Annotated in this window: 43 protein-coding genes (1 of these 43 running past the window's edge); 14 read left to right on the forward strand and 29 right to left on the reverse strand. The window is 52.4% G+C overall.

The genetic code is table 11. The features are described 5' to 3' along the window. The 3 genes from HNQ92_RS05045 to HNQ92_RS05055 all read right to left on the reverse strand — a co-directional run. The coding region (locus tag HNQ92_RS05045; RefSeq protein ID WP_184171850.1) for an amino acid permease at positions 1-1040 on the reverse strand (1040 nt) is incomplete at its 3' end. 93 nt (positions 1041-1133) lie between these two features. Beyond that, the gene (gene secDF / locus HNQ92_RS05050; protein WP_184171852.1) at positions 1134-4097 is read right to left on the reverse strand and encodes a protein translocase subunit SecDF; all 2964 of its coding nucleotides are present in this window, start codon (positions 4095-4097) and stop codon (positions 1134-1136) included. Between the two features lie 98 nt (positions 4098-4195). Further along, complete coding sequence (locus tag HNQ92_RS05055; protein ID WP_184171854.1) at positions 4196-4612, reverse strand: hypothetical protein; 417 nt, start codon at positions 4610-4612, stop codon at positions 4196-4198. 1122 nt (positions 4613-5734) lie between these two features. Here HNQ92_RS05055 and HNQ92_RS05060 point away from each other — a divergent pair. The 5 genes from HNQ92_RS05060 (at position 5735) to HNQ92_RS05080 (ending at position 13208) form a co-directional block, all read left to right on the forward strand. After that, a complete protein-coding gene (locus HNQ92_RS05060) occupies positions 5735-7678 on the forward strand; it encodes a TOL_0244 family TonB-dependent receptor (protein ID WP_184171856.1) in 1944 nt (647 codons plus the stop codon). Beyond that, complete coding sequence (locus tag HNQ92_RS05065; RefSeq protein WP_184171858.1) at positions 7675-8256, forward strand: TOL_0243 family YfiR-like periplasmic protein; 582 nt, start codon at positions 7675-7677, stop codon at positions 8254-8256. Before HNQ92_RS05060 ends, HNQ92_RS05065 begins: the two co-directional genes overlap by 4 nt. A gap of 8 nt (positions 8257-8264) precedes the next feature. Then, a complete protein-coding gene (locus tag HNQ92_RS05070; RefSeq protein ID WP_184171860.1) occupies positions 8265-10172 on the forward strand; it encodes a sensor histidine kinase, YfiR-like protein-associated in 1908 nt (635 codons plus the stop codon). Positions 10173-11158: 986 nt separating this feature from the next. Beyond that, positions 11159-12634 carry a potassium/proton antiporter gene (locus HNQ92_RS05075; RefSeq protein ID WP_184171862.1) on the forward strand — a complete coding sequence of 492 codons (1476 nt, stop codon included), beginning with the start codon at positions 11159-11161 and terminating at the stop codon, positions 12632-12634. A 28-nt stretch (positions 12635-12662) separates the two neighbouring features. After that, positions 12663-13208 carry a hypothetical protein gene (locus HNQ92_RS05080; RefSeq protein WP_221307390.1) on the forward strand — a complete coding sequence of 182 codons (546 nt, stop codon included), beginning with the start codon at positions 12663-12665 and terminating at the stop codon, positions 13206-13208. A gap of 154 nt (positions 13209-13362) precedes the next feature. Here HNQ92_RS05080 and HNQ92_RS05085 read toward each other — a convergent pair whose 3' ends face one another. From HNQ92_RS05085 to HNQ92_RS28885, 7 genes are all read right to left on the reverse strand, one after another. Then, positions 13363-13518: a hypothetical protein gene (locus HNQ92_RS05085; RefSeq protein WP_184171864.1), complete on the reverse strand. Its 156-nt coding sequence runs from the start codon at positions 13516-13518 to the stop codon at positions 13363-13365. Positions 13519-13883: 365 nt separating this feature from the next. After that, positions 13884-14561, reverse strand: a complete 678-nt coding sequence (locus tag HNQ92_RS05090) for a 3-keto-alpha-glucoside-1,2-lyase-like domain-containing protein (protein ID WP_184171866.1) — start codon at positions 14559-14561, stop codon at positions 13884-13886. Positions 14562-14592: 31 nt separating this feature from the next. Then, on the reverse strand, positions 14593-15561 hold the full coding sequence (locus HNQ92_RS05095) for a zinc-binding alcohol dehydrogenase family protein (RefSeq protein ID WP_184171868.1): 969 nt from the start codon (positions 15559-15561) through the stop codon (positions 14593-14595). A 410-nt stretch (positions 15562-15971) separates the two neighbouring features. Then, positions 15972-16406 carry a response regulator gene (locus HNQ92_RS05100; RefSeq protein ID WP_184171870.1) on the reverse strand — a complete coding sequence of 145 codons (435 nt, stop codon included), beginning with the start codon at positions 16404-16406 and terminating at the stop codon, positions 15972-15974. 498 nt (positions 16407-16904) lie between these two features. Then, entirely contained in the window at positions 16905-17351 is a 447-nt protein-coding gene (locus tag HNQ92_RS05105) for a response regulator (protein WP_184171872.1), read from the reverse strand. Positions 17352-17495: 144 nt separating this feature from the next. After that, positions 17496-17657: a hypothetical protein gene (locus tag HNQ92_RS05110; protein WP_184171874.1), complete on the reverse strand. Its 162-nt coding sequence runs from the start codon at positions 17655-17657 to the stop codon at positions 17496-17498. 90 nt (positions 17658-17747) lie between these two features. Further along, positions 17748-17873 (reverse strand): hypothetical protein, encoded by a 126-nt coding sequence (locus HNQ92_RS28885; RefSeq protein ID WP_281380715.1) that lies wholly within the window; start codon positions 17871-17873, stop codon positions 17748-17750. A gap of 879 nt (positions 17874-18752) precedes the next feature. Between HNQ92_RS28885 and HNQ92_RS28890 the strand changes: the two genes are divergently transcribed. Continuing rightward, complete coding sequence (locus HNQ92_RS28890; protein ID WP_281380716.1) at positions 18753-18881, forward strand: hypothetical protein; 129 nt, start codon at positions 18753-18755, stop codon at positions 18879-18881. A 485-nt stretch (positions 18882-19366) separates the two neighbouring features. Here HNQ92_RS28890 and HNQ92_RS05115 read toward each other — a convergent pair whose 3' ends face one another. The 7 genes from HNQ92_RS05115 to HNQ92_RS05145 form a co-directional block, all read right to left on the reverse strand. Further along, positions 19367-19519, reverse strand: a complete 153-nt coding sequence (locus HNQ92_RS05115; RefSeq protein ID WP_184171876.1) for a hypothetical protein — start codon at positions 19517-19519, stop codon at positions 19367-19369. Between the two features lie 135 nt (positions 19520-19654). After that, on the reverse strand, positions 19655-19804 hold the full coding sequence (locus tag HNQ92_RS05120; RefSeq protein ID WP_184171878.1) for a hypothetical protein: 150 nt from the start codon (positions 19802-19804) through the stop codon (positions 19655-19657). Positions 19805-19906: 102 nt separating this feature from the next. Then, complete coding sequence (locus HNQ92_RS05125) at positions 19907-21121, reverse strand: hypothetical protein (RefSeq protein WP_184171880.1); 1215 nt, start codon at positions 21119-21121, stop codon at positions 19907-19909. Positions 21122-21191: 70 nt separating this feature from the next. After that, positions 21192-22670: a RagB/SusD family nutrient uptake outer membrane protein gene (locus HNQ92_RS05130; protein ID WP_221307391.1), complete on the reverse strand. Its 1479-nt coding sequence runs from the start codon at positions 22668-22670 to the stop codon at positions 21192-21194. A gap of 12 nt (positions 22671-22682) precedes the next feature. Then, entirely contained in the window at positions 22683-26060 is a 3378-nt protein-coding gene (locus tag HNQ92_RS05135) for a TonB-dependent receptor (protein WP_184171882.1), read from the reverse strand. Positions 26061-26431: 371 nt separating this feature from the next. After that, a complete protein-coding gene (locus tag HNQ92_RS05140; RefSeq protein ID WP_184171884.1) occupies positions 26432-27487 on the reverse strand; it encodes a FecR family protein in 1056 nt (351 codons plus the stop codon). Between the two features lie 214 nt (positions 27488-27701). After that, the gene (locus HNQ92_RS05145) at positions 27702-28286 is read right to left on the reverse strand and encodes an RNA polymerase sigma factor (protein ID WP_184171886.1); all 585 of its coding nucleotides are present in this window, start codon (positions 28284-28286) and stop codon (positions 27702-27704) included. A gap of 29 nt (positions 28287-28315) precedes the next feature. Between HNQ92_RS05145 and HNQ92_RS05150 the strand changes: the two genes are divergently transcribed. After that, positions 28316-28603, forward strand: coding sequence for a hypothetical protein (locus HNQ92_RS05150; RefSeq protein WP_184171888.1), 288 nt, complete (start codon positions 28316-28318; stop codon positions 28601-28603). A 128-nt stretch (positions 28604-28731) separates the two neighbouring features. On the opposite strand, the gene HNQ92_RS05155 is transcribed toward HNQ92_RS05150, so the two are convergent. Then, positions 28732-28965 carry a hypothetical protein gene (locus HNQ92_RS05155; protein ID WP_184171891.1) on the reverse strand — a complete coding sequence of 78 codons (234 nt, stop codon included), beginning with the start codon at positions 28963-28965 and terminating at the stop codon, positions 28732-28734. 3 nt (positions 28966-28968) lie between these two features. Here HNQ92_RS05155 and HNQ92_RS05160 point away from each other — a divergent pair, with 3 nt between their 5' ends. Beyond that, on the forward strand, positions 28969-29304 hold the full coding sequence (locus tag HNQ92_RS05160) for a hypothetical protein (RefSeq protein ID WP_184171892.1): 336 nt from the start codon (positions 28969-28971) through the stop codon (positions 29302-29304). A 94-nt stretch (positions 29305-29398) separates the two neighbouring features. Here the strand turns inward: HNQ92_RS05160 and HNQ92_RS05165 are convergent, their stop codons facing one another. From HNQ92_RS05165 to HNQ92_RS05175, 3 genes are read right to left on the reverse strand one after another with little or no spacing between them, the layout of a single operon-like run. Beyond that, entirely contained in the window at positions 29399-30634 is a 1236-nt protein-coding gene (locus HNQ92_RS05165; protein WP_184171894.1) for a cell division protein ZapB, read from the reverse strand. 11 nt (positions 30635-30645) lie between these two features. Beyond that, positions 30646-31458 carry a hypothetical protein gene (locus HNQ92_RS05170; RefSeq protein ID WP_184171896.1) on the reverse strand — a complete coding sequence of 271 codons (813 nt, stop codon included), beginning with the start codon at positions 31456-31458 and terminating at the stop codon, positions 30646-30648. A gap of 4 nt (positions 31459-31462) precedes the next feature. Beyond that, positions 31463-37711 (reverse strand): SpvB/TcaC N-terminal domain-containing protein, encoded by a 6249-nt coding sequence (locus HNQ92_RS05175; protein WP_184171898.1) that lies wholly within the window; start codon positions 37709-37711, stop codon positions 31463-31465. A 2136-nt stretch (positions 37712-39847) separates the two neighbouring features. On the opposite strand from HNQ92_RS05175, the gene HNQ92_RS05180 reads away from it, so the two are divergent. From HNQ92_RS05180 to HNQ92_RS05190, 3 genes are all read left to right on the forward strand, one after another. Next, positions 39848-40501: a hypothetical protein gene (locus tag HNQ92_RS05180; protein WP_184171899.1), complete on the forward strand. Its 654-nt coding sequence runs from the start codon at positions 39848-39850 to the stop codon at positions 40499-40501. A 132-nt stretch (positions 40502-40633) separates the two neighbouring features. Beyond that, positions 40634-41410, forward strand: coding sequence for a M15 family metallopeptidase (locus HNQ92_RS05185; RefSeq protein WP_184171901.1), 777 nt, complete (start codon positions 40634-40636; stop codon positions 41408-41410). A gap of 281 nt (positions 41411-41691) precedes the next feature. Continuing rightward, entirely contained in the window at positions 41692-42207 is a 516-nt protein-coding gene (locus tag HNQ92_RS05190) for a hypothetical protein (protein WP_184171903.1), read from the forward strand. A 745-nt stretch (positions 42208-42952) separates the two neighbouring features. On the opposite strand, the gene HNQ92_RS05195 is transcribed toward HNQ92_RS05190, so the two are convergent. The 8 genes from HNQ92_RS05195 to HNQ92_RS05230 form a co-directional block, all read right to left on the reverse strand. Continuing rightward, entirely contained in the window at positions 42953-43213 is a 261-nt protein-coding gene (locus HNQ92_RS05195) for a Txe/YoeB family addiction module toxin (protein ID WP_184173707.1), read from the reverse strand. Further along, entirely contained in the window at positions 43210-43407 is a 198-nt protein-coding gene (locus HNQ92_RS05200) for a DUF2683 family protein (RefSeq protein WP_184171905.1), read from the reverse strand. The genes HNQ92_RS05195 and HNQ92_RS05200 overlap by 4 nt, the downstream gene beginning before the upstream one ends. A gap of 934 nt (positions 43408-44341) precedes the next feature. Then, positions 44342-44563 (reverse strand): HigA family addiction module antitoxin, encoded by a 222-nt coding sequence (locus tag HNQ92_RS05205; RefSeq protein WP_343062965.1) that lies wholly within the window; start codon positions 44561-44563, stop codon positions 44342-44344. Positions 44564-44648: 85 nt separating this feature from the next. After that, on the reverse strand, positions 44649-46298 hold the full coding sequence (locus HNQ92_RS05210; RefSeq protein WP_184171907.1) for a hypothetical protein: 1650 nt from the start codon (positions 46296-46298) through the stop codon (positions 44649-44651). Between the two features lie 127 nt (positions 46299-46425). Next, positions 46426-48009, reverse strand: a complete 1584-nt coding sequence (locus HNQ92_RS05215; RefSeq protein WP_184171909.1) for a hypothetical protein — start codon at positions 48007-48009, stop codon at positions 46426-46428. A 142-nt stretch (positions 48010-48151) separates the two neighbouring features. Beyond that, on the reverse strand, positions 48152-49795 hold the full coding sequence (locus HNQ92_RS05220; protein ID WP_184171911.1) for a hypothetical protein: 1644 nt from the start codon (positions 49793-49795) through the stop codon (positions 48152-48154). Positions 49796-49946: 151 nt separating this feature from the next. Next, entirely contained in the window at positions 49947-51650 is a 1704-nt protein-coding gene (locus HNQ92_RS05225; protein WP_184171913.1) for a hypothetical protein, read from the reverse strand. A gap of 110 nt (positions 51651-51760) precedes the next feature. Continuing rightward, complete coding sequence (locus tag HNQ92_RS05230; RefSeq protein WP_184171915.1) at positions 51761-53485, reverse strand: autotransporter outer membrane beta-barrel domain-containing protein; 1725 nt, start codon at positions 53483-53485, stop codon at positions 51761-51763. Positions 53486-54041: 556 nt separating this feature from the next. Between HNQ92_RS05230 and HNQ92_RS05235 the strand changes: the two genes are divergently transcribed. The 3 genes in view from HNQ92_RS05235 to HNQ92_RS05245 are tightly spaced (at most 18 nt apart) and all read left to right on the forward strand, a layout consistent with a single transcriptional unit that may run on beyond the window. Then, positions 54042-55136: a DUF4097 family beta strand repeat-containing protein gene (locus tag HNQ92_RS05235; protein WP_184171917.1), complete on the forward strand. Its 1095-nt coding sequence runs from the start codon at positions 54042-54044 to the stop codon at positions 55134-55136. A gap of 7 nt (positions 55137-55143) precedes the next feature. After that, positions 55144-56949 carry a hypothetical protein gene (locus tag HNQ92_RS05240; RefSeq protein ID WP_184171919.1) on the forward strand — a complete coding sequence of 602 codons (1806 nt, stop codon included), beginning with the start codon at positions 55144-55146 and terminating at the stop codon, positions 56947-56949. Between the two features lie 18 nt (positions 56950-56967). Continuing rightward, positions 56968-57671 carry the 5' end (the start) of an RHS repeat domain-containing protein gene (locus HNQ92_RS05245; RefSeq protein WP_184171921.1) on the forward strand. Its footprint extends 2641 nt past the window's final position, so the window shows 704 of its 3345 coding nt (coding positions 1-704); the start codon lies at positions 56968-56970; its stop codon lies beyond the right edge, outside the window.

Consider the following 57671-nt stretch of genomic DNA (forward strand, 5'->3'; position numbering starts at 1 on the left):
CGGCTCTGGCCCAGCAGCATCACCAGCATTACGGAAGTATAACCCGCCAGAATGGCCACAATCAGAGCACTTTGCAAGAAATCGTAGCCGGTTTGGGCAAAGGCCGTAGCGGCGGGTTTGGCGTCATTGGCAAACTCGGTATATGGTACCAGGCCCGTCATGACATGGGCAAACAGCACGTACAGAATGGTACAGACCACTAGCGAGCCCAGAATCCCGATGGGCATGTCGCGCTGGGGATTTTTAGCTTCCTGGGCGGCCGTAGATACGGCGTCGAAACCAATGAAGGCGAAGAAAACCACCGCGGCTCCGGTAGCAATGCCCGACCAGCCAAAGTGTTCGTACGAACCGGTATTTTCAGGAATATAGGGCGTATAGTTGGCCGGGTCAATGTGGCTCCAGCCTAGGGTGATGAAGATCACCACGACGGCTAGTTTAAGAATGACCAGGAGGTTATTCATGAAAGCGGACCCTTGGGTACCCCGGATCAGCAGCAGCGAGAGCAACCCTACCACCAAAATGGCGGGCAAATTAATAAGTCCGCCTTCGATGACCGTGCCGTCGCTGAGTTTTACTTTTTCCAAAGGCGAGCAAGCCAGCTCTACGGGAAGATGAATACCAAAGGAATTGAGAAACTCAAGCAGGTACCTCGACCAGCTCACGGCCACCGTAGCCGCTCCCAGGGCGTATTCCAGCACCAGATCCCAACCGATGATCCAGGCCACGAACTCCCCCATGGTAGCGTAGGAATAGGTATAGGCGCTGCCGGCAATGGGGATCATGGAAGCAAACTCCGCGTAGCAAAGGCCGGCGAAGGCACAGCCCACGGCGGCCAGTACGAATGAAATGGTGACAGCGGGCCCGGCGTGCTCGGCGGCGGCAATGCCCGTCAGCGAGAATAGTCCGGCCCCAATGATAGCTCCAATTCCCAGCGCGACCAGGCTAGTGGCATTTAGTGAACGCTTCAGTTGATTCCCTTCGTCGGACGACTCCCGCATGAGCTTGTCCAGGGGCTTCTTGATCCAGAGTTGATTTGACATATATAGAAAGGATGAGGGGAAGCACTCGGTTTACATGAATTCAGACGTAGGTTACCAACGCGGGCGCTTTCTCCCGCGTTGGTAACCTACGGATCAAACCTGGGCCTTTTTACCTTTTCGGATAGCTATGGATTCCACCGTGAGTGACTCCTTCTTTTTCTCGCGCTGGAGGGCATCCACCACCAGCGGCGCCGCAATAAATAGCGAAGAGTAGGTACCTACGATCACGCCAATGAGCATCGAGAACGTAAAGCCACGAAGTACCTCCCCGCCAAAGATAAAGAGTACGATCAGTACCATGATGGTGGTGGTACCCGTTACGGCCGTACGGCTGAGGGTACTGTTCAGGGCGTTGTTAATGATCGTCGGAATGCTTTCGGTACGGGCTTTACCTTCGTTCAAGTAGTCCCGAATCCGGTCAAAAATGACGACGGTGTCGTTCATCGAATACCCCATGATGGTCAGAATGGAACCAATGAAAGCCTGATCTACGTCCAGCGAGAAAGGCAGCCAGCCGTTGAAGAGCGAGTAGATAGCCAGCAGGATAAAGACGTCGTTGACCAGCGCGGCTACGGCTCCGTAGCTAAACGCCAGGCGGCGGAACCGCAGGAAAATATAGCCAAAGTTGACGGCTAAGGCCAGCAAGACCGCCCAAATGGCCGAGATCATGGTGTCGTAAGCGATGGTAGGCCCTACCTTATCGGTCCGGACGATGGTACCCTGGTTGCCTTGAATCTTCGAAACGGCCTCCATGATTTTGGCTTCGGCCTGGCGGTCGGCGTCCGGCGAAGTCTCGTCGATCAGGTAGGCGGTCGTGATTTTTACCTGGTCAAACCCACCGTAGGTTTTTACTTCCGGGGTAGTTCCCAGCGCTTCCGTAGCCGCCACGCGGACTTCATCCGTATTGACCGTCTTTTCAAAACGAACCACGTACGATCTTCCTCCTTTGAAATCAATACCCAAGCCAAAGCCTTTGAAGATAAAGGAACCGATCCCGATGACGATAATGACCGACGAAACCAGGTAGAACTTCCGACGCTGGGTCACAAAGTCGAAGTTGGTATCCTTGAACCAGTTTTTGGTTAACTTGGTATAAAAAGTATACGTCTTTCCTCGTTTGATCTGGGCTTCCAGGATCAGGCGCGTAATGAATATGGCCGTAAACAGCGAGGTAAGTAGCCCGATGATGAGCGTCGTGGCAAAGCCCAGGACCAGTCCGGTACCGAATATAAAGAGAATGATCCCCGTCAATAAAGTCGTCACGTTGGAGTCAATAATGGCCGAAAGCGCATTCTTGAATCCGTCCCCGACGGCTTGGCTAAACGGTTTTCCGGCCTCCATCTCGGCCTTAATGCCTTCGTAGATCAGTACGTTGGCATCGACCGACATCCCGATGGTCAGTACGATACCCGCAATACCCGACAAGGTCAGTACCGCTCCGAGCGAAGCCATGATCCCCATCAGGAAAAACAAGTTGACAAACAGAGCGATGTCAGCAACCCAACCCGCTCGGCTGTAGTAGGTAACCATAAAGGCTACCACAAGGAGCAGGCCGATCATGGAAGACAGCAAGCCCGCCGTGACGGCTTCCGAGCCCAGCGTAGAACCTACCACCGCTTCCTCCACGATATTGGTCGGGGCGGGTAGTTTTCCGGCTTTAAGCACGTTGGCCATATCGCGGGTTTCGTCCACGGTGAAGCTGCCCGAAATGCTCGAGTTTCCGTTCGGAATTTCTCCGTTGACCGTCGGGGCGGTATAAACCAGGTTATCCAGGATAATCGCCACCGGACGTCCTACGTTGTTGGCCGTTAGCGTACGCCATTTGCGGGCTCCTTCGCCGTTCATGCGCATCGTTACTTCCGGGCGTCCGCGATCGTCGAAGTCGTTGGTGGCATCCACAATCACATCCCCTTCCAGCGGAGCCTGTCCGTTGGGTTTTTTGATAAAGTACAAGGGCAATATCTGCTGGCCGTTGGTGGCATCCATTCCTTTCCGATCCCACATAAAGACCAGGTCGCCGGGGAACATCGAGCGTACTTCCAGGCGGCGAAGTATTTCACCCGCCCGGGCGGTATCTTTCAGGTAAACGCCCAGTCCCTGGGGAAGAGGTACGAAGAGGTTGGTCAGGGCCGCCGTCTGGGCCGCCAAGGCCGAGGTATCCGACTGTACCGTGTCACTTTTCTGGGCCAACTGAGCTTCCAGGCTGCTGGTGGCGCTAGGGGCCGTCGTGTCCGTTGTTGCTTTAGGGGCTGCCGGAGAGCTTAGTTTGGTAGCGGCTTCCTCGCGTGAGAGATACACCCCCAGCTGGTCGATGGCGGGGGCCACTTCGTTGATGGTATAAACTTCACAGAATTCCAGCTTAGCGGCTCCCGATAGCAGTCGGCGCACGCGCTCAGGGTTATCTACGCCGGGTAGTTCTACCAGGATCCGGTTAGTGCCCGGCAAACGTTGCAGGTTCGGGTTCGTCACGCCAAACTTATCTACCCGCGCCTGGATGATTTTGAAAGCACGGTCGATGGATCCTTCCACTTCGTCTTTGAGCAGACGAATGACTTCGGCGTCAGACGAGTTACTGTTTATTTTTCCGCGGTTGGCGCTGTTGGAAAATACACTGGCCAGGCGCGTGTTGGGAGCTACTTCTTTATAAGCATCCACAAACAGGTTGACAAAGCTACTTTGGCTGCTTTTCTGGGCCTCCTCGGCTTTTTTGAGCGCTTGCTGAAATTGGGTACTTCGGGCATTGCCACCCGCCAAACCTCTTACGATATCCGTAGCCGATACTTCCAGTACTACGTGCATACCGCCCTGTAGGTCAAGGCCTAGCCCCAGCTCGCGTTCCATTACTTCCTGCAGCGTGTGGCCCAGGTACACCTCTTCGCGCCAGAGCGAGTCGATGTAGCGTTGTTTTTTAGAAAAATCCACCTTGCCACTGGCATCGGTGGCGTAGGCATCGGCATTTTGTTTGTAGTTACGCGCCACAAACGTAAAAGACAGGTAGTAGATGCTAATCAAAGCAAGTACCACCGTAAAGGCTATTATTCCGGTTTTATTCCGCATTTTTTAGTAATTTCTGAATACAAAAACGGGCTGAGCCTCGGTGAAGGGACCGGGTCGTTGCGCCTAGATAGGAAAGAAAAGGGGGAGAGGGGAGGACGCTAGGGGGCGTTGATCACAATGTGATGCCCAAACACGTTTCGGAAATAGGCGAAGAAATGAAAAAATTCAGAAAAGCAAGCCGGTACCTGGCTCAATAACCGGGTGCCACGCTGGCTGTGGGCCAGCTGGAAGCAGTGTTGCGGGCCAAAGTCAAAGGAAGCAGCGGGCGTGACGACAGCGTCCAGCAATGGAGCGTCTACCGAATCCAGCTCCGGAGCCTGGAGGTGAGAAACGGGTGGTTGGGAAACCGTAAAGCCCTCCATGAACGCCCTGGAAGGCGGGTATTCGGTCGCCAACGAACAAGCACTTCCCCCCACGGCAACCAGCAGCAGGGCTGCCTGTAACCAGCGAAGGGGATGGGAAAGTGATCGTTTGAGCAGGAGGGTCATGGTAAATACGTCTCTTTCAATCAGCAAAGATGCGCTAAAATTTCAGATAAACAAGGTGTTGCCCTGATTCGGATCGGGACATGTAGGGACCCGGCCGGGAAAGCTACCCCAAGTCCCATACCCCACCACCCGGCCTCATTGGCCGGGTCCGGACCAGGAAAAAGCTTCGTTAAAGGGGTGGATAGCCATAGAAAAAGAACGGTATCGGCTGGGGGAGAAGCCACTTAGGTGTTATCCTTCCCCGTAATCCGGATCAGGGGCAGGAGGTTACGGTTCCCGTTATTTGAGGCTATAAGGGGTCCCAGGTCTTGGATTACCGTTGACCAGCCTGGGTACGGAAACCCGAAAAAGCAGCGGACCCTCCTTCCTGAAAATCCGCCGTCCTATGGGCGAAGCAGGTGGAACACACCCGGTATTTTGTGCTGGGCGAAGCCGAGGGCAATGGTACCAGGACCTTCTCGGAAGTACAACCAGGGAGGATAAAAAAAAGGATAGACGCGTTCCCGCTCGTAGGCGTTGCTTATTCGCCTACCGAACACCATTCTTATGATCGTTCAACGGGAAACCCCAACCTTTCGGCTAACTCGTTGATACTCTTGCCCTGCTGCGAAAGAAGCAATCCCTGACGCCGCTTGCACCCTTAGGAGAGCACGGCCGGAGAGCTATTAACGCGGGCTCTTCTGGCGCAGGGAAGCTGATAGACCCCCTTGGCAGTAACGGGTATATGCCCTATTTTTGTCCTTTTACTTACTAACTATAGGTAGTAGGAGACTATTAGGTAGTAGGAGAAAATCCAACAGCTTAAATCCTTCGGGGCTCAGGGTATTCACGGGGATCCGTTCCGCGAATGAAGGCAGGTATCCGCCGAAGATTCTGCACGTGTAATCCTTCTAGGGCTCGCCATCCGGCGCCGTGATTTTTGCCTTTCTCTTCCGAGGCCTGGTCAGGTCATTTTGCGACAGGCTACCTTGATTTTCGCTGGTTTGCCCCAGAGGCTTGGATAAGCCGGTAAGCATAGGTATATTTGGTCTAGTTTGGGTTTTTTAAAATGCCTATCTTTTGGATTTAAAGCGTTTCCCCATGCCCCGCCCGTTACGCTCCTTTTTTTGGGGTGGGAAAGAAGATTTTCGGTCCCCTCAAAGCCCACGCATGGACGGTAAAATTAAGCATCTGCCCGGCCCGGGCCAATTACTTCTTTTCTGTGTTCTGGGCCTGACTGTGGTCTTGCTGCCCAGCCCGGGCCGGACTCAGCCAAAGGATCCGGAGATCGTGGCTGACCTCAAGACGCTTTCCCTGGAAGAGCTAATGGATATTGAAGTAACCCTGGTTTCCCGAACGCCCCAGAAGCTGTCCGAGGCGGCCTCGGCGGTTCAGGTTATTGCCGGGGAGGACATTAGGCGATCAGGAGCAACCAGTCTTCCGGAGGCCCTGCGGTTGGTAGCCAACGTGCAGGTAGCCCAGCTCAATGCGACGTCTTGGATTATCAGCGCTCGGGGGTTTAATACCATCTTTGCCAACAAGCTCCTGGTCATGATTGACGGACGCAGTGTGTATACACCCTTTTTTGGCGGGGTTTTGTGGGAATTGCAGCACGTATTGCTGGAGGATGTGGACCGCATTGAAGTGGTGAGTGGACCGGGAGGAACCCTATGGGGGGCCAACGCGGTGAATGGGGTAATTAACGTGGTGACCCGGTCTTCGGCCGATACCCAGGGAACCTATGCCAGTGGCTCGTGGGGGACATTTGTGAAAAATACCCAGGCGTTGCGCTACGGGGGAAAGATTGGGGAAAAGGTCACGTACCGGGTATACGGACAGCGCGCCGATCGTGCCCCTACCCGTTGGCCCGATGGCACTACCAACCACGACGCCTGGCGGGTAATCCAGGGCGGTTTCCGCACCGACTGGAGTCCCTCGGCTACCCATGCCTATACTTTGCAGGGAGATTGGTACGGGGGAAGGATTAGATCCGCCGACGGCCGCTCGGCGTTTAACGGGCAAAATATCCTGGGACGCTGGAAACATACCCGACCCGGGATATCCGACCTGACCCTGCAGTTTTACGTTGACCGGTATTTCCGGGACGATGTGCCTTCCCGGGGTTCCGACGAGCTTAGGACCTATGATCTTGATTTTCAACACCGTTTTTCTCCCCATGATCGCCATCAACTTCTCTGGGGCGTTGGGTATCGCTTGGCCCGGGATCAGGCTATTTTTCGAACTAATTTGGTAGGCATTCTACCCCCCATCAAATACCTGCCCCTGTACACGGGTTTTATTCAGGATGAAATAAAAGCCGGGGAGCGACTCCGATTAACACTGGGGAGCAAATGGCTCCATAACGTCTATACCGGCTTTGAGCTTCAGCCCAGTGCTCGTTTAGCGCGGATGGGAGAGCACCATATGGTCTGGGGGGCGGCTTCCCGGGTGGTTCGAACGCCGAGCCGCATGGATGTAGATTATTTTCTGCCGGCCTATCCGGTTCCCGCCGACCAGCCCAGCGTAGCCGGCGGCCCGGAATTTGTTTCCGAAAAGCTGATGGCCTACGAATTGGGGTATCGTGTGCAACCCAACGCCTTTTCGTCCGTTTCCCTGGCCGGTTTTTACAACGTATACCGGGACATGTACAGCGTGGAGGCCCTGCCCGGCACCAAGACGTACCAGATCCAGAATGGCTCCGAAGGGACGGCCTGGGGAGTCGAATGGGCAGGCACCTACCAATTGCATCCTTCCTGGCGTATCCGAAGCGGATATACGTACTTTTCCAAAGCGCTGCGCAGCAAGCCGGGCCGTACGTTTGACCCTGCCTACCTGGGGAATGATGTCAAACATCAGGTGTTGCTCCAATCCATTCTGAACGTGACCAAGCATGCGCATGTGGATCTGGTAGGACGCTATCTCGACCCATTGCCGGCCACGTTGGCCACCGGAACTGTCCCCGCCTACGTTACCTTTGATGCTCGGGTAGCCTACCAATTCGGCCCCATCGAGCTTACGGGCGTGGGGCAGAACCTGTGGAGGAAGCAACACGTCGAATTTGGATCAATTGGGATTCCCCGTAGTGTGTACGTGAAAATAACCGGTCGGTTTTGAAAGCACCCTTATTGCCTACGTGCTGGGAGTCTGGCACCGATCTACGGATGGGAGGTATGTGGGTGGCCTGTCTGTTGCTCCTTGCTGCGGTTGGGTTGCACGCCCAACCGGCTCCCTCCCTGGAAGACCGGGTCAAAGCGGTCTTTCTGTTTAACTTTACGCAATTTGTGGCCTGGCCGGAACAGGCGTTCCCGGCCGCCGAGGCACCGCTTGTCATCGGGGTATTGGGAGAGAACCCCTTTGGTACGTACCTGAGGGAAGTCGTCACCGGCGAAACGATGGGAAGCCATCCTATCGTGGTGGAGCACTACCGGGAGGGCAAGGACCTTAAACCGTGTCATATTTTGTTCGTCTCGGCCGGAAATACCCACCGGCTACCGGAAATTCTCCAAGAATGCCAGGAGAAGGGGATCCTGACGGTGGGGGATGCTCCTGCGTTCCTGGCGATGGGGGGAATGATCCGCTTGTACCGGCAGGCGGGTAAAATCCGCCTACAGATTAACCCAGAGCGGACTAGGGCGGCCGGACTCACGCTTAGTGCCAAATTACTCCGTTTAGCGGACCTTTCCGTACCTTGATCCGTTGTATGAAACGAAGCGATAGTTCCATTCAAAAGAAACTGATGCGGGTCATGCTGTTGACCAGCGGGGCAGTGCTGTTTCTGACCTGTACCTCTTACTTTGTGTACGAAATTGTCACGTTTCGTCAGGTAACCGAGGCCCAACTGGTGATCGTTGGCAAAATGATTGCTACCAATAGCACCGCGGCCCTGGCTTTCGACGATTCAGGCGAAGGCGAGGAGATCCTGCATGCCCTGCAGGCCGACCCCCAAATCGTGGCCGCCGGGTTATACGATGGACGGGGAAAGCTATTTTCGAGGTATCCCGATTCCCTTTCCTACCTGAATTTTCCGGCGGCCCCCCGAGGGGATGGCTATGCTTTTTCCAGGTCCCATCTGGAAGGGTTTCAGCCGGTGGTGCAGGGCGACAAGCGGCTGGGCACCCTGTACCTAAAAATGGAACTGAGCGCGGTCTACCAGCGGCTGCAGCTCTACGGCCTGATTGCCTTTGGGGTCATCGGGTTCTCCTTCCTGCTGGCGTATACCTTATCCCGGGAACTCCAGAAAGTCATTTCCGAACCCATTCTCTCCCTGGCTCAGACGGCCCGGGTCGTATCCCAGCGGTTTGACTACTCAGTCCGGGCGAAAAAAATCGGGAACGATGAGCTAGGCTTGCTAACCGATGCCTTTAATACGATGCTCGGGCAGATCGAAGCCCAAAATCAGGAAATCAGGACGTTCAATCAGAGCTTGGAGCAAAAGGTGAGGGAGCGAACCCATGAGCTGGAGTTAGCCAACCAGGAGCTGAAAAGGAAAAATGAGTTTGTCCGCACCATCATCCATTCCTCCGTTCAAATAATTGCGGTGCTGGATCAACAGATGCGGTATACCGCCATAAATAAAAGCTTTGAGCAGTTGTATCGGGTGGATCGCCAACAGGTAGTGGGTCGATCCCTTACGGAGGTTTTCCCGCAAACCAAGGATACCCAGGTGGAACGGGATATACGAGAAGCCTTGCGGGGCAACCCGGTCCACCATGCCGTTGCTCGGTCGGCGGTGATTCCGGGTTACTTTGAAACCCATTTCATTCCGTTAAAAGAGAAGGAGGACGTGTACGGCGTGCTGCTGGTTTCCCACGACATTACCCGGATTATTGAGGTGAATGACCAACTAAAAAAAGCGAATCAAGAACTGATACGTTCCAACCAGGACCTGGGACAATTCGCCTACGTGGCTTCCCATGACCTCCAGGAACCGCTGCGTAAAATTCAGGTATTTGCCGAGCTGTTGCGACACAAACGGCACGATGAAACGGAAACGCAGCGGTACCTGGAGAAAGTGCACGCGGCGTCCGGACGGATGACCACGCTGATTCAGGATGTGCTTAGCTATTCGCGCCTGGCCCGAACCGAGGAAAGCCTGGTGGAGACGAACCTGAATGCAATCCTCGACCAGGTAAAATCCGATTTTGACCTGCTGATTCAGCAGAAGGGGGCCACGATTATATGTTCGAATCTTCCGGTTGTTAAAGGGATCCCCGCCCAGCTGGGGCAGCTTTTCGCCAATCTCATTAGTAATGCCCTTAAATTTAACCGGCAAAATCCCCTGATTCGGATTACGGTCCGCGAACTGCCGGAAAGCTCGCGGGCGCTGTACGAGTCCTTATCCCAAGCGCAGGCGTACTGGGAAATCCAGGTGATTGATAATGGCATTGGCTTTGAATCCCAGTACAGTCAACAGATATTTACGATTTTTCAGCGGCTGAACAACCAACAGACGTATTCCGGTACGGGTATTGGCCTAGCCCTGTGCCGGAAAATCGTGGAGAACCACCAGGGGGTCATTGTGGCCAGCAGTGAACCGGGGAAAGGGGCTACCTTTACCGTGGTACTTCCTCAATGCATCGCAGGGATAGCCGCGCCTTCCTCGGAATGATCCCGAGCTGGGCTTAGCCTATCTTTTGACCTTTGGGCGCTACGGGTTTTACCTACGGTAGTATTTAATCCTGTAAAGGGATACTCCCGTCGGTAAACCCAGCTAAAAAAGGATTTGATTTAGGGGTCAAGCGTTTGAATGCACGTGGGGAAGCGCCCGCGGCCAGCCGGAACCAAGCACGCAACATCCCTTCGGTACCACCTAGTCTGAGCAATTGGCCTACGCCCCATTCATCCCTACTGACAAACGGACCAATCCTTCGTCCAATTCGGCCCTTATCCAGGCTACGGCTGAGCGGATACTGGGTAAGCCAGCGGAGCATTTGTTACTTTTTTCAGGACATGCATCAGGGGGATCGGCTCATGAGTCGCTGTCGGATTAAACCGGGCCCAAATGGGAAGGTGATTGCCGATCATCGGAGCCTGGGCTTTTACCGGCATCCTGGCTAGAGTTGATGCGACTACCGAGCGCTGGGTGGGCTTTTCCCGCATCCAGACCTACATTCACCGCCCAGAGCTGGTCAAAGGCGCGCCCCGGGATACCCGGGCCAGCGAAGGGCTTACCTTCGCTTCATGCGCACATACGGCGGGAACCGGAGTGGCGGCAACCGGCTTACAATCCGGGGTTTCTTGCGATAATCCATGAGAATTTTAAAGATACGGACACTTTTCCTCGGTCTGGCAGGTACATTTTAAGCGTCTATGGGTTTCGTCTTACGTGACAAAAACGCTGCGCGACGGTACCTTTATCTAGCAAGAGTACCAACTGGACTTTGTGCCGGTATTCTACGACCGGGTGGATTTTTAATTACGCTTTCTAGCTTAACAGGGAGGAATTGTTGTATATTAGAGAGACTTTTGTTCTCTTTTTTCAAAGAACAGGCACATGAATAATCATTCGGAGAGAAGCTCACCGCGTAAGTAAAGCCAGGATCGCTCCGGTGATTGGGGCTAGAAAATGATAAGGACCTAAGCAAAGAGTAAGATATGTACTTAACCATTGAAAATATACTTTTAGTAGGGTCTATTCTTCTATTGATCAGCATCATAGCGGGTAAAACTTCCTACAAATTTGGCGTCCCGACGTTACTTTTATTTTTGGCCATCGGGATGTTGGCTGGTTCCGACGGCCTGGGCGGCATCCACTTCGACAACCCCCAGATGGCCCAGTTCATTGGCATTGTCTCACTGAATTTTATTCTGTTTTCGGGTGGCCTGGATACCGACTGGAACGTCGTGAAGCCCGTTTACGCCCAAGGACTGGTTCTTTCTACGCTGGGCGTGTTTTTGACCGCCCTCACCCTGGGGACTTTTGTTTGGTACATTACGGATTTCACGCTGTACGAGAGTCTGCTGTTAGGAGCCATCGTGTCGTCTACGGACGCCGCGGCCGTTTTTTCCATCCTGCGTTCTAAAAGCCTGGCCCTTAAAGCCAACCTACGCCCAACCCTGGAGCTGGAAAGCGGCAGTAACGACCCCATGGCCTACGTGCTCACTATCGCCTTTTTGGGGTTGGTCGTCAACCCGGAGCAGTCGGTATATTCGCTTATCCCGTTGTTTTTTCGGCAAATGCTCCTGGGTGGGTTGGGCGGTTTTCTGTTTGGCAAGCTGAGCAAGTACATCATCAATCGCATCAAGCTCGACTTCGAGGGGCTGTATCCGGTGCTGGTCATTGCGCTCATGTTCATTACCTTTTCGGCTACCGACTTTGTGGGCGGCAACGGCTTCCTGGCCGTTTATATCTGTGCGGTGTACCTGGGCAATCAGGATTTGATCCACAAAAAAACCATCCTGCGCATGTACGACGGGCTGGCGTGGCTCATGCAGATCGTGCTCTTTCTGACCCTGGGGCTGCTGGTGTATCCCACGCGCATTGTACCCTTGATAGGCCTGGGGCTGCTGATTGCCATGTTCCTGATTGTGGTCGCCCGGCCCGTGAGTGTTTTCGTGAGTTTATTATTCTTTAAAATGAAAGCCCGGCGTCGCTGGTACATTTCATGGGTGGGGTTGCGGGGCGCGGTGCCCATTGTGTTTGCTACCTACCCACTGCTGGCGGGCATCGACAAGGCCGACATGATTTTCAACCTGGTCTTTTTCATCTCCCTGACCTCCATTGTCATTCAGGGTACTACCCTGGGTACCGTGGCCCAGTGGCTGCACGTGGCCTTGCCCGAAAAAGCCAAACCCCTAAGCTCTACGGAGGCCTTCCTAACCGATCACCCCCGAACCTTCCTGAAAGAAATAGAAATAGTGCCGGGTACCTTTCCAGTGGGTAAAAAAATTGTGGAGTTGGGATTTCCCAAAACGGCCATCATCGCCATGATCAAACGCGGCGAAAAGTACATCACTCCGAGTGGGGCCACGGAACTTGAGGCCCGTGACATCCTCATTGTACTTTCGGATACGCAAGCCGGGATCAGCAAAGTCTACGGCAGCCTCCAGATCCGGGATTTGATTCAATGAATAGACTAGAAACCCAAACGCTAACCCTATGACGGACCCTTTGCTTCAAATGCACCTTCCGGCGGTGATGCTGGTGGCCATCGGCCTGACGCTGTGCTGGAAACAGGTCAGAAAAATGACGGGACTCCGCAAACTACCCGATGTAGACCGGTTGACGCGTTACCACCGCCTTCGTAGGGTACGGGCTATCTACTGGATTTGCTTTTTTGTTTTCGCGCTCATGACGGGCATTTACTCTATGCTGCCGCGCTTCTACTTCCTTTTTCTTCCCCTGGATCTTTTTCACCACCCGCTGATCAACTCGGTCGGGCTGCTGGTGTTGAAGGTTTCGATCGTCTGGATTGTCATTGCCCAAATCCACATCGACAAAGAACTTTATAAGTATTCCCGCGCCATCGACAGCCTCCCAGCCATGGAACTGGTACGCTATTCGGAAAAAATCCTGCTGTCGGGGATGTTGGTGCTATTTATTGGTTTTTTTGTGACCATCACCAACGTAATCGGTCTGATTCTGGTGGCAATTAGCTGGATAGCTTATGGGAAAGCATTTTATGGGAAGAAAAGGGTTGAATGAATAACCTGGCGCGTCTGGATAATAAAGTCGGTAGGGTAGGTGGTTAGGTGCCCGAGAAGGCACGACAAATCCTTTCGTAATACGCTGTTTGGTTGCAGCATTAGCCGATCAAGTTACCCACCGATGGCAAGTCCCCTGTACCAACGCCATCCTTTTATGAAAAATACGCAGGCAGAGCAGTATAGATCATCGCAATCGGTGCGTACAGTTCTTTATCACCAGACAGCATCCGAGCGAGGGCTTGCTCTCGGTAGCTTTCCTCGTTGAAATCACCACCTGCCTGAGTAGGTTGCTTTTCTTCCTTTCCCATTTTGTTCTTTTGGTTGTCTATTTCACTAAATCCTACTTCGACACACTTTTTTGACCACGCCCTCAAAATCACTGAATGATAAAGTCCGTTTCGGATTTCCCCGGGCAACGCGCAAAAAGCGATTGAAAAGCGGTCTGAGCACCAGTTGGATACCCCTTCCAGGCCCGGCGGTTGGACTGTTCGTCACTCCCTGCGCTCAACAGCCACACGAATGCCTTTTGCCGGTTTAAGCGTCCGTGTACGGCTATTGTTGTTACTTTATTTTTTGCTCGTACTTATCTTGAGTTAAAGGTAATTGGCTACTTCTACTAGTCTGATAGCCCCATATTGGATGTTCATGGTCGATTCATAGTCATGGATAGGAATTAATTATTTCTGGTTATCTTCAGATCTGAGAAATAACCTTCGGTTCCTACGTCTACCCACAGGCCAATGGCACCGGAGGCATCTGCCTGCTGTTTCAGATCATGTACCACTAAGGAAGGCTGCTTATTGCCGTTTAGGTAGAGCTGGGCTTGCTTTCCCTTAACCACTATTTTCAGGGTTATCCATTCATTGAGCGCCATGTCTGCGTAAGATTCATAGGCCTCAGGCGCTTCTTTTCTTAAACGGTCAAATTTGAAGTCCGGATAAGCATAATATTGAATGGAGTGGTTGCGGCGAACCTGGTCGTCCGCCCGGGCATTGGTCGGACGTAAATACATACTCTCGTACGTTGAATTCCTCTCATCAATTCGGAAAGCGATACCGATAAATCCCCGGGCAAAATCAGGAGCCGTTGGCAGGAGCCTGCTCAGTACCTTTACCTCGATGGTTCCGTTTGCAAAATCAATTCCTTTGACCCTGACAAAGGTAGGCTCATCAAACTCTTTCACGGTAGAGTCTTTGACTACCCTTACCGCCTGTCTGCCCTGCACTTTTTCGAACGACATTGACACCTGAACCGGATCAAGTGTGTTGTAGGTTAGCTTGACGTGTTGGGCGTTTAAATGGGCTGTACCCAGCAGCAAGCAACTTACCAGGGCAAATAATGTACGTTTCATCCTCAGCTATTTTTAGGCATTCTGTATTCGTCTACGTCAGCACCACAATCTTGCCGGCTCCCTGATTACTTTCCATGTACTGGTGCGCCTGCACGATCTGCTCTAAGGTAAACACCCGGCTTACTGGGAGCTTTACCCGGCCGGCTTCAACCGAGCGGATGAAGTCCTGGAACACTTCCGTAGGACTACTGATCTGGCCGCTATCGTAGACGGTAAGCCGAACTGTAGCGGGGATGAACTCCATGGGAGCAAAGTCAGTAATCGTCCAGGTTTCGGACAACATGCCGCTCATACAGCAGGTACCTCCAAATCCAAGGCAACCAAGCGAGTCCTGGAGGGTGGTAGCCCCAACTAATTCCAGCACTTTATTAACTCCGTGCGGAAATAAGGCCCGCACCTGCTCCTTGATTTTACCATCATCAATGAGCACATACGAAGCTCCCTGCCCTTTCAGTACCTGCTCTTTTTGAGCCTTACGGGTTGTTGCGATAACCGTCAATCCGGCCAGCCGGGCCATTTGCGTGGCCAGCATACCTACTGAGGATGTAGCCCCGCGAATCAACAGGGTTTCTCTTTTTTGAATAGCTAAGGCCAGATGCAGTGATCCATGTACCGTCTGCAACATTTCTGGTATAGCTCCCAATATTTCCCACGGAAGCAGACTTTGAAACGGATGCAGCAGATTTTTGGGCAACAGAATATACTTGGCATAGCTGCCGTCAAAGTCCCGGCCCATACCACCCATCAGGGCCAGTACCTGCTGCCCTTTTTGGTACTCTCCCGAAGGGTCCACTTCCACCTCGCCTACACACTCAATACCAAGTATTCGGGGGAACTGTACATTAGGTGACAAGCCTTTGCGTGTCATTATTTCAGATCGGTTCAGGCCAAAGGCTTTTACTTTGACCAATACCTGCCCTGAAACAGGAGTGGGGATGGGGCGCTCTTCAAGTACAAGCTCCCCGGGTGAGCCAGGATGGTAGATAACGGCAGCTTTCATCAGTGAACTTGGTAAAACGAATGGGTCCGCCTTTTACTGAACCGGAATACTATGGGTGGCTACGGTATGTACACTTATTTTATCACCTTCCATAAAGAATGTATCAGTACCCAGCGGTATGCTGGCAACGTAACCAGACGATATCGGCGGCATTGCCAGTAACGGTCATTTTCTTCATTTCAAAGGCTGAATCCGTTGGGATGGTGACAAAATAATCTGCAAAAAATGGGCAGATGCATACACCCGATAGCAAACAGGCAATGGAGCAGCGCATTGCACCGTCCCGCTTGACTTTCAGTCCGGCTACATGTCTGGCCAGCCCTTTTAAGTCGAAGGTACGACAATAACCCCATGTGTCCAAATGGGAGGCCTTGCTCTGGGCTTCAAGAGAAGGAAGATTCGGTGTACAACTAGGATTCCCATGATTCAGGCCTAATCAGCTGATTAATTTGAATAATAAATTTATCCGGATCAACCGGCTTATTCAAAATACCGGAGAAGCCCACAGCATAAACTTTATTTTCTACTTCTTGAGGTAGGCTGGCCGTCAAAGCGATGATGGGTAAAACCTCCCCCCGCTCGCGCAACAGGCGGGTCGCCTGGTAGCCATCCATCACCGGCATGTGAAGATCCATCAGAATAAGCTGGTGCACGGCCGCATCAAATTTTTCCAGCGCTTCTTGCCCATTTTGGGCGGTGGTGACGTCAAAGCCCCGCCTGGTCAGGTAAGCACGCAGGGCAAGGCAATTGAGACTACTATCATCCACGAGCAAAAGGTGGATCTGGCCGGTTTTATCCGGCTTTAAGGGTATTTGGGCGGCCTTGGTGGCCTGCGGAGATGTCATGTTTATAGAAGCGGGTTACCTTATTCAATACTTAATGAACAGCGTTCCGTAGACTCTTGTTCAAAATTAAATGTATGAACATCAATTCAATCAGCCCGGAATATGATTTTGGTCATGTTTCAGCCTGAGGGTTGAACGGTACCTTTGTTGCGTTCTTTCACCTCCCCCAAAAATAGTCGATGACAGGTATCCCAAGCACCCTGCGTTTTGAACTCTAAGACCGCAGGCTCATTTACTTTGCGGACCAAGCCGATGATCTAGCCGCTGTTTGCTCGGCGAACATGCCATTGGGTATTGGTCGGCTTTATCCCGGTACCCTAATCACGATTCAGGGCAATTCCTATCGGATCAAACAGGTCAAAACCAAGCTCTACCAATGCCCAAAGCAGGTATAGGAGGGGCACATTGGCCGGGAAGAGCCGCTCTCGGTAATTTATGTGATACGAAGCGCGCCGGAATTGGTCTAGCTCCCCCCATACAGCAAAGCTGCGAGTTGCGTTAGGGGAGGAGTTCATCAGCCACGCCATCTGCCATGCTCGAAGGTTGGCCCGTGAATTGCTGGATCTGATCCAAAAGCTCCCTGGGTTTGATGGGTTTATAGAGGATCGCCGAGAAGCCCCCACCATAAATATCTTGCTGTTCATCCAAGGTGTAGTCAGCCGTAAGGGCAATAATGGGCAGAGTCTCCCCCCGCAGCCTCAGCAGATGGGTCGCTTCTAATCCGTCCATTTCTGGCATGTGGATATCCATGAGCACCAGGTGGTGACTTGGATTTAACCGCTGCAAGGCTTCTATGCCATTGCTGGCGTGGTCCATGTCACAACCCCAATGCCGTAAATAAGCGTTGATGGCAAGCGTATTAAAGAGGTTGTCCTCTACAACCAAGATTCGAACGCCGTCCAGGATACGTAGCGTACTTCTGCCAGAGGAGTTAGCGTCCATCATAACGAATGCCTTTTACATATTTTGATATAAATTTCAAAAAAAATATTAGAACTTTTATATCAATAAGGACAGTCTTTGTTTACAATTTTAGTGAGCGGTTAAAAAAACCAAACACGGGGATCAATCCATTTACCTTCAAAATTGTTAATAGTTCCAGGTCAGGCACTCCCATTTGGTCTTCGCCTCCTTACGTCGGCCATCCACGCAGAGTGCTTTCAGGTGGTCCTCACTTTTCCAGCCATACCGGGTTCGGTCTTCCATCAGGATTTCTTCCGGATAGCTGCTCAGTGGGAAAGGGCCTTTCATCGTGGCGCAGGCCACCGGGTTGGTAATTTCCTCCTGCTGCGAGAGGTAGATTTCGTCGGATTCTTTGTGTTGAGCCCGGCTGTGAAAAGTCTAGTCCACCTTGTCGGCGAGGTCGTCGAAATCGCACCTACGTACCTTGTAGGTGATCAGCCGGTGGTTGATGGCATCGTTCACCACTTCGGCCCGGGAGGGGGGGCTTGCCCCAGAGCACGACACCGGCTTAGCGGCGCCTTTCATGGCCCGGCATCTCCCAAGTACCCTACCACCGCCCGCCGCAGCATGAACTTCATCCTTAAAAGGAGTACTTTATAATGTAACCATTAGGAAACCAGTAAAGTGCTCCCTAAAAATGGGGGGGGCAATATCAAAAAGGTTACGTACTATTGGGCAATACTTAATCTCCTCCCCATGCAGAGCTTCCTCCCTTTACACCTACTCGGTGGCCCCTACCGAGGCACCCCGCTTCATGATGCGCTTTCCCGGGCCGCCCTGCCAGATATTACCCACCGTTTAGGGTACCGCGCTAGATTGCTGGGCGTCTGGTTTGCGTTTCGCCCAGGTACTTGGATGAGGCTACTTTCCAAGGACTTGGGATAACCATCTCCTGTATCGTAGCATAATCCGTCATCCGCGCCTTTTTTCTTGATGTTATCATAGAGATCCACGGTGGGAGATTAGTCGGTCGAAGACTTATTTTATGTTTAGCCACCCGTTTTTGTCAACGGGCGGCAGCGGGGGCTTTTATGGATTGATCAACTACAAAACAGACCCCTCGTTACTGCTGCTGTACCGGCAGGGACTCGAAGTCGCCTGGCAACACCTCAGCAAACAGAAAAACATGCGATTTACACCGCTCTGGCCAACCGATTCAGGGAGCCCAAAAGCGGTCTGAAAACAAAGGGTTATTCCCGGAGAACAGGCTGTATGCCTCCAAGGTGGTCAAGGCGCCTTACAGGGGAAATTGCCGGGCCGATTTTATCCTGGGAAATCTACAGAAAATTCCGTTGGATTCAATTGACTACACCATGGACAATACCCATCGGCTGGATGTGGTTTTTGACACCTCGCCCATGCAGGAAAAAGGTGGGCTGGCGAATGGACAGCCACGCCTTACCCATCAATGAACGGGGCCACGTGTGCCAGGATCGCGACGGCCACGAAGCGCATGAGGGGACGTTGTTTCTGCGGCCCTCCTACCACGGTTTGCTGGAGGATACCGGATAGCCGGTGGGGAAGTAGGGTCTTGACCGTGGGCGGCAAGATGGATAGGCTACCACGCTCTCGTTGGCAATTAACGTAGAAAAAGGCTGGAGTTGGGATATGGATGGGATAGCCTCCTAGCTGGTACTAAAAGGGTTTGGCAGCATCCCATCTGCGTTGGGAGACAGTTTGCCGCCAGGTGAGTTTTGACCGAATTACGATTACTTACTTGCGAGGAGTATCCGGGGAAAAGCGACTATCCCTCCCACGAGGACGGGCCGCCCCCACATAGCATGCAGCCAATGGACGGCCTGGAGAATGGTAATTTCGACCAAAAACCAGATCGCGAGCCCACCTAATGCTAACCCGGCCAACCGCCAGGCGGACTTTTTCCGCCGAAGGACCGCCATCAGGGCCATGATATTCAAGACCCCTAAGCCAAACAGAAGGAGGCCGGGAACCAGAAAGTCGCGAAAAACCCCGCGCATCATGTCCACAGGCATACCCAACTAGTGGCCGTCGGGAGCAGCGACGAGCAGGCTACCGCCCAACAGGGCCCCTGCGGCCTCATACCCAAGTACGCTAAGGAGTAGTTTTCGCGGTAGCTTGGGCTGAATAACGGGGGGATGGGTCTGCTCGTTGGTTTTGTCGTGGTAAGTCATCGTTCTTGATCGGTCATGGTCGACATGAAATTAGAAAGAGCCTGTTGGCTAAATTAGGATTTGGCACGTTTTGCAGCATGATTTCTATCATCCTTTTCTCTTCCCGGGAGAAAACCGTAGCCTCTTTCTAATGTTTTAGCGGCCAATAATTTTGAGCAGCGAATAGGGTAAATTCGACGGGCCCTTTCCCGGATCTTTGACCATACAGCCATCCTGCATGGCCCGGTGCCCGACCACCATGACCCAACGTTTGCCGGTTGGGCCAAAGGTCAACAGTACCACCATAATGGCTAACACCTGGCATTTACGCTCGTTGCCCTGATTGTCGATGCGTTTTTATGCGATTTCCGCAGGTGCGAAAATCATTTTTGAACAGGAAGGGTAGTTCTACCTTTGCTTGGACGCCAAAAATCGTAGGTCGGCTTCATATACCCTTCCTTCCTGATCGGACGCCAGCACAATCCAGGGGGCATTCAAGGGGAACGGTTGCTTCGGTCCCGTTACATCGTTGATACGGTTCGTGGCCTTCCAGCCGGCCGTATCGGGTGCCATGACGGTCGTTAAACCTACAAGCACCGCGGCCTGGGTTGTATCGATCCGGCCAAACACAATGTCTCCCCGAGGGGCATTTTCACGGTTGTACACCGTATGGCCCGCCAGGACCAGATTTTCGGTGGCCACCACGATGGGGCGGCTGGGTTCCCGAACCGCTCCCAGGGGAGCGTAAGGAAAATTGGCCCAACGACCCTGCTTCGAACGGACCCGCAGGACCAGTTGTTCCTTGCCTTTTTCATCCAGGCTGTTTTTAGTGGCCAGCCAAAGGGTCCCATCGGTGGTCAGAACGGAGTTGAGATGGTCATCGGCTGTTTTATGGCCGGCTTCAATCACCTCTTCGGGATTCCACTGATGGCTGGGTTGCCGGTCCTGATGCATCCTGATTTTTATGGCTTCCTGGCGCTGATCCGACCAAATGACCCCGATGCCGTCCGGTAGCAGCGAAACCAGGCAAATATCATCCTTATCGAGTCCTTCGGCCAGCATGAGGGGATTGGTCCAGGATGTCCCCTTCGCCTTGGCACTCCATACACACACCTTCCCACCGGCATCCGCCGCGACCCACCAGCGCCCGGCTCTATCCTGCACGATGGTAGCCGTTTCTATGGCTTCGCCAGCAATAGGGGGAGCCAACGTAACGAGTACCTGCGCCTTCCAGTGGTTTCGTTTTTTTTCAAGCTTAAATACCACCAAGGAATGGGTGCCTACGCCCACCGCTACGGTTTCAGTTTCGTTGGCCCACACATCCACCCGGCCGGGAACCCCCTTGAGTGATTCCCGAATCTCCGGGGCTTCTACCCATCCGTTCGGGGTGCGTTGCCACAACGAAGGTCCCGTGGAGGTAGGTAGCAGGGCCCACCAGGTGCCTGAGCGGTACCACAGCTTCGACTGGGGTTTATCGGCCGTAGGGGAGGGGGTATCCACCTGCAAAACGGGCCGGGTTGGAAGGGGCGGAGCTGGGGCATAGGAGCGCTGCGCCACCACCGGAGGAAGGGTAACGCCCAAGCCTTCCATCGCCAGGAATGTAAGAAGTAGTTTTTTTAGCATCGGTCAAGCAATAAGGCCACTATGGTCGAGCGGGCAGGCTTTCTGGCCCGCTCGACCATAGTGGCTAGGTTTAGTACCCCGTATTTTGTGTTAACACCCGGGGGTTTATGTCGATTTGCTGCTGAGGAATGGGAAATAAAAGGTGGTATTCCTGCATGGGATACTGCTTGCTTTGCAATACTTCCAGGGCTCTTCCGGTGCGGACCAGATCGAACCAGCGGTGCCCCTCCAACGCCAGCTCAAGCCTACGCTCCTTTTCCAGGGCAAGTCGGAACGCCCGCTGATCCGCTACTCTTAGGTCTTCGTCCGTGGCCGTTGGGCTCAGCGGAGCCAGCCCGGCCCGGGCTCGTACCTGATTCAGGTACGTAAAGGCTTCACCGGCGGGTTGAAACCCTACTTCATTCAGCGCCTCGGCATACAGGAGCAGCACATCGGCATAGCGGAGTACCGGCCAGTTATCATCGGCTCCCTGACCAGCCGTAAAGGCTCCTAAGAATTTTTTGGTATGACGTCCCGATAAACCCCTTACCGCGTTGCCATTTTGGTCGGTATAGCCTTCGGCTACCGAGACGGCTTTCCGAAGGTCAGAATCGGAATAGGCCGCCAGCAGATCTTCGGTGGGGGTATTGTAGCCCCCTTCCGTGGAAGCCGCCCCCACCAGGACCGCACTGGACAGGTAGGGGGTAAACCGGACGGAGTAGTTGCTGCCGGTTCCTGATCCGGCCTGTTTTTTAAACTGGACTTCAAACAGGGACTCCCGGCTATTCTTATGGGTTGTTTTCCATAAATCCGCAAAATGAGGCAGGAGTTGGTACCGTCCGGAACTAATGACCTCTTTCAGAACCTGAGCCGACTCGGCAAACTTGCGCCGGGTGAGATACACTTTTCCGAGTAAGCCTTTGGCCGCGCCGGAGGTCGCTTTTCCCACCTGAGCCGCGGCATAGGTGGCGGGGAGGTGGGTGGTCGCAAATTGAAGGTCCGCCTCGATGGAGGCATAGATGTCCTGGACCGGCGTACGTCCCATCCCGTAAGCCAGGTCAATGCTTTTTACCTCCTTCACGATCAAGGGCACGTCGCCAAAAATACGAACCAGGTTGAAGTAATACAGGGCTCTCAGAAACCGGGCTTCGGCGATATACTGGTTTTTCAACGGCTCGCTGTCAAACAGGACGGGTTCAATCCGATCCAACACAATATTACAGCGGGCAATGCCTTCGTAATGGTGGTTCCAGACCGTGGAGACAATGGTACTGGTGGGCTGGTCACGAAATTCACTCATTTCAAAGAAGGCGGTCCGCGCCCCCGCGGTCGTACCTACCGTGGTATTGTCCGAGTGCAAATCACCCATGAGGGGTACATAGTCATGAAATACCCCACTGGCGCGTAACGATACGTAGGCTCCGTTGACGGCTACCTCAAAATCCTTCTCGGTCTTATAGAAATTTTCAACGTTGGCGTTGGACAGGGGACTCAGGTTCAGAAACTGATCCGTACACGAACCCAACAAAAAGAGCAGGCCTATCACCCGCCGGGAGAGCATATAGTTCATAGCCATAAAAGGTTAGAAGGTCAGGTTTAGTCCAAGGGTATAGGTACGGGCTAAGGGATATACATCCATGTCCGATCCGGGCGACAGCGAGGTATTATAGCGATTTTGGGAGGCCTCCGGATTATACATGGAGTACTGGGTAAACGTAAATAGATTTTGCCCGGTTAGCACTACTTTTGCCTGGGCAATTTTCAGCCGGGTCAGCAGGGACGGATGGAAGGAGTAGCCCAGGGTAATGTTCTTCAGGCGCACAAAGGAAGCATCTTCCAGGTAGTGCGTAGAAGCCAGCCGACGGTACCCGTTGATATCCAGATTGGCGCGGAATACCTGCCCATTGCCCGGTTCTTCGGCCGATCGCCACCGGTCTCGTGCTTCGCCCAGCTGGTTGAGCCGCCCGTGCACAATGCCTACCCCGTGCTTGGTAAGATTCAGGATTTCAATACCCTGGACTCCGTGCAGAAACACCCTCAGGTCAAAGTTTTTAAATCGGAAGATGTTATCTAAGCCAAAGGTATAGTCAGGGAAGTGGTTTCCGATAAGGGTACGGTCATCCATCGAGATCATCCCATCGCCGCTGACATCCCGAATGATGGGATCCCCCGGTTTATCGGTTGTCAGATGCGGTCGGGCGGCAATTTCATCCGCCGTATTGTAAATGCCCTCAAAAACAAACCCGTAAAAACTACCGATAGGCTGCCCAACCTGCGTGATGTGGGTGCCCTCCATGGTAGACATACCCGTGGTAATAATCGGATCCCCCTCGGGGCCCAGCGCCAGTACTTTGTTGCGGTTGTACGAAATATTGAAGGCCGTCGTCCAGCCGAACTTCCCCACCAGGTTTCGGGTCGTTACCATCCACTCCATTCCCTGGTTTCGTACCCGTCCGATGTTCCGTAAGCTTGAGGTGACCCCCGTGATGCTGGGTACGGGAACGTTGAGAAGCAGGTTGGAATTCACTTTGCTATACAGGTCATAGACCAGTTCTACCCGCCCTTTCAGGATGCGTACATCCAACCCGGCATCCCATTGCCGGGACGTTTCCCAGCTAAGGAGCGCATTGCTAAAGGTAGACGGTACCTGCGCATTGACAATCGCATTACCGAGCACGTACGAGGCTCTACTCAACAGCCCAATGGAGCCGTAGTTGGCAATAAAGTTATTTCCCGTCACCCCGTAACTCGCCCGTATTTTCAAGTCGTCGATTTGGTTTACATTTTTGAGAAAACGTTCCTCGGATAGTCGCCATCCGGCCGAAAGGGAAGGGAAAAGGCCCCATTTTCGATTTTCCCCAAACCGGGAGGAGCCATCCCGGCGAATGGCGGCATTGAGGTAATACTTATCCTTGATGGCGTAGGTGAGTCTTGAGAAATACGACGCCAACGCCCACGCTGACTCCGTCGTCGTACCACTCACAATCTGCCCCGCATTGAGTGTCCTGACCAGATCATTGGGGTAGTTGTTGGTCCGGATTCGGGAGTCCGTTCCCATCGCGTGCTGGGCCGATTGTCCTACCAGCACATCAAGCCGGTGGTCGGAGAACCATTCCCTGCTGTAGCTGAGGGTGTTTTCCAGTACCCAATTGAGATTGGAGCTGGTGCCAAACTCGCCGCCGGGAAGGTTACCTGGAAAGATAACCGACGTGTAAAAAGCATCCTCCAGCGCATTATAGTCCACGCCGGTATTGAACGTATACGTCAGATTCTTGTCTTTCAGGAGATCCACGGAAACCTTGGCGTTGGTGATCAGGCGCAGGTTTTTGTCCGTGCCCCGGGCTTGTTCCAGCAAACTGACCGGGTTATACGCCGCCGAGGAGTTATACCCAAAATCAAGGAAGGAAGGGTAGGATCCATCCGGATTCCGTACCGGGAAAATGCCGGGTAGGGCCAGCGCACTGCCGATGGCCCCCTCGTTCCAGCGGCCGTCGCCTCTCACCTTGTCACTCACGGAATAGGTAGGCGAAAAATTTACGTTGAACCGCACCCGATCCGTCAAAGCGCCGTCCAGGTTCAGGCGGGCCGAGTAGCGTTTAAATCCGGTATTCAGGAGGATCCCTCGTTGATCAAAATACCCGGCCGAAACCATGTATTTTATTTTATCGCTTCCCCCGGCCGCACTGAGGTTATAGTCCGAGATAGGCGCTGTCCGGTATATTTCGTCCTGCCAGTCGGTACGCGTCCATTGCTCGGGCGCTAAAAAGTAGGGGGCAATCTGGTACAGGGCCGGTCGCGCGGAGTTGGGGTCGCTGGGACTTCCGCCCCGATCCACCCAGGCATTTTGAACGGCTTCGATCGCTAGCTCCACGTACTCATCGGGATTCAGCACATCCACTTTTTTCGAAAGCTGCTGAATGCCCGTATACGTGCTGAATTCAATCCGGGGCTTACCCGAAGTACCCCGGCGGGTCGTAACAATCACGACCCCGTTCGCCCCTCGGGAGCCATAAATGGCCGTGGCCGAGGCATCTTTCAGGATTTCGATCGACTCTATATCGTTGGTATTAAGATTACTTAATCCTTCCACGTTCAAAGGAAAACCATCCACCACGTACAGCGGATTGTTGCCGGCGGTGATAGACCCCGTGCCCCGGATCCGCACGTTCAGCGGAGCACCCGGTCCGCCGTTGACCTGCGAAATTTGGACCCCGGCTACCTGCCCCGTGAGCGCCTCCGAAAAGGAACTTACGTTAAAGCCTTCCAGCTTGGCCCGGTTAACGGAGGTAACCGCACTGGTGAGCTCTTTTTTACGCTGGGTCCCGTAGCCCACCACCACCACCTCTTCCAGGGCCCGGGTGTCGGGACTAAGGGCCACGTCCAGGGTGGTTTTGCTTCCTACCATGACTTCCCTGCTGAGGTACCCGACAAAGCTAAAAACGAGCGTGGCGGTGGCGTCAGGAACGTCCAATTGGTAGTAGCCCTTTCCGTCGGTCGTGGTACCGGCCTGGGAGCCCTTCACCAACACACTCACGCCGGGAAGTACCTCCCCCTTGTCATCGCTTACGGTTCCTCTGATCGCCAGGGCGGGCTTCGGTTCCCCAGCTGAAGCGGTGGTTCGGGGGGGCGTGCTTTCCTCCTGGGGCAGCAGGAGGATTCGCCCCGAAGCCATCTGATACGAAATGCCGAGGGGCCCCAGTAAGGTTTGTAACGTTTCCGACAGCGTCTTCGCCGAAACATGTAGGGTCACGGGTCGGTCAGCCTGGATATTTTTAGGACTGTACGCAAATTTGACAGCCGCCTGTTTTTCCAGTTGACGTAACACCTTTTGCAGCCCAACCCGCTCCGCGTGCAGCGTAATGGTCCGATCCATGACCTCCTGCGCCCTGCCTTCGTGTGACGCGTAGGCAAGACTCACGAAAACCACGGAAAAGACCAACTGAATAAAGGAAATCTTCATAACCCGGCGGAGTGGTAGTCGGAATTCAGATTGTAATTTTTTTTTCATACTTTTGAAAAGTTCTGTTTTTAAGAGAAAACAAGGGCACACCATCCTTCCCGCTCGCGTCGATCGGACCCGTTCAGTACGATACGCGGGGAAAGAGGTCAGGGTTGGTGGTGTGGCAGCACTACCAACTCCTTTTGATTGGTAAACGGGTCCAATGGCTGCTTTTAGCTCATAGTAGTCTGGTTAGAGAGTTGGGATGATGTTACGGATTTAGGGTATGGGCCTGGACGTTTCCCCATCGGGGCTTCAAGTACGCAGGAAACGCGGTCGCTAGTTCGTTTTTGGTGTTAACTTACCGTTACTTTTCAAAAAGCATCCTTCATTTACTGACAACCCGGTCCACTAATCAGGATGCGGGTACCTGTTACCTCGTAGGTGAGGCCATTCGAGCGGCATATTAAATTCAACGCGTCGTAAAGGGGTATACCAGCGACATCGCCGGTAAAGGCACAGTCCTCCAGATCGTCGTGCGCCAGGTCCATCTCAATGCCATACGCTCGCTGCAGGTGCCGGATAATCTCCCGAAGGGGCGTCTCGTTAAAGAGCAGGAAGCCCGGTCGTTTCGCGGACGCTATTGCCGTCGGTTCTTCGACCAGGCTCGTGAGCAGTTGTCCACGGGCCGGGTAGTAGGTGGCGCGTTGATTGGGGGTGAGCACGACGCCCCTGGCGGCCTTATCCGTTCCGGGCGGGGCCGTCGTACCGACGCGTTCAAATACGGATACTTTCCCGGTGACGACCTCTACGGTCAGGGCACCCTGGTCCTGCTCGGCCCTCACCCAGAAACTGGTTCCCAATACCCGGGTGACGAGCTTACCGCTGTATATAAAAAAGGGTTGATCCGGTTTGGACACCACCTCAAAGAACGCATCGCCCACCAGCTCTACTTCCCGCTGGTGGCCGGAGAAGAAGGCGGGGTAGTGTAACGAGCTCCCCGGTGAGAGCAGCACCACGCTATGGTCACTGAGCGTCAGCGGCTGAAGCGTATCCGAAGGATTCGTGTAAGTATGGAAAGGAGCGGACTGGAACCGGCTGGCCGGCTGCGGGTCGGCCCCTGGGGAGGGGGGCGTTTTTGCCAAAAACAGCCAGTACGTTACCGTCAGCAGTACCAGGGCCGCCGCGCCGGAATAGTAGACGACGGTTCTTTGCCAAAAAGGGAAGCGAACCGGATGAACGGGCGGCGGAACCGATTCCTCGGCCAGCGTTGCCTGCAAATTGTGCCATAGCTTAGCTTCCAGGGCCTGTTGCTCGGCCTCCGTCAGGGTAAGGGTGGAGTGGGGGTTTAACCGTTCAAACCATAGGTGAATAGTCCGGACTTCCTCTTCGGAACACATCCCTTGCCGGTATCGTACTAAGAGCTCCTGAATTTCCTGGTGTTCCATCGCTATCCGTGTAGGGTGATTAATGCCTACCCCACGCCAGACGACCCGCCTTGGCTCAGCGGCTTTTCACCGTTGGGGTATATGCTAAGCCGGATTACAGGGCTATTTCCCTAAACCAAATCAGTAAATACCAGAAATATCCTATTTTATAGGAGCTATTCGCCAAAAGTTAACCAAAAAGTACCATACTAAGGGAGGGCTAGCCGTGTTCCGGTCAAAGCAAGACCGCATAGGAGAGAAGGAGCAGTGAAATATACGCTTCCTCGAGGTAGAGCCGAATCGCCTTGCTGGCTTTGGTAAGGTGGTACTCCACGGCCTTTTCGGATAGATTTACGTGTTGGGCTATTTGGGGTACCGGCCAGTTTTCCAACCTACTTAACCTAAATATTAGCTTTGATTTTTCGGGTAGGAAATCCATTCCTTTATCCAGGGTCTCGATCAAATCGTTATAGGCAATGGTATGTTCGGTATTCCGGTCTACCAACGGCGAAAAAGCCTGATAGTATTCTACGTAGGCATTGACAGGACCTTTGGACCGGATATGATCAATGATTTCGTACCGAACGGCCGAAAAGAGATAGGCATCCAACTGCGTGATCTTCATCGTGGCCCGTTCTTTCCAGAGCCGGGTGAAGATATCCTGGATCAACTCTTCGGCGATTTCACGGTGCTGTAGTTTTCGGTAGGCTACCAAAAACATCCGGTACCAATAGGTTTTGTAAATGGTTGTAAAGGCCCGCTGATCCCCATTCTGCAACGCTGCGATGAGTTCTTGTTCCGATTCTGGGTTGCTTTCCATCGTTATGCGGGTTCACAGCAGCTACCTCCATGCCACTGATTTTCTCTAAAAGCCAAGGTTGTGGCCTTCTTAACGTTTTCCTTGTGTATTATTTTGGAATACCGGGGCGGCGGCTATGCGGCACGCTTCATTTTTTAGAAGGGTGTTCTTTTCATTTTCGGGTGGTTCCGGGCGCTTTGAGCCTGGCGACGATCGCGCTTTTTGTGGGCGACGCGGTCCATGACGGCGGTTTTTCAACCCGAAGGCCCGTGCGCGGTTTGATTCGCCCGGTTTTGAATGGCTTCCTGTGTACCTGGTTAGCGTTTCCCTTTTTATAAAGGCCGATGTATGGGAAATTTTAATTCCGATCCCTGTATCAGTCATGTCCTGTAGTTAAAAACGATCACTCCAAGCGCTTGCGCATGACATCGGGTGTGGGTAGCCAGGGTGTCATTGCCATAAAATCTCAAAACTTCCGGCAGAGAGAGCTGTTCACCTCCGTAACCGACACTTCTGGCGATAAACGCATAAAAAGCAACGGCAGATGCGCCACGTTACGACCGTAATTGGCAATTAGGCTCTTGCTCAACCGGTCGAGTACCATACGCTCCTCGAATAATGAGAACGCCTCCCGGCAGCCGGGTACCCATTCCTTCGCTTTACCAATTGTCGCGGTAAAATCTTCTTTACTGAATGTCATGAAATGATTCGTTTAATGAACTTTCATGAAAAGCGTTATTACACCATCCTGGTAGCCAGATCAAAAGCTACCGAAGGGTTAGTTCAACAGCCGTTTGGCATCAGGCGGGGTGACCCGGGCCGCCGGGGCGGGGCAGGCTTGGAGCTTTGCGCTTCTATTCAAATGCATCGCTTATTAACAGTTTTGTGCCGCGTTGGCGATCCGAGCCCGCCCGAACGCAAAGCCCGAAACCGATTGTGCGTCACTTTATTGATGCGTGAATTAGGCGGTAAAGTACCTATTGGTTTCCTGCTGTCATTGAATGAAAACAAGACTTTCGCAGCACTTGAGTCTTTATAGGGCCACTCATGGATCTATAAAGTACTTTATGCGGTATTTCAAGATTCCGGATGAATCTCATGTGTATAGCCCAGATTCGAGCTATCTTGGTCATTTATCTTGCCTGCAGTTGCTGGACCAGCCGTTTGAGTTCCTGTAGCTCTTCTCTGAGCGCCTGCGTTTCCCGCCCCAGCCGTTCGTTTTCAGCCTGGAGCTGAAGGGTGTACAGCGCCTGCTCTTCCTGAGCCTGCACCAGGTTGACCATCAGTCCCTGCAGGGAGCGGCCCTGGCTGACCATCTCCTGTGCCGGGGGGAGGCTGGGCAGGTGCTGGTGGATGGCAATGAAATCGGCAAGTTCACGGATGGAGCGGGTGGGGTGGCCCGGACTGAATACGAAATCGGCCCACTGGCTGACGTCGGTTACCTGTAACCGGACCTGATCGGCCGTGAGAGCCAGGGGGTAAAGTCCCACCCGGCCCTGTGCATCGACGCTGAGTGCGTGGCGGGTGCCACCAAGTTCCGATGCCTTCCCCTTCAGGTGGGCAAAGCGTAGCCCGCTTTCACCAGGGCGTCCTCCGGAAAGCACCAGGAAATCTTTTTCGTCCGCTTCAAGAAAAGTACGGCTTGAAAACAGGAGCTGGCCCGGCCCGTTGCTCCCACCCCGAATGTGAATGGCACCTTTCACGTCCAGGGGATACCGGGGGGAGGCCGTTCCGATCCCAACCTTGATGTGGGGATTCAGCGTATCGCCCAGAACAATGGCGTTGCTTACGGCTACCTTGGCGTTTGTGCCCAGGGCTACCACATTTTGAAGGCTGGATGCGAGGGGACCCACCGCCGTGGATTCAGCGCCGATGAAAACGTTGTCCGTGCCCGTGGTATTGACGGCTCCCGCTCGACGCCCCACGAAGGTGTTGTTGTTTCCCAGGGTATTGACTACCCCGGCACTTCGGCCCAGAAAGGTATTGAAGTTTCCCTGGGTATTTAAGGCTCCGGCCTGGGTTCCGATCCAGGTATTCTCCTGACCAATGGTGTTGGTGTAGCCTGCGGCCCGTCCGACAGCTACGTTGGCATGGCCACTGGTTGTGTTGGCACCGGCCACGTCTCCGATGAACGTATTGTTTCCTCCCGTATTGTTGGCCGCTCCGGCGTAATGGCCGATCAGGGTATTGCCAACGGCCGTTTGGCTGGAAGGGGTTAAAGCGGCACCCGCGTTAAAACCCACCCCCGTATTGGCGGAGCCCGTCCGGTGGGCAAAGCGTGTGGTACCGAACTTTATGACATCCTGACCGCTGGCTGCCATAGCCAGACAACCCAGCACGGGAATCATGAATGGTATTTTTTTAAACATAGCCTGATGAGTTAAGGGGTTTGCAGGGTGACATAGCCACCGTTAAGATGAAGTAAGGAGCCGCCGTTGGCAATGATGGTCTTGGCCTGCCCGGCGATCCCGTCCAGCGTGATGGCATGAAGCAGGTATACCGTATCAGTCAGCCCCGGAACGCGGCCACAGGCCCAGGTGGCCGGCGCATTCCAGGCTCCGGCCCGGGCCGAGACCAGCACATCCCCGGGCAGGCAGCCGGATATCCCCGTAATGCTGACGCTTCCGGTACTGCCGGAAGGACAATGGCGTTTGGAGCAATGGGCCGTAAAAGTACTGGTGTTCCCATAGATCTGAGGTGTTATCGTAAAGCCGCTTTGGCCGTTGGACCACTGCACCGTACCGGGACAGCCGTAGGCCGTCAGGGTGACCGTTTCTCCATAGCGTACGGTGAAGCGCGAAGCTGTAACGCCGATGGCATCGGCAGAGCACGAGTACACCTCTACGGTGACCTGGCCCAGGCCGTTGACCGGACACCCGGCCGTAAAACACTCGGCCGTGTACTGGGTGGTAACCGTAGGCGTAACGGAAATGGAAGGGCCTTCCTGCCCAGTGGACCACCGGATCGTACCGGGGCAGCCCGAGGCTGTCAAGGTGCTTGCCTGGTTCAAGCTGACGGCTCCGGGACTTGCCGTCACGCTGGGATTAGGGCTACTGCCCTGCAGCGTTTTGGTAAGCCGATTGCCGTTGGTGTCGTAGGCGAGGGTAGTGATCGTTTGAGCCTGCAAAAGGGACATCCCGATATAAAACGGGGCCCATGCCACCAGATAGCGTAGCAATACAAGTTTTCTCATGGTTTTATTTTGATAAATCTTTTCCCACTTCCTGCCCCATATAGCCCCAGGTTATACCACCGACAACACCTCCAATAAAACCTCCCACCAGGGTACCAACTGGGCCAAAGAATGACCCGGCCAATCCACCGGACTCTGCGCCGAGGATCGTGCCCGACCAGGCCCCAACCAACCCGCCTGCTGCCCCTCCCGTTGCAACCTGGGCATTTTTTCCAAAATTACCCCCATCTTGATGAACACCCACGCCTATTTGCGTTACGTTAACAGCGTGGCCAAGCGGACCGGATACGCGACCAATCTTTACTCCAAAACCGGCTAATGAATAGGTTTTTACGTGTTGATTGCCTCTAAAGGATCGGCCTGTTTCCGGGTTCTCCGGATAGAGTTTAAGATTATTTCCGACCGTTGAAGACCCAGTATGATTTTTTAACGACACAGCCGTTCGGTCGAACGCTAAACTTGTGTTGGAAACATAGTCCAATGACGAAGAATTTGGCAAAGGGTCAGTCGCCTCGATGATATGACGCTCAAAAGGATTTCCCCTGGTAAAATCAAAACCTGGCACCACGGAAAAACTGACTTTTGGTTTACTCTTGGATGAACCTGATGCATAGGAAGCAGGAGTCGTAGAATTTGAAGTAGAACCTCCAAGACCTTTTGCAATAACCAAAGAAGGCCCGTCCGAACTCTTGATCTGGCCCGTGAATGAAGAGGGGAGTTGATTTGTACTTTGTTGGTTAATAGCCGCTAGCTGATACGGATTTAATGTAAAGTTAACCTGGGATTGAGCATGCGTTAATCCTACCTGCTGAATGTACACCGAAAAGGAGCCGCCTTGATTTACTTGCTGGATATAGACCGGTGAACTGGTATACCCGCTCGGATCGGTCGCGTTTAAGGGATTATTCATGACGTAGCTGTACCGGTTGTAGGCCTGTAAATTCGCTCGATCCTGGACGAAAGGATCAGGGGAGAGAAAGCGGGCCAGGACGGGATCATACGCCCGTCCGTTCATGTCAATGAGGTTGAACAGGTCATAGTGCTCATGCTGGGTGAAGCCGCGCTCGTGTCCGGTGAATTGGGTTGTCAGCGGCGACCAGTCGGCATTCCGGCGTTGCCCCCAGGCATCGAAGCTGTATTCGGTGAGGAGCGTGCCGTTGGCTCCTGTCAGGCCGGTTACCGAGCCCAGGTGGTCAGTGAGCAGGTACTGCGTCTGGGAAGCAGTAGTACCATTGGCCGCTTTGTCGTCGATCCAAAGGCTGAGCCCATTCAGAAAATGTGTCGTCCGGCTGCGCCCGTCGGCGAAGGTTTCTACCTCCAAAAGCTTTCCTACGTACCGCTTGGTGCGGGTCAGGGTATTGCGCACAAATAGCTTTTGCATGACTCGCTGATGATCGGGCCCGTAGGTGATTTGCAGGTAGGCGGTATCGTTCGCTACCCGATTCGCCTTGTTGAACGAAGTATACTCGGAGGCTATATTCAGCGCATAGGAGCAAGGGATTCCTTCGGCATATAAGGCGATTGATCGCAACTGGTGGGGGCCGTTACCGGTGGATCCGTAATGGTACTTGCCCACGTCCGATTTGGAGGTGATGTTGCCCAACTCATCGTATTCCAGCATGATGCTGTTGGCTCCGGTAACCTGGGAGCTCGTCAGGCGGTTCAGTGCGTCGTAAGTGAAGGTTTCGGTTTTGTTTCGTTTTACATTGTTTCGCTCGGTCAGGTTGGCCAGCTCATCGTACTGGTAGGCAAACTGCTGCAGGATGGTCGTGTTGTGCCTAGAGGTGATTCCGGTCAGGTACCTGGTCGCCGGATCGTACTGCTTTTCGGTGACCACCCCGTTGCCAAACTGCTGGAGGGTGGTATTCCCGCGGGCATCGGTGGCCGTGCGCTGCCAGAAAAGCGCATTGGTGATTCCGTGCCGGAGTTCGGACAGAAATCCGTGCGCATTATAGACGTACTTTACCTTCAGACCCGTGGGGTAGGTCAATTCCTGCACGCGCCCCTGACTATCGTAGGCGTAGGTACTGGTATAGGTCTGCCCGTCAATTACCTGCTTTTCCTGATTAAGTCGCCCCAGGTTGTCGTAGGTATAGGTTGTCTGGGAGCCGTAGCTGGTGACACTGGCTAGCTTTCCAACGGCTTTATTGCCCATATCGTACTGCCAGGTCGTGGTGCCTTCCTTTTCCGTTCGTTTTATTAAGCGTCCGAGCTTATCGTACTCCATCTGCACTACGTCACCGTTGGGGTAGGTCTGGCCCGTCAGCTCCCCGAAGCCGTTGTAGGTGTACTGATACAGACCCATGTCCGGATCGGAGGAGGCTGTCTCGAAGCCCCGGGCGTCGTAGTCGTGGACGATGGTATTATTCATCAGGTCCCGGGAGGCTACGGGCTCCCCCGCCGGATTGTACCCGTAAAAGACATTATGGCCGTCATTCCGGCGCGCTTCCAGGAGTTGATCCTTCGCGTCGCTAACGGCTACGCTGGTTTGCCCTTTGAAGTTAGTAGTCATCACGAGGGGGCCCGCGTAGGTGATTGAAGCCGTGCGAAGGCCGCCGGCTTTGGTTTCCTGGAGTTTGGCGGTGCGGCCCAATAGGTCATTTTCCCGAAGGGTATAGCCCCCGTCCGTTTCTCCTTCAAAGTAGGGGTAGGTTTCCTGCGTCTGGGTTGAAGCGTCCCCCTGTCGATACGTCCGGTCTACGACGGAAAAACGACCATCAAAGCTTTTTGCTCTGGTCTGTACGCTTCGGCCGTAAGCATCCACCTGTTCCAGGAAAATCTGTCCCGCACTGGTTTGTTGGTAGGTAAGCGAGACGGCGTTGGGGGGGCTCTTAAAAAGACTGACACTGGCCTGCCGGTAGGCGGTGGCGATCCAGGTTCCATCCGGGGCCGTTTGTTTGGTAAGGCGGCCAAAACCATCGTACTGGTAAGTCGTGACCAGGTTGTTGGGATCAGTCGCGGTCAGGAGGTGGCCCCACTTCGGATCGTAAGTGGCTCTGAATACCTGATTGAGCGGGTTGGTTTCGGTTAGGGTGAAACGTCCGGTCGCATCGTAGGTGGCTTTGTTGGTCCGGGTTTCGGCCTGGGTACCATGCCAGGCGGTCAGGTCCTGCTGAATACGATTGCCGAAGGCGTCGTAGGTGTAAGTCGTTACCTGCTTTTGCTGGTCGTTGAGATTCGGGAAAGCCGTTTGTTGGGTAACCAGTCCCGTAACGGCGTCGTATTCGGCGCTGCTTTGCCGACTGATGGTGGTCTGACCCGTGCCCAGATGAAACTGGGTCGTATGGGTAGGAAGGCCCAGCAACCAGCGGTTGGTATCGTTTTGGTAGGTGGTCTGAATCGAATCCCGGAAGCCATTGGCATAGTCGGTAACCTGGTAGATAGGATTGCCGTATGGATCCAGTTGCTGCCGGACAAAGCGGGTCTTTCCGGTCACGAAGTCAATGGTTTTCTGTATACTGTAGTACGCCAGAAAGCATTTGGCCCGATTTAGCTGATTGCCCGGAGTTGTGGTAGGATAGGGAATCAGGGTAGCCGTATTTTCCGTCACGGAGATCGGGCTGCCATCCGCGTAGAAACGCTCCGTTTTCAGCAGCGAATGCCCGCCGTAGCGCCAGCTATCTATTCCCTGCCGGAAGGTTTTTATGGTATAGATACCCGTCGTAGTATCGGTTTCGATGATTTTTGAGAAGCCCCGAAAACCCCGTCCCTCTATATTCAGGGTAGCTCCTTCGTACCGATACGTTCGGGTCGTTTTGTAGCCATCCGGCGAATTGACCCTCGCTTTGGCCGCAACGCTTAGTGCGGCCTGAAAGTCAATGACCGGGTATTGTATATTTCCCGTCCGTTGGTGAAAATCCCGATTGAGCAGGTTGTCGTACTGAATCGTGGTGGTTAGGTGGGAACCGTCGGTAATCTTCGTGATCAGGATGGTATTCTTCTGTCCCAGGGGCAGAATGAAGGTTTTATTCTGAGCCGCATCAAAGTAAAGGACATCAGCCACCGAGCCTTTCAGGAAAGGGCCGATTTTATACCAGTTGCCGGTCTTGAACATGGTGGGAGGATACACATTGCTGGCCTGGGTAGCCGGGGCAAAGGTGAAATCCCCCTGGTTCAGAAAAAGCACGTTGTTCCCGTTGGTTTTCTCGTAGAAGATTAGATCCATCAGCCCGTCGGCGTCGTGGTCGAGCTGGAGAAGGTTCGGATAGGTCGTGACGACGGGTGTGGTTCCCAGTAGGGGTTTATGATCCAGGGCGCTGTCAAAGGTGCCATCACCCCGGTTGGGCACGATACGCAGAAGATTTTCCGAGGGCAGGTAGTAGATTAAATCCGGAAGTTTATCCGCATTGGCGTCAAAGAAGAGAGCCGTGCCGGATGCGGCCCCCATGAGCCCGGGGGTAACGGTATTCCGAAGGTAGCTGCGGTACCCGACCCGGTAGTTGTTCTGCCGCTCGACGAGTGAGGAGTCCACCAGCACGGAGCCGGTAAATACGGTTAGGTTTTGGCCACTATTTTTATCATAAATAAAAAGTTCAGAGAGACCGTCCCCGTTCAGGTCAACCAAGTGGTGATGAGGGTTGGCATAGGACAGGCCCGCATTGTACCCGGGGATGCTCGAATACTCTCCCATTTGGTAATAAACGGCGTATTTGTCACCCGGTATATCGCTGACAATTTGCGAGGTCCCGATGACAGGCTGTCCCGAGGAAGTATAGGTCAGCACGGTCTGGTCGGAAATGGCATCGCCCGACACATCGGCAAAAAGGGGAAGTGTAGAACCGTAGATCGCCGAAACGGAATAAATAAACGAGCAGGCGTAGGGATTGCCCGGTATAGCCTTGGACAGAATGAATTCAAAACCCGTGTTAACCGGGACGGGTACCCCTGGGATGTACTGTAGTTTGCTCCAGTTCAAAACCACGTCGTCCACGTTATCGCCGTTCAGCTCGGCGACGAAGGGGCGGCGGTTCAGGAAATCACTCAGCGAAGCATCCGATAAAATTTGGGGGGTGGGTGGTCTGACTTCCCCGGCAAAACTAAAACCACCCTGCCCGTTATTGATGTAAAATTGGTAAATGGTGGTTACCGACCACTGATTTACCGCCGTGGGCGTTGGGATCCGGTTGAAGATGACGTAATCCTGCAGTCCATCACCATTAAAATCCCCGATGATATTGGTGGCATTGGAAGCAAGCGTTACGGCCTGGCCCGGACTTCCCGTTTCCTGCTGCCACTGAAAAGTGGTTGGCTTAAAGCATTGTCCGGTACCGTCGCATTCCGTTAGCGAGCTGAGCTGGGAATAGCGATTAGCCACGTAGGCAAGATTATATTGCCGGATCAGGGTATTTTGTGCGTGCACTTGGATGGCTTTAAGCCTTCGGGTCAGGGTGGTTTTTTGCTGAAACCGTTGCCCGTACAGAGCGGTTACATCGGGCCGGGTCTCATACACAAACGTTATTTTGTTGTAGGGGGCCAGCCCCCCGGCCACGTTGCCGGTATATTCAATGGATTCCGGATAGGCTTCTCCCGTGGTGGCATCCTGCAGGTAACGGAAGGTCATGTAGTTTCCCCGGCGATCTTCAATCCGGTTGACCAGCCACTGGACCCCCACCTGTTTGGTAGGGTCGATTACGCGAGCATTGTCCGCAGTGCCATACTCGTAGATAAGCCCCGATTTTGCGTAGGCCTTGAAGGACTGGGGGGCTCCGGTGGTTGGGTTGGCGTATAGAATGACTTTGGTAAAGCTTTGCTGCTCCGTGTAGTAGACGGTCTGATCCTTGCCGTAATTACCATCAAACCGCCTGTTGGGCAGAATGGATTCCGGAGCCAACACCAGGCGGCTGCCGTCCAGCGCGTAGCGGTCGTCTTGGGTGTAGCTGACGTTCAGGGCAACGGCCTTGGTTTGATTCGTGGCGGTAACGGTTTCATCCTGCGCCCGGGTGCGCCCTGTGCGGGTAATGGCCGATAGCCCCTGCAGACTCCAGCCCAGACCCAGGGGGCCATTTCCGCCTAAACTACTATACTGGAGCGAGAGTTGGGGCTGCAGGCCAGCGGTACCGGGTGGGGCAAACAACGGAATGGTATAGGTGGCCGCTCCGGCGTCTGATACGGCGAAGGATCCCGACGTATAGCCAAAATCCGAGCCCGGGACGACTTCCTGCCCCCGAACCTCCCATACGGCAAGCAGCAGGACCCCACAAAAGGACAGCCAGCGCAGATTGCAGGGCGGACGGTTAAGAAGGGGCGAGTACACGGGAGGGTTGGATTGGGAAATAACAAATGTATCGCTCTGCAGCGGTAAGTTGCAAGCATCTATTTCATTTTTTGAAGCAAGGTACTGCACCATCTTAGCACTACCCCTTCCGCATCCCGGTCTTTCTCCCAGGTACCTCCACCGTCCACCGGAGCGGATTTTCCCTTCTCACATGGGATACTTCATGAAAGTAACCCTGTGTAAACCAGCAAGGCACCCCCTATTTTTAGGGGGTTGACAATACCAAATAGGTTTCGTACTATTAGGGAAAATACTAACCTCCTACCATGAAGAACCTTTTCTCCTTCGGGCTACTCGGCGGCCTCTGCCGAGGTACGCCGCTTTACGATGCGCTTTCCCGGGCCGCCCTGCCAGATACTACCCCCGTTTTGGATACCGCACCAGGTTGCTGGATGGCAGGTTGGCGCTTCACCCACTTGGGCGAGGCTAGTTTCCAAGGGCTCGGGATATCCCTATCCGTCATCCGCGCCTTTTTCCTTGACTTTACCCTAGAAATTCACGGTGGGGCAATAGTAAGTCGAAGACGTAGCCTTTGCTAAGCCAGAAGCTTTTATAAAGGGGTAGGAGCGGGGCGGAGGGTCAATTGGGCACGAAGGGAATAGGGGCTTTTTTGTGAATATCTTTTACTTGCTACGTTTACAATCGTATTGAAATCATTTGTAGTCGTTTACGAACGATTACAAATGGCCCGCCCAAAGCGAAAATAAACGACACTAAGTACATTTACACAGATGTTAGGGCTATTTTTAAATAACTAACAAAGTTGAATTCTATGTCAGAATATAAATCTTTTAACTCTAAATCCTTTACATCATGCAAACAATTGAAGCAATTAAACCAGGTCCAAAGCCAAACAAGAAAGACGGGACACCTGACGAGCGAAGACGTGTTACTCCAGAAACTAGACCTAAACACCCAGATTTGAAACCTCACAAGCATAAACCTGGGGACTCAAAGTGAAATACAATTAAAACAACAGCACATAAAATGGATGCGCTGTTGTTTTAATGGACCTATTTATTGCTAGAACATAATAAAATAGGAAGCCAGAGAACTCACTTCGGCGTGTGTGGCAAAAGAGGAATTGGCGTTGAATGCTGGCAATGCAATTATTAGCAATGTGTGCATACCAACTTCGAAAATGTGTTTTCGACTTGTTTTCTCGAAAAGAGGGCAAAAACGGACAGACAAGAAAAGGATGTAGTTGCGCTCGGGCAGCTGTTTAGCGACTATTTTTTGAAAAACAGGCAAGAAACAGAAAAAAGCGTGCGGTCATTGCAAAGAAAAAAACTAGACCTAACATTGTATAAACGTCACCTCGGCCGACGGCCTTCGCCGCCGTTTAAACGAATCCGTAATCCGTCATTCGCGGATTTTTCCTTAATTTGGTCCTAGTAATTCACGATGGGGAGTAGGGAGTCGAAGACTTACCCTATGTTCAGCCACCCATTTTTTATAAACTGGCGGTAGCAGGGGGGAGTGAGGAGTGATAGGTCATGGTCCTAAGCGGCCTCACTGGGCTACTTTTTAAGGTACCTTGGATGAGTTAATGCTGCCTCTTCCGTTTCCGTCCATTCTCAAGGTACCCTCACCACTACCCGCCGGAGCGAATTCTCCCGGTTCCCAAGGGGCGCTTTACGCCATAATCCCCAGCTTGCCAGGAAGGTACCCCCTAAAAATGGGGGATTGACAATACAAAATAGGTTTCGTACTATTGGGAAGAAATAGACCCCTCCCATGAAGAAACTACCCCCGTTAGGATTACTCGGCAGCTACTGCCGAGGTAGCCCGCTTCATTATGCGCTTTCCCGAGCGGCCTTGCCAGATACTACCCGCAGTTTAGGGTACCGCGTCTGGTTGCTAGGTGACGGGTTTGCGTATTGCCAAGTACTTTGGCGAGGCTACTCACAAAGGACTTAGAAAATCCATCTACTGTATCATAGCTTAATCCATATTTTACTTGGAGGTTAGTAAGTCGAAGACTTACCCTATGTTTAGCCACCCATTTTTCTAAACGGGCGGAAGCGGGGGTATACGGTGATTCTCATAGGAGGTATCATCACATGTAGGTAAAACCCCCGATCCTATTTGCCCAACATTTGAAAGAACTTGACTATGACCAATGAACAATTCAATGCCATGTCCTTAAAAGCGTTCTTTTCAGACAGGATGGGAAGCGCCTATGACAATGCACCAGGGTACTTGGTAAATCCAACCCAAGCCCAGGATCCTATTTTTAAATTAGCTGAATGCACAGTTTCCATTGAGAAGTCTTCTTCGGGAGCTATTACAGCGGAATCCGTAAAGCTTTTCAATGTATTGAAGGTGTCACAGACGAAACTCCGCAGCTCGCTCTTTCCGGGCTTGATTGCCGGTATCTTGGGAGCAAAAATGGATTCTCCACTCACCATTTTACTTTCTACCTTAGGCTTAATTGCGAGCTTCTTGCCTTATGCAACGAAAACCTTTTCTGAGCTAGACGCAGAAGTACTTTATGCGATCTACTCATTGCAACAAAAAAAAGAAGAGGGGGGGATTCGGGTTAGCTTGCCCATTCATTGGTCTATTTTTGGTAATGATGGCAATAATGCAGCTGATGCGTTTAGCCTAGACGAAATTCAGCATGAATACAAAACTATATTTAATTCATATATTTCGCTTGAACGGCTTGTGCCTTCGCTGGAGGTATTGGTAGAGTACAAAACCATTGGTGTACTCAATGGTGAAAAAGTATATCTTGTGGAAGAAATTGAAGTGAATAGACAATGACAGGGACAAAAAGTAGATTGATCGCTAATAGGAAAATTAAAGCCTGTAATGAATAGGGTTTAATAACGCGATGTAACATTGCCTGTTGCTGTAAAAGATAATGCAATTTGGATAATACCTACCTTTACAATTATGAACGTATTAAAATTGGGTAGCACAGGCAATGATGTCAAAAAATGGCAATATTTTCTAACTGGGCAAGGTTTCTACCTTGGTGCTATAAGCGGTGCCTTTGATGAAAATACTTTTGAGGCAACAAAAAACTTCCAAGGAAAGTACGGTTTAAATCCGGATGGAAAAGTAGGTAATTTTTCGGTTGGGCAGGCCATGCTCTTAGGGTTTGGACTACTTGCTGACGAAGAAAAAGATATTACAAGCGATGCCTTCCCCCCTAAACCTAATTTCCGACCTTTAGCCTCTAATGAAGAAAGGCAAAAGTTATTTGGCCGGATTGAATATATTTCTGAACCTAAACCGGATAATCCTGAAAATATTAAAATTATAAATAACTGGGAAAGAGATAATATTATAAAAGTAAACGTAAAGCAGCTGAAGCAAATTAAAGGTACTGAAACGGTTTATTTTCATAAAAAATGCGCTAATCAACTCGTAGCGCTTTTTGATGATTGGGAAAAGAATAACCTCTTGCATCATATTCTGACGTGGGATGGAGCCTATAATCCTCGTTTCGTCAGAGGAAGCAAATCGGATTTAAGCAATCATACGTTTGGAACAGCGTTTGACATCAATTATGCCTGGAATAAACTAGGAGCTGTTCCTGCGCTTGTAGGGCAGAAGGGGTCCGTAAGGGAATTGGTTGAGCTTGCGCATCAGCATGGATTCTATTGGGGAGGTCATTTTACAAGAAGAGACGGGATGCATTTTGAAGTTGCTGCCATAGTGGGTTAAACGGAGTAATTCTATTTTCACTATACGCTCAATGCTTCAAGGTTAGTGACTAGGGTAAAACAACATTATAACTTGAATAGAAAGCGTTAGAACAGCTACTCAATTGGAAAAAGTTTTTGATATAGCAACAAACGTTTCAACACCACTCATGCTGGCAGGCTTTTTTTGCGGCCGCCTTTTTCTTTATTGCGCGACAGATCATAAAGGCGAATATTTTTCCTCAGCTGACAAAGCAGCTTTCGGGCGACATCATAAAGCTAATTATTCAGAGACTATTTGCCTTGGCCCTAGTTGCCATGATTCTAGGTTTTGCCGGTTATACGTTTGGGCAATTTTATCCTGTAGTAAATAGTTCGGCCGAAGTGAAAGAGCATTATGCGGAACCATCAGATGATTTGTTAAAATTAAGTGTAAATGCTATATCAGTGGTGAACTTTGCACCAAAACCCAACCTGAAGAATCTGACGTTAACTTTTAAAGTGGTACCTAATTCCAAGGATAAGTTCGTGCCATTAAAGACTAAAGGTGAATTTATAACCATTGATTCCTTAAATAAGCCAACAACGTATATTTTTGAAGTGAATGCTGACGACGAAGGGGTCAAGCCGCAAGTTGTATCCTATATTACACTGGATGGCTTCATTCCTCGTAGCGAATATGAAAAAATACGACACTCTAATAACTACAAAGCGCAGTGCATACTATATTATGACAGCGATATTATACCGACGAAAGTAAGCTATAGGACAGCCCTATTCTTACTTAACCGGACAACCGTCAAAGACTTTTCAGAGTGATATAGACATCCATAACGCACCAAAAGCCGCTACTAGAGTCGTTTCCCCATGGCGGCTTGGCCATTGAATGCTCAACTACGTATAGGCGCTGAGCTACCTGCCGCGCAACGAAATCAAGCGGCTGGATGGTGATTACTTTGAGGAAGGGTAGTGGTTAGAAGATTTTACAAGGCTAAAAGGTACTTACAACGCCCCCGGACTTTTCCAGGTACCCACCTCCCCCAGAGCGTACTTTGCACCCTAATCCCCAGCCACCCGGCGGCTCCTGCCTAGGTACCCCTCTTTAGAATATGCTTGCTCTGGCAGCTGTGCCAGAACCACCCACCATTAAGGTACCTTGCCAGCTTGCTGAACGACGGGTTTAGCGTAATCCCAAGGTACTTTGACGAGGCTTTGGGGTGTTTATCTACTCTATCGTAGCGTATGCTTATATTTTTCTACTAGCTAGCTGCGGAAGGGATTTGTAAGTCGGAAACTTACAGGATGGATATTTGTCCACCCGTTTCTATAAATGGGCGGAAGCCGGGGATTCTGAAAAGGGCAGAGAGCCTTTGACCGTATGGTCTGTAAGACCATGGTCATGGTGAAGCGACGGGTTTGCGCACCACCAAGGTACTTGGGAATGGCAGAGAGATTCATTCCTGGGGGAGCTATAAATGGTGTATGTTCTGAGCACACAAAGGCTCCCTCTTTGTTTTTTACTTTGACTACTATTCTTTAATTAAATGAGCACGATATAAGATCACTAATAGTGTCCTTTCAAGGAATGTACCTTTATGAGTTCATCAGTTACTTCGTAGACGAGCCGGTGTTCCTGATTTATCCTGCGCGACCAGAGACCCGATAAAGTATGTTTCAAGGCTTCTGGCTTCCCGATTCCGCTGAAGGGTGTTTGTTGAATTGAGGCTAGTAGGGCCTGGATTTTAGTTTGCATCTTTCTATTACCGGTTTGCTTCCAGTAATTAAGATCTTCTTTTGCTTTGGCAGAAAAGGCAATTTCCCTCATTTCCAAAGATCTTCGACGGCTATTACCTCATATTCACCGCCTTCAAATTGTTTTTTACTTTCGTTGATCTTCGCTACGAATTCCGGGTCATAGGGTTTTTCTTCGGAAATAATACTGACTTTTAGGGCTTTGGCTACAGCTTTTAAAGCCTCTAGCTTTTCCCGGTTATTGGAGCGTATGATGAGTGTTTCCATAAAAAACAAATGTTTGGACTTACTTGGCTATAACATAGGGAACCGGCCTGGGGTTCTATTTAATTGGAATAAGTTTCTCCGGCCAAGACTTGCTTATGGCCAGAAGTAGGTCTTGGGGAGGCTGTCGCAGGCAAATCATGGCCTTTGGGCGATCGCTTAGAGAGGGGAAGCCAGGGATGGAAGTACCTAGTGGGGCACACCTATATCGCTTCCCCGACTATCTTTCTGACTATATTGGGTACTTTTTAACGTATCTGCACCGCCCTCGCCCTTCCCCAAAGTACCCCCACCACTGCCCGATAGCGCGGACTTTCCCGGCTCCCAAGCGGTACTTTACACCCTAACCCCCCAGCCTGCCAGCTAGGTACCCCCTAAAAAGGAGGGATTGACCATGCCCAAGCGCTTTCGCACGATTGGGACAAAATAACTCCCCTTCCCAGGCAGAATTCACTCCCCGTACAGCCACCCGGCGGCTTCTGCCGGGGTACCCCGCTTCAGGATACTTGCTCTGGCAGCTATGCCAGAACCACCTACCGATTAAGGTACCTTACCAGCTGGCTGGCTGGCTGGCGCTGGGCTTGCGCACCGCCCAGGTACTTGGCCGAGTCTACTTTCAAAGGACTTGGAATATCCATCTACACTATCATCGTTTAATCCGTATTCCACGGTGAAGGTTAGTAAGTCGAAGACTTACGCTATGATTAGCCACCCGTTTTTTATAAACTGTCGGCAGCGGGAGCCTTGGGGGCAACGGCTCCTTAGCTGTTATATCCTCCACTCTAGCAATTGATTTATCCTATTCGGCCCTAGACAAAAACCGAATAGAAGTGCTGCAATCGTACTAGGCCGTCTTAAGCCCTTCTTCCTTCGGCCAAAAATGGCGAATACCCGAGCGGTTCACCTTCCGCTCAGCGTACCAAACTTCATAGTTCTTTTACAAATTGACCCAAAACTGGGTGGTATTCCCCAAAGCCTCCGATAGCTTCACGGCCAATTCCGGACTGATTCCGGCGCGTCCATTCACAATAGTCGACAGATTGGCGCGGGCTATACCTAAGCCTTGGGCGACTTCGGTAATCGTCAGACACCGTTGCTGAATGTACTCTTTTCGTAGTATCTCGCCCGGATGTACCGGGGGTAAGCCTCGTTTTAGCATGTCAATTCCTCTTTAATGATAATCAATATAGTCCACATCATGAATGTCTCCTTCCGCAAACCGGCCTTCAGGTTATGAAAACGGGTTATTTTTCGGGTCTTAGTTTTAAGCGCTCGACTTCCTGGGTGAGCTGCTCGTTTTTCTTATTCAGCTCAATCAGATACAGGGTAAGTTCTTCGATCTTTTCCAACAGGATCGCCTCGGTCCGGTGCAGGTCGTTGCCTTGCTTGACCATTTCCTCGGCGCTGGGCACACCCGGCAAATGGCGGTGCTCCTTGATGAAGGCCTCCGTCTCGTTCAGCGACCGCAGCTTATAGTCATCACGGAAAACGTGATCCCGCCATTCGTCGGTGCTTTTAAGAGCCACCTTCACGCGCTCGGTAAGAATACCCTCCGATACGTAAAGCTGGTAGCCGGTTGGCAAGGTCTTGAATCCGGAGCCGATGAGTACGCCCCCGCCGTTTCGGTTGAGCAGGTGATCCTGTGCGGTCCGCTCCCAGTTGCTTTCTCCGGCGGCTAGCGCTCGTGCTCCGGCGGTGCTGGCTTTCATGACGTTGCCGTTGGCATCCACGTAGAGGGGATAGACCGTGCCGGTGCTAGTGGGTAGGTTTTCCAAGCGCACGCCGGTGGCGGTGGTCCCGCCCGCGGTCACATGCAGGCGGGCAGTGGGAGCGTTGTTATTTATGCCGACGGCTGTTCCAGCTGCACCTAAAATAAATGAATTATTTTGAGAGACAACAGCATTATAACCTATGGCTGTGGCATTTGATAAGTTCGGTACACTTGCATTTGAATTTGTGCCGATAAATGTATTTTGAAAGCCCGTAGTGTTGTTACTCCCTGAGCCAGTTCCTAAAAAGACATTCCTATAACCGCTAGTATTATTTGTTCCAGAGTTTGTGCCAAGACTGGAATTGCTAAACCCTGAACTGTTAAATAGTCCACTTCGATAGCCAATGAAAGTATTCCCAGTACCATTATTAGGGACGGTAGCTGATAATCCTTTACCGGACTCAAACCCAATGAACATATTAATATTATTCGTTGAAAACTGCCCCGCCAAATAACCAATTGCAACATTATAGTTTCCATTGGATTGTTGACCGGCACCTGTTCCAATGTATGTATTGATCTCACCAGTTGTATTATCCCTTCCAGCCAATGGTCCAATAAAAATATTTGCACGACCGGTAGTATTATTATTACCGGCTTGTGTTCCTAATATGACGTTGTCATTTCCAGTTGTATTACTCAATCCTGCATTTATCCCTATCACTATATTGCTAGCCCCTGTAGTTAAATTTCCTCCTAAGTTAGGGCCAACTAAAATATTGTTATTGCCTTTGAGACTTAAAAAACTTTGATTATTGATTCTATATGAGCTTCCGGAGGACAGGTTAATGTCCCCGTTGACGTGCAGGCGTTGTAGCGGCGTGGCCGTCCCAATGCCCACGTTACCGGGTAGGTAGTTGATGTGGGAGCCCGAAACGTTCCAGAGGGTACTACCACTGCTCCCGGCCGAGTCTTTGACGAGGATCATCAGTCCGTTGGCATCCAGGGAGAGTACCTTGCCGTTCCAGGGGGCGGTGGGGGAACTGGCGTTTAGGGCGGCGTGCCGGAGCCCGGCGTTACCCACCACCAGCGGTTGCTGGGCTGGGGTGATGATCTTGTTTTGGGCCTGGACGGCGCTGGTGATCAGGACCAGTAGAGCAGAGAGGGTAAAGCGATGCTTCATCGAAGAAGAAGGGTTGGTGGGAGTTAAGAATTTAGCTGAAAATGCGTATTCAAATTCTGGGGTTAGTCGATAGTGCTGGCAAGGGAAGTCTGCATGGTAACTATGTTCTCACACTAGAGGTTTAATCCTACTTATTCTGAAGCTCCTGTTTTAGGCTTTCAACCTCTTGGGACAGTTGACGAATTAAAGACATCATTTCTTCCGTTCTAGTTTTTAGGCTTCTATTCTCCTTTTTCACTTCCAGCAGGTAAAGTGCCTGTTCTTCGATTTTCTCCAATAGCAGGGCATCCGTTCGGTGCAAGTCGTTGCCTTGCTTTACCATTTCTTCGGCGCTGGGCACACCCGGCAAATGGCGGTGCTGCTTGATGAAGGCTTCCATCTCGTCCAGCGACCGCAGCATGTAATCATCACGAAAGACGTTGTCCCGCCACTCGTCGGTGCTTTTGAGGGCCACCTTAACCCGCTCGGTGAGGATCCCCTCCGACACGTAAAGCTGGTAGCCGGTTGGCAAGGTCTTGAAGCCGGAGCCGATGAGTACGCCCCCGCCGTTTCGGTTGAGCAGGTGATCCTGTGCGGTCCGCTCCCAGTTGCTTTCTCCGGCGGCTAGCGCTCGTGCTCCGGCGGTGCTGGCTTTCATGACATTGCCGTTGGCATCCACGTAGAGGGGATAGACCGTTCCGGTGCTGGTGGGTAGGTTTTCAAAACGTACGCCGGTGGCGGTGGTGCCACCTGCGGTCACATGCAGGCGGGCGGTGGGTGCCGTGTTGCCAATGCCGACTTTTATTTGATTTCCTCCAGTTGCTCCTAGTACAATTGAATTAGACGAAGTTACAGTTGCATTTGAACCAATAGCGGTAGAATTTGAAATACCTTGAATAATATTTACATTGTAACCAATAGCTGTGTTTAAACTACCGGTATTGTAATATCCCGCATTAGCTCCAATAAATGTATTTCGTTCTCCGATATTGTTTTCAAAGCCGGATTGGTGTCCAATGTAGGTATTTTGGGCACCAGCCAAGTTTCTCCGACCGGAGCCCGCTCCAATAAAAGTGTTGTTCCCTCCGCTAGTATTATCCGCACCTACAGAATAGCCAATGAATAAATTGTTATTAGCGTTTGAATTTCTACCCGCAAACGTCCCTAAAAATACATTACCAATACCACTGATATTTGATCTGCCTGTATTATTTCCAATAAATATATTGAGACTGCCTACAGTATTAGCATAACCTGTGGAGTCACCCAGAAAAAAATTATCGGTGCCACTAACTATTGGTGCCACATTAAACCCCAATAGAGTATTTCTTACCCCTTTGCGCAATAAAAAGACTGAATTATTAATACGATAGGCACTGCCAGTTGAAACATTGATATCCCCGTTGACGTGCAGGCGTTGCAGCGGAGTGGCCGTCCCGATGCCCACGTTACCGGGTAGATAGTTGATGTGGGAGCCCGAAACGTTCCAGAGAGTACTACCACTGCCCCCGGCCGAGTCTTTGACCAGGATCATCAGCCCGTTGGCATCCAGGGAGAGTACCTTGCCGTTCCAGGGAGCGGTGGGAGAGCTGGCATTGAGAGCCGCGTGCTGGAGCCCGGCGTTGCCCACGACTAGCGGTTGCTGGGCGGGAGTAATAATCTTGTTCTGGGCCAGGGTCGCGCTGGTGGCCAGAAGTACCAGTAGAACAGGGAGAGTAAAGGGATGCTTCATGGGATAGAGAGTGAACGATTGAATGATGCCTCTATTCGTGCGGCTAAAATTCAAAGCCGTTATTGCGCGCTTTTTAGTCAGATTACAATGGGTCGGCCTTGCCTCGGAGGAGTTTTTGATGACGCCCACAGCTTGGAACACCTTACTTTTTTGGGGAAAGTTGCTGCTGCAATCGCTCGACTTGCAGGACCAAATCATCATTTTGTTTGGTAAGCTTATCCAGCTTCTGGGCCTGCTGTTCATTTTTCTTATTGAGTTCCAGCAGGTACAGCGTGAGTTCTTCGATTTTCTCCAGCAGCAGGGCATCCGTTCGGTGCAGATCATTGCCCTGCTGGACCATCGCTTCGGCGCTGGGCACGCCGGGCAGATGGCGGTGCTCCTTGATGAAGGCCTCCGTCTCGGCCAGTGGTCGCAGCTTATAGTCGTCCTGAAAGACATGGTCCCGCCATTCGTCGGTGCTTTTAAGAGCCACCTTGACCCGCTCGGTAAGAATGCCCTCCGACACGTAGAGCTTGTAACCGGCAGGAATCGTTGTTAACCCGCCACCAACAAGTACCCCTCCCAGATTGGTATTATAAAGATTTTGATCGTTGAGTTGCCAGGAAAATTCAGGCGTTTCCAAGGTACCTTGCCGGGCGCTGGATGAAGCGGAACGAACAATCTGACCCGCTGCATTTAGGTATACGTTGTATAAGGTCCCGTTCGCTATCGGCACTTCGTTTAAATTTAGGCGGATGGTGCCCCCGTTGAGATGCAGCTTGTCGAGGGGTGTCGTCAGGCCAATTCCCACTTTGATGGTGGGGTCTCCCAGCACCAGACAGTTAGAACAGGCTACGGTGGCAAAAGCCCCAATCACCGTGGCCCGGGCTAAATTATTCGCTGCGAAATTAGCCCCATTGCCCAAAGCGGTATTTTCGCTGCCCGTCGTATTGGTAATGCCACTGCCGTTTCCCATGAACACATTCCGGATACCGGACGTATTCCCCAGACCAGCATTCGCCCCTAAAAAGGTATTGCCTGCTCCCGAAGTATTATTGACTCCGGCATTACTTCCCAAGAAGGAATTCCCGTTCCCACTGGTGTTGGCCTGCCCGGCCTGAAAGCCCAGAATGGTATTATAACCTCCGCTTACGGTACTGGCACCAGCCCTAGAACCGATCATGACATTATGGCTCGAGCTGTTGGCGGTAGAGATCGTGCCCACCCCGGCCTGAGTACCGATATAGGTGTTGTCAGTACCGGTAGCGTACCGCCCCGCTTCAAAACCAATCATTGCGTTGGACGAACCCGAAGTGTTGGTTCTGCCCGCCGAAGTACCTACGTAGACGTTCTGAATTCCTGTTGATACAACCGAGCCCGCGGCTACTCCCAGTACCGTATTGTTTGTCCCGGGGACAGAAAGAAACGGCATATTATTGGTACGTAATCCACTGCCGGAGGACAGGTTGATATCGCCGTTGACGTGTAGACGTTGTAGTGGTGTGGCCGTCCCGATGCCCACGTTACCGGGTAGGTAGTTGATGTGGGAGCCCGAAACGTTCCAGAGGGTACTGCCGCTGCCCCCGGCCGAATCCTTGACCAGGATCATCAGCCCGTTGGCATCCAGGGAGAGTACCTTGCCATTCCAGGGGGCGGTGGGGGAGCTGGCATTGAGGGCGGCGTGCCGGAGCCCGGCGTTGCCCACCACCAGCGGTTGCTGGGCCGGTGTGATGATCTTGTTTTGGGCCTGGACGGCGCTGGTGGCCAGAAGTGCCAGCAGAACAGGGAGGGTGAAGGGATGCTTCATCGCAAAAAGATAGAGTTGGTGGGGGCAATGGATTTAGGTTTTTCTTTTTCTACTGGCTAGTAGTTCGCTTGATCCAGGGGTTTCCTACTATGAGAACTGAAGGAAGTTTCGGCTGACAATCAATTACTGAAAGGCGAGTAAACGCTTATTTTTACTTGGACAGATATTTTTTCAAACGCTCCACTTCCTTGGAAAGCCGATCATTGTTCTCCGCAAGCTGACGGATCACCGATTTCATGTCCTCTCCTTCGGTCTTTAACGTCGAATACTCCTTCTTCACTTCCAGCAGGTAAAGCGTGAGCTCCTCAATTTTCTCCAACAGCAGGGCATCCGTTCGGTGCAGATCGTTGCCCTGCTTTACCATTTCTTCGGCGCTGGGCACGCCCGGCAAATGGCGGTGCTGCTTGATGAAGGCCTCCGTCTCGTCCAAAGGGCGCAGCTTGTAATCATCGCGGAAGACGTGGTCCCGCCATTCGTCGGTGCTTTTGAGGGCCACCTTGACCCGCTCGGTGAGGATCCCCTCCGATACGTAAAGCTGGTAGCCGGTCGGCAAAGTGTTGAACCCGGAGCCGATGAGCACCCCGCCACCATTGCGGTTGAGCAGGTGATCCTGTGCGGTCCGCTCCCAGTTGCTTTCATCGGCGGCTAGCGCTCGTGCTCCGGCGGTGCTGGCTTTCATGACATTGCCGTTGGCATCCACGTAGAGGGGATAGACCGTGCCGGTGCTGGTAGGTAGGTTTTCCAAGCGCACGCCGGTGGCGGTGGTGCCGCCCGCGGTGACGTGCAGGCGGGCGGTGGGAGCTGAAGTACCAATACCAACATTTATACCGGAGGAACCTAAAATAATAGAATTGCTCTGGGCCACGGAAGCATCATAGCCTAAGGCTACAACATTAACTAAATTGGCGCTTGCAGCATTGGATTGGTTGCCAATGAAAATATTATTATTACCCGTAGTATTATTTTTCCCTGCTTCAAAACCGATAGCAATATTATTTTTCCCACTGCTATTGTTATATCCAGCATTATAGCCTAAAAAGATGTTAGACTCTCCTGACGTAGTTAGCCTCCCCGCATTAACCCCAATCATTACATTATTAAAGCCTATACTATTTGAATACCCCGCATTGGTACCGAACAATAGGTTATTGTAGCCACTGGTATTTGAAATACCCGATTGGGGACCTATGAAAGTGTTATTTCTTCCATTTGTATTTGCCTGGCCCGATTGATAGCCGATAAACATATTGTTATAACCTGTACCCGTGTTAAGGCCAGCATCCCGGCCTAGAAAAACATTATTATAGGCAGAAGTGCTCGCCCTCCCGGCATTTACGCCTAAAAACACATTATTATACCCACTCGTATTATCACGACCTGCGTTTGTGCCAATGAATAAATTAAAACTACCAGTACTTAGTGAATTAGCTATATTAACCCCTATAAAGGTATTTTCAGTGCCGATGGTCCTTAGGAAGGGTACGTTGTTAATTCTCAGCCCACTTCCAGAGGACAGGTTGATATCGCCGTTGACGTGTAGACGTTGCAGGGGCGTGGCCGTCCCGATGCCCACGTTACCGGGTAGGTAGTTGATATGGGAGCCCGAAACGTTCCACAGGGTACTGCCGCTGCCCCCGGCCGAGTCTTTGACCAGGATCATCAGTCCGTTGGCATCCAGGGAGAGTGCCTTGCCGTTCCAGGGGGCGGTGGGAGAGCTGGCATTGAGGGCGGCGTGCCGGAGCCCGGCGTTACCCACCACCAGCGGTTGCTGGGCGGGAGTAATGATCTTGTTTTGGGCTAGGGCGGCGCTGGTGATCAGGACCAGCAGGGCGGGGAGGGTAAAGCAGTGCTTCATCGCAAAGAGGAAAGTTTGGTGGGAGCTAGGAGTTATATATATATGGCTGTTCTAAATGCTTGGATCGGTAGATAGGCGAGGGAGGGCTGCTGTTAGGAAAGGAGTCCTCCTCATTTCCCGTGGATTTTTTCATTCTTGCCCTGTGACGGCTGCTTTAGGCGTTCAATCTCCTTCGCGAGCTGACGCATCAAGGCCCTCATCTCTTCACCTTCAGCCTTTAACATCAGGTTCTCCTTCTTCACTTCCAGCAGGTAAAGCGTGAGCTCCTCAATTTTCTCCAGCAGCAGGGCATCCGTTCGGTGCAGATCGTTGCCTTGCTGGACCATTTCTTCGGCACTGGGTACGTCCGGCAGGTGGCGGTGCTGCTTGATGAAGGCCTCCGTCTCGGCCAACGGCCGCAGCTTATAGTCATCGCGGAAGACGTTGTCCCGCCATTCGTCGGTGCTTTTGAGGGCCACCTTGATCCGCTCGGTGAGAATGCCCTCCGATACGTAAAGTTGGTAGCCGGTCGGCAAAGTGTTGAATCCGGAGCCGATGAGCACGCCGCCACCATTGCGGTTGAGCAGGTGATCCTGTGCGGTCCGCTCCCAGTTGCTTTCCCCGGGAGCTAGCTCCCGTGCCCCGGCGGTGCTGGCTTTCATGACGTTGCCGTTGGCATCTACGTAGAGGGGATAGATCGTGCCGATGCTGGTGGGTAGGTTTTCCAAGCGCACGCCGGTGGCGGTGGTGCCGCCTGTGGTCACATGCAGGCGGGCGGTGGGTGCTGTGTTGCCAATGCCGATCTTTGCCAGATCTGACCCTAAAATCACGGAGTTACTCTGGCTAACTTTCGCGGCGGCCCCAACGGCCGTAGCGTTGGTCAGGTTAGGAGCGAGCACGTTGGATTCAAAACCAATCAGCGTGTTGGAGTTTCCGGTTTCGTTCCCTAATCCGCTATTACTACCCAGGAAGACATTGCGAAATCCGGATGAATTATTCAATCCGGCTTGTGACCCCAACAGGATATTGTTTGACCCGTTATTGACCTGCCCCGCCCGGTAGCCAATGAATACGTTGACCTGTCCGTTATTAGGGGTACTGCTGGTGCCTTTTCCCGAATCATGGCCCAGGTAAAAATTATAGCTTCCGGTTGCGTACTGTCCCGCCGAATTACCGGCAAAAAAATTATAGCTTCCCGTTGCGTACTGCCCGGCAGAGGTGCCGATATTGACGTTGAGGGAGCCGGTTTGGTTGGCATGGCCCGCCGCAAAGCCAATGCTGATGTTGCTGTTTCCCGTGGTGTTGGAATACCCCGCTTGGGCACCTATAAAAATATTTCGTATGCCGGTATTACCGGTCCCCGGTGTAAATCCGCCTCCCGCGTCATTCCCAATAAATACATTATGGGTACCCGTGCTGAAGTTGATGCCAGCATTGGTGCCAAGGATGGTATTGTTGGATCCTGGTGCTCTCAGAAACGGGACGTTGTTAATTCTCAGCCCGCTTCCCGTGGAGACATTGATATCCCCGTTGACGTGCAAGCGTTGTAGGGGCGTGGCCGTCCCGATGCCCACGTTACCGGGTAGGTAGTTGATGTGGGAGCCCGAGGCGTTCCAGAGGGTACTGCCGCTGCCCCCGGCCGAATCCTTGACCAGGATCATGAGCCCGTTGGCATCCAGGGAGAGTACCTTGCCGTTCCAGGGGGCGGTGGGGGAACTGGCGTTTAGGGCGGCGTGCCGGAGCCCGGCGTTGCCCACGACCAGCGGTTGCTGGGCTGGGGTGATGATTTTGTTCTGGGCCAGGGTCGCACTGGCGACTAGAACCAGCAGAGTAGGGAGGGTAAAGCAGTGCTTCATCGCAAAGAGGTAGGGTTGGTGGGACTTGGAAGGCAACGTAACAATACTAAGCAATTTGCCAGAATTCTAAGCGCGGCTCTGGAAAAAATACCGTAAAAAGCGAGGGAATTAGCCTACATTCCGCGGAAATATCAAATTGGTGCCAAGGCGCTGAAAGACAGGAGGCTGACCCCAAGTAGCAATGAGTAAGAAAAATATTGTATTTTTTTGGATGATTTTTTTGGAACCAATACCAAAATAGCTATATCTTGCTGCAAGCTCTTCTTTATGAGCTGCCTCGCACTTCATCCTTTGACGAACTCTTTCATTCGATCGCCGCTAGTATAGCGGACCATACGATCGGTATGGACTGGACGCGCATGAACTCAACAAACCCTATTTTATAACCTCTATCTAACTACGACTATGTCCCCCTTAAAAGATCCCTACCGTCACTGCTCCGCTCGGCCCTGTCCGGCCTCCTAGCGGTTTTTCCTTCGTTTATTCTTCACGTGTATACCCTACCGTCAGCGGCTGACGGGCTGGTCTGCTGTATCCACCGTTTCCTGCTCTTCCTATGAAGCAACTCTCTCTTTTACTGTGGTCCCTGTGGGGATTAACCTTGTCGACCTACGCCCAACTGCCGGACCAGGTGTCAATTACCCTAAGTACCGACGGTGACTTGTCCCTGGTGGGAAGCCCCCGCTCGGATAAGGTCTCGACGAACCAGGGGCAGAAACCCGAGAAGGAACGCCTTATCAAACAATTTGGCGAGTCCAAGGAGGTAAAGATTTTCACAACGCCCGCGGATGTCCAGAAATCCAAGCGACACGAAAAGCTGGAAGTAAACATTCCGACCCGTTCCAGCGTACGCTTTCGCACGCAGGAGGGGGCAGTTACCCTTAGTGATTTGGAGGCTTCCCTAACGGGGCAGGCGCGCCGCGGCAGCCTGGTGCTGAACCGCCTGAAGGGGGAGGTAGACCTGGTCCTTGACCAGGGGGATATTCAGGCTACGGAGGTCGAAGCGCGGGGGCTCCTGATTGCCCGTCAGGGAAACATTCACCTCACGGATGTGACCGGTTTGGTGGACGCCCGGGCCCCGCAGGGTCGGCTCGCCATTACCATCGGGCCGACCTACTACAAGAAAAGACCCCAACCGCTGGCCATCGAATTGGAAGCGGCAGATGTGGAAATTACCAGCGCGCCCTACGGGGGAAACATACGATTAGGAAACGGTTCGCTGGCCGTTTCCAAAGTCAGTGCCCCCCTAAGGATTGAAGCGGATGAAGCCTCCATTTCCCTGCGGGAAGTAGGCGCGGCGCTCACGGTAAAAAATCGAGGGGCGATCAACGTACAATTAGTTCCCTTCGAAGAGAAGTCGGGGGAAAGCCAGGATGTTGCTATTGAGGCCCAGAACGGGGATGTAACCTTAGAACTAGCCAAAAACTTTGTGGGTACCCTTCAGCTATGGTTTACGGAAGACAATCCAGTCAGTACACAAGCACCAATTACCAGTACCATCGCGCTGGGGACCGCCGATGTCGTAGAAAATAGCCAGAATGGAGGAAAGGTGCTTGTGCGGGAAACCTTCTACTGGGTGATCGTGGGAAGAGGGGCGGGCCCTTTGGTCGTCGTGCACGTGACGAACGGAAAAATAACCCTTAAAAATTGACCGAAGCATGAAAAACTGGACACTATTTTTCCTCTTGTTGATAGCGCCCTTTGTGGGTTTTTCCCAAAATTTGTGGACTGGCAATGTGAACAGCGATTGGAACGAGGCTGGAAACTGGTCACTCGGCACGGTGCCGGGCCCTACGACGGTCGTACATATTAAATCAACGGTCAATAAACCGTATCCGGTGCTGAGTGGGAATGTAGAAATTGACTCCCTGAACATGTATACCAGCGGGTCGGGGGGGGCGCTTTACCTAGGGCCCCATGAGCTTAAAGCAGGGGTATTTTTTGGGGCACATTCTCATATTTTTTCCGAGGGGGGGACGCTACGGATATCCATGCTCCGCCTTTGCAGTGGGATGAATTTTTATGGGAACCTGACCCTTCGTACCGACCATGGGGTGCTCGGTAGCTTGGATGCGGGCAATACCTTTCACGGTGATTTAACGGTGTATGCCAACCCGCACATAACCGGCCCCTCCTGCTGGCCCTGCGGAAGTTTAACGTTTAGCAATACTTTCCCGGATACGTTCAGAGGGAATTGCGTCTTTATCAAAAAGAATGCGGGTAGTCTCGTATTTGGAGTAAATCCGGTTCACATCGTTTTCGAAAAAAAGGTTACGTTCATCGACAGCAGCAGCACCGGTATGAACCTGGGTTTTACCCAGAGAGGGGGCTCGGTCACCTTTTTGGATAGTGTTTTCTTTCGTGTGAACAACTCCTGGGTCAGATTTCAGGGCAACTTTGATTTTCAGGCACCGGTGACCTTTCGTCAGACCGGAGGAGAAATTGAACTGACCAATTGGACCGATGCGGCAAATGTAGCCAAACCAACCTACATTCGATTTCGCAAGGATGTCTTGCTGGATTTGTCGGGGGGCTCCCTGGCTTTTGGTAGCTGGCCATGGAATAATGTAATCAATCGCTCCGTCATTGACTCGGGAGGGACCATTCGCCCGGTTGGGCAGGGATTTCGCGGGGGATCACTCTCCCTCCATACCATCACGATCCATTCTCCGCACACGCAGATCTTGGCGTCCACCAATTCCCATACTGCCAGTATAAGAACCAAGGTTATTTTCAATAATGCGGAAGTCCACGGAAGCATCCAGGTGAAGGCCGATGACATTGATCTGATAGGCACAACCTTTTTGGGCAAGGCCATCCTGGAGAAGGGGGGCTATGCCGCACAGCCCAATAGTAAGGGGGGCAATACCTTCTATAAACCCGTCGAGCTGATCAATTCCGGCGGTTATGACTGGAATTTGGGCGTAGAATATTCTAATGTGTACCGGGATAGCGTGCTCATCTCCCTGAGTGGCACGGGCCACCACCAGATGGACAGCAACCGAGGGGCTCGTTTTAAGGTGGGGAAATACGGATCGCTCTTCGAGGGGCCGGTCCGTATTATAACGGCAGCGACGCATTCGGGCGATATAGAACTAGAAAGCAATGGAAATACGGAGTTCAGGGACATGGTCGATATCAGCGGGTTCAAGAGCGGGCAGCTTACCTTTACGAACAGCCAGTTTCGGGGGGTGGGGCTAAACCGAACGCTAGCGTCAGCCCATCCCGACATGAAACTGGTCTTAGACGATCGTTGCCTGTTCGAGGGGCCGGTATTCATCCAGGTACCCCGCTTTGGCTCGGATTTCACGACCTTCCAGAAACCGGCGGTGATCCAAAAGACGGGACCCGGGGACGATACCAGCGTGGGGGGCAACACCTTCCACGGGCAGGTGCAGTTCCTCAACACGGCCGCTTCGGGCCAACTGCATCTACTCTCCGGCGACGATAAACTCATCAAGTAGCATCCACCTTCCTTTCCTATGCCTCAACGTATATCCCTCCTCAAAGGTAACCGGGCTCTCCTGAGAGCTCTATTTTTCCTGGTGCTGATCCCTGCCGGCGTGAAAGCCCAGTTTCAGAAGCCGGACGTGAACATGCCCAGTCCGAACGCCGCCAGCCTGGGCCTCTACGGGGAAGTCCCCGTGTCGCTCTACACCGGAACGCCCTCCATTGACATTCCCCTCTATACACTCGAAGAGGGCAAGATCAAGGTGCCCATCAGCCTGAGCTACCATGCTTCGGGGGTGCGGGTCAACCAGCACCCGGGTTGGGTGGGTCTCAACTGGAACCTTAACGCCGGGGGAGCCATCACCCGGGTGGTGAAGGATCTTCCGGACGATAAGGACTTATCCAAAGCAGGCGTCGAAAGGAAGTATGGCTACTATTTTAACCAGGAAATACACAATCATTCTAATTGGGATTCAAAACTACATATTCAATTTTTAATTACATACGCTAGGAGCTCTGGAGCTGCGACCTTTGCCCAAATGGATACAGAACCTGATGAGTTCTCCTTTAACTTTATGGGATACAGCGGGAAGTTTTATTTAAATGGAGAGGGCAAGTGGCAGGTGCGAAGCGATCAATACGTTCAGGTTGAGCTGATGGAAGAGGTGATGCTGGATGTGCCCGATGATATGAATTTACCCCCGGACCGGGACCATTCCTTTGAGGCTCAAGAGTT

This window comes from Rhabdobacter roseus (genome assembly GCF_014202275.1).
Lineage (GTDB): Bacteria > Bacteroidota > Bacteroidia > Cytophagales > Spirosomataceae > Rhabdobacter > Rhabdobacter roseus.

Excerpts from the sequence above, each read along its gene's own strand:
- HNQ92_RS05070 (WP_184171860.1), top strand. The coding sequence starts at position 8,265 with ATGAAACGAAGCGATAGTTCCATTCAAAAGAAACTGATGCGGGTCATG.
- HNQ92_RS05060 (WP_184171856.1), top strand. The coding sequence starts at position 5,735 with ATGGACGGTAAAATTAAGCATCTGCCCGGCCCGGGCCAATTACTTCTT.
- HNQ92_RS05075 (WP_184171862.1), top strand. The coding sequence starts at position 11,159 with ATGTACTTAACCATTGAAAATATACTTTTAGTAGGGTCTATTCTTCTA.
- HNQ92_RS05155 (WP_184171891.1), bottom strand. The coding sequence starts at position 28,965 with ATGACATTCAGTAAAGAAGATTTTACCGCGACAATTGGTAAAGCGAAG.
- HNQ92_RS05145 (WP_184171886.1), bottom strand. The coding sequence starts at position 28,286 with ATGGAAAGCAACCCAGAATCGGAACAAGAACTCATCGCAGCGTTGCAG.
- HNQ92_RS05130 (WP_221307391.1), bottom strand. The coding sequence starts at position 22,670 with ATGAACTATATGCTCTCCCGGCGGGTGATAGGCCTGCTCTTTTTGTTG.
- HNQ92_RS05230 (WP_184171915.1), bottom strand. The coding sequence starts at position 53,485 with ATGAAGCACTGCTTTACCCTCCCTACTCTGCTGGTTCTAGTCGCCAGT.
- HNQ92_RS05090 (WP_184171866.1), bottom strand. The coding sequence starts at position 14,561 with ATGAAACGTACATTATTTGCCCTGGTAAGTTGCTTGCTGCTGGGTACA.
- HNQ92_RS05085 (WP_184171864.1), bottom strand. The coding sequence starts at position 13,518 with ATGGGAAAGGAAGAAAAGCAACCTACTCAGGCAGGTGGTGATTTCAAC.
- HNQ92_RS05140 (WP_184171884.1), bottom strand. The coding sequence starts at position 27,487 with ATGGAACACCAGGAAATTCAGGAGCTCTTAGTACGATACCGGCAAGGG.
- HNQ92_RS05080 (WP_221307390.1), top strand. The coding sequence starts at position 12,663 with ATGACGGACCCTTTGCTTCAAATGCACCTTCCGGCGGTGATGCTGGTG.
- HNQ92_RS05195 (WP_184173707.1), bottom strand. The coding sequence starts at position 43,213 with ATGAGGGAAATTGCCTTTTCTGCCAAAGCAAAAGAAGATCTTAATTAC.
- HNQ92_RS05095 (WP_184171868.1), bottom strand. The coding sequence starts at position 15,561 with ATGAAAGCTGCCGTTATCTACCATCCTGGCTCACCCGGGGAGCTTGTA.
- HNQ92_RS05215 (WP_184171909.1), bottom strand. The coding sequence starts at position 48,009 with ATGAAGCATCCCTTTACTCTCCCTGTTCTACTGGTACTTCTGGCCACC.
- HNQ92_RS05210 (WP_184171907.1), bottom strand. The coding sequence starts at position 46,298 with ATGAAGCATCGCTTTACCCTCTCTGCTCTACTGGTCCTGATCACCAGC.
- HNQ92_RS05235 (WP_184171917.1), top strand. The coding sequence starts at position 54,042 with ATGAAGCAACTCTCTCTTTTACTGTGGTCCCTGTGGGGATTAACCTTG.
- HNQ92_RS05225 (WP_184171913.1), bottom strand. The coding sequence starts at position 51,650 with ATGAAGCACTGCTTTACCCTCCCCGCCCTGCTGGTCCTGATCACCAGC.
- HNQ92_RS05110 (WP_184171874.1), bottom strand. The coding sequence starts at position 17,657 with ATGAAAGGCCCTTTCCCACTGAGCAGCTATCCGGAAGAAATCCTGATG.
- HNQ92_RS05105 (WP_184171872.1), bottom strand. The coding sequence starts at position 17,351 with ATGATGGACGCTAACTCCTCTGGCAGAAGTACGCTACGTATCCTGGAC.
- HNQ92_RS05115 (WP_184171876.1), bottom strand. The coding sequence starts at position 19,519 with ATGACTTACCACGACAAAACCAACGAGCAGACCCATCCCCCCGTTATT.
- HNQ92_RS05205 (WP_343062965.1), bottom strand. The coding sequence starts at position 44,563 with ATGCTAAAACGAGGCTTACCCCCGGTACATCCGGGCGAGATACTACGA.
- HNQ92_RS05100 (WP_184171870.1), bottom strand. The coding sequence starts at position 16,406 with ATGACATCTCCGCAGGCCACCAAGGCCGCCCAAATACCCTTAAAGCCG.
- HNQ92_RS05165 (WP_184171894.1), bottom strand. The coding sequence starts at position 30,634 with ATGTTTAAAAAAATACCATTCATGATTCCCGTGCTGGGTTGTCTGGCT.
- HNQ92_RS05150 (WP_184171888.1), top strand. The coding sequence starts at position 28,316 with ATGCCACTGATTTTCTCTAAAAGCCAAGGTTGTGGCCTTCTTAACGTT.
- HNQ92_RS05170 (WP_184171896.1), bottom strand. The coding sequence starts at position 31,458 with ATGAGAAAACTTGTATTGCTACGCTATCTGGTGGCATGGGCCCCGTTT.
- HNQ92_RS05200 (WP_184171905.1), bottom strand. The coding sequence starts at position 43,407 with ATGGAAACACTCATCATACGCTCCAATAACCGGGAAAAGCTAGAGGCT.
- HNQ92_RS05240 (WP_184171919.1), top strand. The coding sequence starts at position 55,144 with ATGAAAAACTGGACACTATTTTTCCTCTTGTTGATAGCGCCCTTTGTG.
- HNQ92_RS05160 (WP_184171892.1), top strand. The coding sequence starts at position 28,969 with ATGATTCGTTTAATGAACTTTCATGAAAAGCGTTATTACACCATCCTG.
- HNQ92_RS05185 (WP_184171901.1), top strand. The coding sequence starts at position 40,634 with ATGAACGTATTAAAATTGGGTAGCACAGGCAATGATGTCAAAAAATGG.
- HNQ92_RS05120 (WP_184171878.1), bottom strand. The coding sequence starts at position 19,804 with ATGGTGGTACTGTTGACCTTTGGCCCAACCGGCAAACGTTGGGTCATG.
- HNQ92_RS28890 (WP_281380716.1), top strand. The coding sequence starts at position 18,753 with ATGGACAGCCACGCCTTACCCATCAATGAACGGGGCCACGTGTGCCAG.
- HNQ92_RS05135 (WP_184171882.1), bottom strand. The coding sequence starts at position 26,060 with ATGAAGATTTCCTTTATTCAGTTGGTCTTTTCCGTGGTTTTCGTGAGT.
- HNQ92_RS05220 (WP_184171911.1), bottom strand. The coding sequence starts at position 49,795 with ATGAAGCATCCCTTCACCCTCCCTGTTCTGCTGGCACTTCTGGCCACC.
- secDF (WP_184171852.1), bottom strand. The coding sequence starts at position 4,097 with ATGCGGAATAAAACCGGAATAATAGCCTTTACGGTGGTACTTGCTTTG.
- HNQ92_RS05125 (WP_184171880.1), bottom strand. The coding sequence starts at position 21,121 with ATGCTAAAAAAACTACTTCTTACATTCCTGGCGATGGAAGGCTTGGGC.
- HNQ92_RS05180 (WP_184171899.1), top strand. The coding sequence starts at position 39,848 with ATGACCAATGAACAATTCAATGCCATGTCCTTAAAAGCGTTCTTTTCA.